The sequence below is a fragment of the Marimonas lutisalis genome, assembly GCF_005434965.1.
In the GTDB taxonomy this organism is placed as follows: Bacteria; Pseudomonadota; Alphaproteobacteria; order Rhodobacterales; family Rhodobacteraceae; genus Marimonas_A; species Marimonas_A lutisalis.
Genome location: NZ_SKCI01000003.1, coordinates 391,149 through 446,859, shown reverse-complemented (window position 1 = coordinate 446,859; position 55,711 = coordinate 391,149). Strand labels below are relative to the sequence as shown.

Annotated in this window: 51 protein-coding genes, 2 tRNA genes and 4 pseudogenes (2 of these 57 only partly in view); 24 read left to right on the top strand and 33 right to left on the bottom strand. The window is 61.1% G+C overall.

Features of this window, described 5'->3' with window-relative positions; all coding sequences use genetic code 11:
• Window positions 1–36: the end of a Phenylacetic acid catabolic protein gene (locus E0501_RS15320; RefSeq protein ID WP_137702247.1), read on the top strand. 720 nt of this gene lie to the left of the window's left edge; only the last 36 of its 756 coding nucleotides appear in the window; the start codon falls outside the window, past its left edge; it ends in the stop codon at window positions 34–36.
• Window positions 37–43: 7 nt separating this feature from the next.
• On the opposite strand, the gene E0501_RS15315 is transcribed toward E0501_RS15320, so the two are convergent.
• From E0501_RS15315 to paaG, 6 genes are all read right to left on the bottom strand, one after another.
• Entirely contained in the window at window positions 44–316 is a 273-nt protein-coding gene (locus E0501_RS15315; RefSeq protein ID WP_137702246.1) for a hypothetical protein, read from the bottom strand.
• A gap of 302 nt (window positions 317–618) precedes the next feature.
• Window positions 619–954: a hypothetical protein gene (locus tag E0501_RS15310; protein ID WP_137702245.1), complete on the bottom strand. Its 336-nt coding sequence runs from the start codon at window positions 952–954 to the stop codon at window positions 619–621.
• A gap of 128 nt (window positions 955–1,082) precedes the next feature.
• Window positions 1,083–1,679 (bottom strand): TetR/AcrR family transcriptional regulator, encoded by a 597-nt coding sequence (locus tag E0501_RS15305; protein ID WP_137702244.1) that lies wholly within the window; start codon window positions 1,677–1,679, stop codon window positions 1,083–1,085.
• A 3-nt stretch (window positions 1,680–1,682) separates the two neighbouring features.
• Complete coding sequence (gene paaK, locus E0501_RS15300) at window positions 1,683–2,993, bottom strand: phenylacetate--CoA ligase PaaK (protein WP_137702243.1); 1,311 nt, start codon at window positions 2,991–2,993, stop codon at window positions 1,683–1,685.
• Window positions 2,990–3,430: a hydroxyphenylacetyl-CoA thioesterase PaaI gene (paaI, locus tag E0501_RS15295; RefSeq protein WP_137702242.1), complete on the bottom strand. Its 441-nt coding sequence runs from the start codon at window positions 3,428–3,430 to the stop codon at window positions 2,990–2,992. Before paaI ends, paaK begins: the two co-directional genes overlap by 4 nt.
• Window positions 3,427–4,212, bottom strand: a complete 786-nt coding sequence (paaG, locus tag E0501_RS15290; protein ID WP_137702241.1) for a 2-(1,2-epoxy-1,2-dihydrophenyl)acetyl-CoA isomerase PaaG — start codon at window positions 4,210–4,212, stop codon at window positions 3,427–3,429. The genes paaI and paaG overlap by 4 nt, the downstream gene beginning before the upstream one ends.
• A 167-nt stretch (window positions 4,213–4,379) precedes the next feature.
• Between paaG and paaZ the strand changes: the two genes are divergently transcribed.
• Together paaZ and E0501_RS15280 are read left to right on the top strand one after the other, a co-directional pair.
• Window positions 4,380–6,398: a phenylacetic acid degradation bifunctional protein PaaZ gene (paaZ, locus tag E0501_RS15285; protein ID WP_137702240.1), complete on the top strand. Its 2,019-nt coding sequence runs from the start codon at window positions 4,380–4,382 to the stop codon at window positions 6,396–6,398.
• Between the two features lie 39 nt (window positions 6,399–6,437).
• A complete protein-coding gene (locus E0501_RS15280) occupies window positions 6,438–7,229 on the top strand; it encodes a PaaX family transcriptional regulator C-terminal domain-containing protein (RefSeq protein ID WP_137702239.1) in 792 nt (263 codons plus the stop codon).
• On the opposite strand, the gene E0501_RS15275 is transcribed toward E0501_RS15280, so the two are convergent.
• Together E0501_RS15275 and E0501_RS15270 are read right to left on the bottom strand one after the other, a co-directional pair.
• Entirely contained in the window at window positions 7,226–9,106 is a 1,881-nt protein-coding gene (locus tag E0501_RS15275; protein WP_137702238.1) for a monovalent cation:proton antiporter-2 (CPA2) family protein, read from the bottom strand. The genes E0501_RS15280 and E0501_RS15275 overlap by 4 nt on opposite strands.
• A gap of 9 nt (window positions 9,107–9,115) precedes the next feature.
• Entirely contained in the window at window positions 9,116–9,571 is a 456-nt protein-coding gene (locus tag E0501_RS15270) for an Lrp/AsnC family transcriptional regulator (RefSeq protein WP_137702237.1), read from the bottom strand.
• A gap of 140 nt (window positions 9,572–9,711) precedes the next feature.
• Between E0501_RS15270 and hppD the strand changes: the two genes are divergently transcribed.
• Entirely contained in the window at window positions 9,712–10,809 is a 1,098-nt protein-coding gene (gene hppD, locus E0501_RS15265) for a 4-hydroxyphenylpyruvate dioxygenase (protein WP_137702236.1), read from the top strand.
• Window positions 10,810–10,863: 54 nt separating this feature from the next.
• Here the strand turns inward: hppD and E0501_RS15260 are convergent, their stop codons facing one another.
• The 4 genes from E0501_RS15260 to E0501_RS15245 form a co-directional block, all read right to left on the bottom strand.
• Entirely contained in the window at window positions 10,864–12,174 is a 1,311-nt protein-coding gene (locus E0501_RS15260; protein ID WP_235857871.1) for an FAD-dependent oxidoreductase, read from the bottom strand.
• Window positions 12,175–12,189: 15 nt separating this feature from the next.
• Complete coding sequence (locus E0501_RS15255; protein WP_137702234.1) at window positions 12,190–15,084, bottom strand: ribonuclease E domain-containing protein; 2,895 nt, start codon at window positions 15,082–15,084, stop codon at window positions 12,190–12,192.
• Between the two features lie 298 nt (window positions 15,085–15,382).
• Window positions 15,383–16,663, bottom strand: coding sequence for an O-acetylhomoserine aminocarboxypropyltransferase/cysteine synthase family protein (locus E0501_RS15250; protein WP_137702233.1), 1,281 nt, complete (start codon window positions 16,661–16,663; stop codon window positions 15,383–15,385).
• Window positions 16,664–16,821: 158 nt separating this feature from the next.
• A complete protein-coding gene (locus tag E0501_RS15245; RefSeq protein ID WP_137702232.1) occupies window positions 16,822–17,826 on the bottom strand; it encodes a hypothetical protein in 1,005 nt (334 codons plus the stop codon).
• Window positions 17,827–17,926: 100 nt separating this feature from the next.
• On the opposite strand from E0501_RS15245, the gene E0501_RS15240 reads away from it, so the two are divergent.
• Window positions 17,927–18,412, top strand: coding sequence for a hypothetical protein (locus E0501_RS15240; protein ID WP_137702231.1), 486 nt, complete (start codon window positions 17,927–17,929; stop codon window positions 18,410–18,412).
• Between the two features lie 289 nt (window positions 18,413–18,701).
• Here E0501_RS15240 and E0501_RS15235 read toward each other — a convergent pair whose 3' ends face one another.
• Window positions 18,702–19,562, bottom strand: coding sequence for an ImmA/IrrE family metallo-endopeptidase (locus E0501_RS15235; protein WP_161594633.1), 861 nt, complete (start codon window positions 19,560–19,562; stop codon window positions 18,702–18,704).
• 4 nt (window positions 19,563–19,566) lie between these two features.
• Window positions 19,567–19,896 carry a helix-turn-helix domain-containing protein gene (locus E0501_RS15230; protein ID WP_137702229.1) on the bottom strand — a complete coding sequence of 110 codons (330 nt, stop codon included), beginning with the start codon at window positions 19,894–19,896 and terminating at the stop codon, window positions 19,567–19,569.
• Window positions 19,897–20,024: 128 nt separating this feature from the next.
• On the opposite strand from E0501_RS15230, the gene E0501_RS15225 reads away from it, so the two are divergent.
• The 3 genes from E0501_RS15225 (at window position 20,025) to E0501_RS15215 (ending at window position 22,795) form a co-directional block, all read left to right on the top strand.
• The gene (locus E0501_RS15225) at window positions 20,025–21,311 is read left to right on the top strand and encodes a site-specific DNA-methyltransferase (protein ID WP_137702228.1); all 1,287 of its coding nucleotides are present in this window, start codon (window positions 20,025–20,027) and stop codon (window positions 21,309–21,311) included.
• 11 nt (window positions 21,312–21,322) lie between these two features.
• Window positions 21,323–22,033, top strand: coding sequence for a DUF5681 domain-containing protein (locus E0501_RS15220; protein ID WP_137702227.1), 711 nt, complete (start codon window positions 21,323–21,325; stop codon window positions 22,031–22,033).
• A gap of 447 nt (window positions 22,034–22,480) precedes the next feature.
• Window positions 22,481–22,795, top strand: a complete 315-nt coding sequence (locus tag E0501_RS15215) for an META domain-containing protein (protein WP_137702226.1) — start codon at window positions 22,481–22,483, stop codon at window positions 22,793–22,795.
• A 58-nt stretch (window positions 22,796–22,853) separates the two neighbouring features.
• Here E0501_RS15215 and E0501_RS15210 read toward each other — a convergent pair whose 3' ends face one another.
• Complete coding sequence (locus tag E0501_RS15210) at window positions 22,854–24,530, bottom strand: alpha/beta hydrolase (RefSeq protein WP_137702225.1); 1,677 nt, start codon at window positions 24,528–24,530, stop codon at window positions 22,854–22,856.
• Between the two features lie 228 nt (window positions 24,531–24,758).
• Here E0501_RS15210 and E0501_RS15205 point away from each other — a divergent pair, with 228 nt between their 5' ends.
• The gene (locus E0501_RS15205; protein ID WP_137702224.1) at window positions 24,759–25,814 is read left to right on the top strand and encodes an alpha/beta hydrolase; all 1,056 of its coding nucleotides are present in this window, start codon (window positions 24,759–24,761) and stop codon (window positions 25,812–25,814) included.
• A 397-nt stretch (window positions 25,815–26,211) separates the two neighbouring features.
• Here the strand turns inward: E0501_RS15205 and E0501_RS15200 are convergent, their stop codons facing one another.
• Window positions 26,212–27,846: a M81 family metallopeptidase gene (locus E0501_RS15200; protein ID WP_161594632.1), complete on the bottom strand. Its 1,635-nt coding sequence runs from the start codon at window positions 27,844–27,846 to the stop codon at window positions 26,212–26,214.
• A 247-nt stretch (window positions 27,847–28,093) separates the two neighbouring features.
• Here E0501_RS15200 and E0501_RS15195 point away from each other — a divergent pair, with 247 nt between their 5' ends.
• Window positions 28,094–29,065 (top strand): helix-turn-helix domain-containing protein, encoded by a 972-nt coding sequence (locus tag E0501_RS15195; RefSeq protein ID WP_137702222.1) that lies wholly within the window; start codon window positions 28,094–28,096, stop codon window positions 29,063–29,065.
• Window positions 29,066–29,240: 175 nt separating this feature from the next.
• Here E0501_RS15195 and E0501_RS15190 read toward each other — a convergent pair whose 3' ends face one another.
• Together E0501_RS15190 and E0501_RS15185 are read right to left on the bottom strand one after the other, a co-directional pair.
• Window positions 29,241–29,615: a potassium channel family protein gene (locus E0501_RS15190; RefSeq protein WP_137702221.1), complete on the bottom strand. Its 375-nt coding sequence runs from the start codon at window positions 29,613–29,615 to the stop codon at window positions 29,241–29,243.
• Window positions 29,616–29,684: 69 nt separating this feature from the next.
• A pseudogene (locus E0501_RS15185) lies at window positions 29,685–30,119 on the bottom strand (integrase core domain-containing protein); the annotation flags it as partial.
• A gap of 418 nt (window positions 30,120–30,537) precedes the next feature.
• Between E0501_RS15185 and E0501_RS15180 the strand changes: the two are divergent.
• The gene (locus E0501_RS15180) at window positions 30,538–31,014 is read left to right on the top strand and encodes a hypothetical protein (protein WP_137702220.1); all 477 of its coding nucleotides are present in this window, start codon (window positions 30,538–30,540) and stop codon (window positions 31,012–31,014) included.
• A gap of 85 nt (window positions 31,015–31,099) precedes the next feature.
• Here the strand turns inward: E0501_RS15180 and E0501_RS15175 are convergent, their stop codons facing one another.
• The 3 genes and pseudogenes from E0501_RS15175 to E0501_RS15165 all read right to left on the bottom strand — a co-directional run bounded on the left by E0501_RS15175 (window position 31,100) and on the right by E0501_RS15165 (window position 33,573).
• Window positions 31,100–32,233 (bottom strand): alpha/beta hydrolase, encoded by a 1,134-nt coding sequence (locus E0501_RS15175; protein WP_137702219.1) that lies wholly within the window; start codon window positions 32,231–32,233, stop codon window positions 31,100–31,102.
• A 104-nt stretch (window positions 32,234–32,337) separates the two neighbouring features.
• Window positions 32,338–32,487: pseudogene (locus tag E0501_RS15170) on the bottom strand (IS3 family transposase); the annotation flags it as partial.
• A gap of 66 nt (window positions 32,488–32,553) precedes the next feature.
• On the bottom strand, window positions 32,554–33,573 hold the full coding sequence (locus E0501_RS15165) for an AraC family transcriptional regulator (RefSeq protein ID WP_235857870.1): 1,020 nt from the start codon (window positions 33,571–33,573) through the stop codon (window positions 32,554–32,556).
• Window positions 33,574–33,776: 203 nt separating this feature from the next.
• On the opposite strand from E0501_RS15165, the gene bla reads away from it, so the two are divergent.
• From bla to E0501_RS15145, 4 genes are all read left to right on the top strand, one after another.
• On the top strand, window positions 33,777–34,775 hold the full coding sequence (gene bla / locus E0501_RS15160) for a class A beta-lactamase (RefSeq protein WP_137702218.1): 999 nt from the start codon (window positions 33,777–33,779) through the stop codon (window positions 34,773–34,775).
• Window positions 34,776–34,877: 102 nt separating this feature from the next.
• The gene (locus tag E0501_RS15155; RefSeq protein WP_205123505.1) at window positions 34,878–36,395 is read left to right on the top strand and encodes a serine hydrolase domain-containing protein; all 1,518 of its coding nucleotides are present in this window, start codon (window positions 34,878–34,880) and stop codon (window positions 36,393–36,395) included.
• A gap of 332 nt (window positions 36,396–36,727) precedes the next feature.
• Window positions 36,728–37,180 (top strand): hypothetical protein, encoded by a 453-nt coding sequence (locus tag E0501_RS15150; RefSeq protein WP_137702217.1) that lies wholly within the window; start codon window positions 36,728–36,730, stop codon window positions 37,178–37,180.
• Window positions 37,177–38,451, top strand: coding sequence for an MFS transporter (locus E0501_RS15145; protein ID WP_137702216.1), 1,275 nt, complete (start codon window positions 37,177–37,179; stop codon window positions 38,449–38,451). Before E0501_RS15150 ends, E0501_RS15145 begins: the two co-directional genes overlap by 4 nt.
• A gap of 622 nt (window positions 38,452–39,073) precedes the next feature.
• On the opposite strand, the pseudogene E0501_RS21830 reads toward E0501_RS15145, so the two are convergent.
• Window positions 39,074–39,551, bottom strand: a pseudogene (locus E0501_RS21830) (type II secretion system protein E); the annotation flags it as partial.
• Window positions 39,552–39,893 (bottom strand): annotated as a pseudogene (locus E0501_RS21825) (TrbI/VirB10 family protein); the annotation flags it as partial. It lies immediately after the preceding pseudogene.
• 62 nt (window positions 39,894–39,955) lie between these two features.
• On the opposite strand from E0501_RS21825, the gene E0501_RS15135 reads away from it, so the two are divergent.
• From E0501_RS15135 to E0501_RS15125, 3 genes are read left to right on the top strand one after another with little or no spacing between them, the layout of a single operon-like run.
• On the top strand, window positions 39,956–40,237 hold the full coding sequence (locus tag E0501_RS15135) for a DUF3489 domain-containing protein (RefSeq protein WP_137702215.1): 282 nt from the start codon (window positions 39,956–39,958) through the stop codon (window positions 40,235–40,237).
• Window positions 40,234–40,686, top strand: a complete 453-nt coding sequence (locus E0501_RS15130; protein WP_137702214.1) for a DUF2924 domain-containing protein — start codon at window positions 40,234–40,236, stop codon at window positions 40,684–40,686. Before E0501_RS15135 ends, E0501_RS15130 begins: the two co-directional genes overlap by 4 nt.
• On the top strand, window positions 40,683–42,374 hold the full coding sequence (locus tag E0501_RS15125) for a recombinase family protein (RefSeq protein WP_137702213.1): 1,692 nt from the start codon (window positions 40,683–40,685) through the stop codon (window positions 42,372–42,374). The genes E0501_RS15130 and E0501_RS15125 overlap by 4 nt, the downstream gene beginning before the upstream one ends.
• Window positions 42,375–42,560: 186 nt before the next feature.
• Here E0501_RS15125 and E0501_RS21055 read toward each other — a convergent pair.
• Window positions 42,561–42,644: transfer RNA gene (locus E0501_RS21055), tRNA-Tyr, on the bottom strand.
• A gap of 94 nt (window positions 42,645–42,738) precedes the next feature.
• On the opposite strand from E0501_RS21055, the gene rlmB reads away from it, so the two are divergent.
• Both rlmB and E0501_RS15115 read left to right on the top strand, forming a co-directional pair.
• A complete protein-coding gene (gene rlmB / locus E0501_RS15120) occupies window positions 42,739–43,518 on the top strand; it encodes a 23S rRNA (guanosine(2251)-2'-O)-methyltransferase RlmB (RefSeq protein WP_137702212.1) in 780 nt (259 codons plus the stop codon).
• A 198-nt stretch (window positions 43,519–43,716) separates the two neighbouring features.
• Window positions 43,717–44,190 (top strand): CoA-binding protein, encoded by a 474-nt coding sequence (locus tag E0501_RS15115; RefSeq protein WP_137702211.1) that lies wholly within the window; start codon window positions 43,717–43,719, stop codon window positions 44,188–44,190.
• Window positions 44,191–44,193: 3 nt separating this feature from the next.
• Here the strand turns inward: E0501_RS15115 and E0501_RS15110 are convergent, their stop codons facing one another.
• From E0501_RS15110 to hisA, 3 genes are read right to left on the bottom strand one after another with little or no spacing between them, the layout of a single operon-like run.
• Window positions 44,194–44,505: a phosphoribosyl-ATP diphosphatase gene (locus tag E0501_RS15110; RefSeq protein WP_137702210.1), complete on the bottom strand. Its 312-nt coding sequence runs from the start codon at window positions 44,503–44,505 to the stop codon at window positions 44,194–44,196.
• Window positions 44,502–45,263, bottom strand: coding sequence for an imidazole glycerol phosphate synthase subunit HisF (gene hisF, locus E0501_RS15105; RefSeq protein ID WP_137702209.1), 762 nt, complete (start codon window positions 45,261–45,263; stop codon window positions 44,502–44,504). Before hisF ends, E0501_RS15110 begins: the two co-directional genes overlap by 4 nt.
• A 1-nt stretch (window position 45,264) precedes the next feature.
• Entirely contained in the window at window positions 45,265–45,984 is a 720-nt protein-coding gene (gene hisA / locus E0501_RS15100; protein ID WP_137702208.1) for a 1-(5-phosphoribosyl)-5-[(5-phosphoribosylamino)methylideneamino]imidazole-4-carboxamide isomerase, read from the bottom strand.
• Window positions 45,985–46,119: 135 nt separating this feature from the next.
• Here hisA and E0501_RS15095 point away from each other — a divergent pair, with 135 nt between their 5' ends.
• Together E0501_RS15095 and E0501_RS15090 are read left to right on the top strand one after the other, a co-directional pair.
• Window positions 46,120–46,506 carry a DUF2147 domain-containing protein gene (locus E0501_RS15095; RefSeq protein ID WP_137702207.1) on the top strand — a complete coding sequence of 129 codons (387 nt, stop codon included), beginning with the start codon at window positions 46,120–46,122 and terminating at the stop codon, window positions 46,504–46,506.
• 132 nt (window positions 46,507–46,638) lie between these two features.
• The gene (locus E0501_RS15090) at window positions 46,639–47,007 is read left to right on the top strand and encodes a DUF2147 domain-containing protein (RefSeq protein ID WP_161594631.1); all 369 of its coding nucleotides are present in this window, start codon (window positions 46,639–46,641) and stop codon (window positions 47,005–47,007) included.
• Window position 47,008: 1 nt separating this feature from the next.
• On the opposite strand, the gene hisH is transcribed toward E0501_RS15090, so the two are convergent.
• Together hisH and hisB are read right to left on the bottom strand one after the other, a co-directional pair.
• Window positions 47,009–47,647, bottom strand: coding sequence for an imidazole glycerol phosphate synthase subunit HisH (gene hisH / locus E0501_RS15085; RefSeq protein ID WP_137702205.1), 639 nt, complete (start codon window positions 47,645–47,647; stop codon window positions 47,009–47,011).
• Between the two features lie 5 nt (window positions 47,648–47,652).
• On the bottom strand, window positions 47,653–48,240 hold the full coding sequence (gene hisB / locus E0501_RS15080) for an imidazoleglycerol-phosphate dehydratase HisB (RefSeq protein WP_137702204.1): 588 nt from the start codon (window positions 48,238–48,240) through the stop codon (window positions 47,653–47,655).
• Window positions 48,241–48,408: 168 nt separating this feature from the next.
• Between hisB and E0501_RS15075 the strand changes: the two genes are divergently transcribed.
• Both E0501_RS15075 and E0501_RS15070 read left to right on the top strand, forming a co-directional pair.
• Window positions 48,409–50,298, top strand: a complete 1,890-nt coding sequence (locus tag E0501_RS15075) for a hypothetical protein (protein ID WP_137702203.1) — start codon at window positions 48,409–48,411, stop codon at window positions 50,296–50,298.
• Window positions 50,299–50,365: 67 nt separating this feature from the next.
• Window positions 50,366–50,605, top strand: a complete 240-nt coding sequence (locus tag E0501_RS15070; protein WP_137702202.1) for an Lrp/AsnC family transcriptional regulator — start codon at window positions 50,366–50,368, stop codon at window positions 50,603–50,605.
• A 73-nt stretch (window positions 50,606–50,678) separates the two neighbouring features.
• Here E0501_RS15070 and E0501_RS15065 read toward each other — a convergent pair.
• The 4 genes from E0501_RS15065 to E0501_RS15050 form a co-directional block, all read right to left on the bottom strand.
• Window positions 50,679–50,753: transfer RNA gene (locus tag E0501_RS15065), tRNA-Gly, on the bottom strand.
• 132 nt (window positions 50,754–50,885) lie between these two features.
• A complete protein-coding gene (locus tag E0501_RS15060; RefSeq protein ID WP_137702201.1) occupies window positions 50,886–51,272 on the bottom strand; it encodes an MAPEG family protein in 387 nt (128 codons plus the stop codon).
• 42 nt (window positions 51,273–51,314) lie between these two features.
• On the bottom strand, window positions 51,315–52,616 hold the full coding sequence (locus E0501_RS15055; protein ID WP_205123504.1) for an MFS transporter: 1,302 nt from the start codon (window positions 52,614–52,616) through the stop codon (window positions 51,315–51,317).
• Window positions 52,613–55,711: the 3' portion of a pyruvate carboxylase gene (locus tag E0501_RS15050; protein WP_137702200.1), read on the bottom strand. 348 nt of this gene lie beyond the right edge of the window; 3,099 of the gene's 3,447 nt are visible here — the last part of the coding sequence; its start codon lies off the right edge, out of view; its stop codon occupies window positions 52,613–52,615. Before E0501_RS15050 ends, E0501_RS15055 begins: the two co-directional genes overlap by 4 nt.

Sequence of the window (55,711 nt, the reverse complement as noted above, 5' to 3'; positions counted from 1 at the left end):
AGCGCGCTGTCGCGTCAGGGCCTTCAGTCAGGCTGAGCCGGGATCACGACGCGTCGGTTGTCGGTGTTGTCAGCGTGGTTGGCGTTGTCGGTATGGTGGGGGTCGTCGGTGTGGTCGGCGTCGTGACGATCGCGCCGCCTGCTGCGGGGGCCGGGGTGGTCATGCCGCCCAGACCGCCGATGCCGAACCCGAAATCGATCCCTCGGATCTGTGGATCAAAGCCCACGCTGAAATCGACATAGACGTCACGATCAAGATACGCCACGCTGGCATTGGGCCGCAACGTTCCCGAATTCAGCTTGTAATCGAGACCCACCGACAGCGCACCGGATTCTGGTTTGTCGGTCGAAAAGATACGTGCGCCCCGTGCAACATCGCCCCCGGTGGTGATCGTTATGCCAAAGCCAAAAGAGGGGTCGCTGAGTGCCGCCGAAGGAAGAATGAAGGATGTCGCCGCGAGGACGGGAAAAGAAGCTTTCTCCTCACAAAACTCTCATCATTTTCAAATATTAGTAAACTTATCCGAAAACGTGATCGTTTCGCAGGAATAGCCCCGGACGGCGGCCCTGACGGGCCCGCCGCCCGGGTGCAATCGGACCTGCGGTCAGGCGCGTGCGCCTAGTTGCCCCAGCCACCCACGCCGAGGCCGAAATCGACGGCGCCGGCGCCGATGTCATACCCGATGTTCACATCGCCGTAGACATCATTGTCCAGGTAGGCCGCGCCGATATTCGGGCGCAGGCTGTTCGAGCCGATCTTGTAGTCGAGCCCGAGCGAGACAACCCCGTCCTGCGGCGTGTCATCCGAGAACACCTTTGCGCCAAAGGCGACGTCGCTTTGCCCGCCGCCAAAGACGTAAGTGAGGCCGAAACCGAAGGCCGGGTCGGCCTGCGCCGCGGGCGCGGCGATTGCGGCCGTGGTGACAAGTGCCGTGGCAAGTGCAATCCGTTTCATCTCGATCATCCTCTTTTGCGCTGCCCCTAGGGGCGTTTTCCGTGCCCGTATTACGTAGGCAGCACACCGGTCCGTCGCCAATCGGGCGGCGGAAATTGGCCGAGATGGATGGGATGCCGGGCGGCAGCCTATAGCGTCTGCAGGCCGCCCAGTGTCAGGTCGCTGACCAGCCTGGCATAGTCGCGCCGGGCAGCTTCGTCGGCGCCGGGGTTCCACATGTAGAACCAGTTCAGCATCCCGAAGACCGACATGGTGGCCGCGCGCAGTTTCGCCGGGTGGCCGTCGAACCGCTCGGGCGCGATCCGCGCCAGAACGGCGGCCATGTGGCCCACCATGTCGCGCTGATAGGATTTCAGCACTTTCTGCTGTTCCTCGGGCAGGGCGGCAAGGCCCGCGCTCTGCACCCGGTGCTCGTCATCCGCGCCCTGGTAGGCCAAGAGCACCTCGAGAACGATCTCGCGCAGCGCGTCCTCGGGCGATTTGCCGTCGGGCGTGATCGCGCAGATGCGATCGCGCAGGTTGCTCAGGTAATTGTCCAGCAGATCGTAAAGCAGCGCATCCTTGCTGTCGTAATAGTGATAGATATTGGCCTTCGAGATCCCGCATTCGCGTGCCAGCATGGCCATGGAGGCGCGGTCAAACCCCTGGTCGGCAAAAACTTTCGCCGCCGATTTCAGGATCTGCGCGCGCTTCTCGCCGTGGTCTTTCGCAATCGTCCGGGCCAAGGCTCACTCCTTCGGGCGGTTGTCGACGACGCGGCGCGCCTTGCCCTGGCTGCGCTCGACCCCGCCTTCGCCATGAACCTCGATCTTTGTCGAGACGCCCACAACCGACTTGATGTGATGCGCCAGTTCCTTCGCGCTGGCCGCGCGGGCGTCATCGCTGGCCTGCTCGGGGGTGCATTCCACATGCACGATCATCGCGTCCATCCGGTCTTTCTTGGCCAGCTCGATCTGGAAATGCGGGGAAAGGCCCGCGCATTTCATCAGCTGTTCCTCGATCTGGGTTGGAAAGACGTTGACGCCGCGTAGGATGATCATGTCGTCGCTGCGCCCGGTGATCTTCTCCATCCGCCGCATGCTGCGCGCGGTGCCGGGCAGAAGGCGGGTCAGATCGCGGGTGCGGTACCGGATCATCGGCAGGCCTTCCTTGGTCAGCGTGGTGAACACCAACTCGCCCATCTCGCCATCCTCGACCACCTCGCCGGTCTCGGGGTTGATGATCTCGGGATAGAAATGATCTTCCCAGATATGCAGCCCGTCCTTGGTCTCGACGCATTCATTGGCCACGCCGGGGCCCATCACCTCGGAAAGGCCATAGATATCGACCGCATGCATGTCGAAGGCCTGTTCCACCTCGCTCCGCATCGCGTTGGTCCAGGGTTCGGCCCCGAAGATGCCCACGTCCAGCGAACATTCCCGCGGGTCCAGCCCCTGGCGTTGGAATTCCTCAAGGATGTTGAGCATGTAGGACGGCGTCACCATGATCGTGCCGGGCTTGAAATCGTTGATCAGGGTCACCTGCCGCTCGGTCATGCCGCCGGAAATCGGCACCACGGTGCAGCCCAGCTTCTCGGCCCCGTAATGCGCGCCGAGGCCCCCGGTGAAGAGGCCGTAGCCATAGGCCACATGCACGATATCGCCCGGCCGCGTGCCACTGGCGCGCATCGAGCGCGCCACCAGGTCGGCCCAGGTGTCGATGTCTTTCTGGGTATAGCCCACCACCGTCGGCTTGCCGGTCGTGCCCGAGGACGCGTGCACGCGGATGATCTGGTCGCGCGGCACGGCAAAGAGGCCGAAGGGATAGTTGTCGCGCAGGTCGGTCTTGTAGGTGAAGGGAAACTTCGCCAGATCCGACAGGGTTTTCAGGTCATCGGGATGCACACCGGCCGCGTCGAACCGCTCGCGATACATCGGGACGTTGTCGTAGGCATGGCGCAGCGACCATTTCAGCCGCTCCAGCTGCAGCGCCTGGATCTCGTCGCGCGAGGCGATCTCGATCGGGTCGAGATCGGATTTCTTCGGTGTCAGGTCTTTCATCGCGTTTCCCCTTCTTCCTCGAACAGCTGGCCCCGGATCGCGCGGGAAAAGCCGCGGAACTCGGCGATCACCGTGCCGTCCTGGTTGGTCACCCTGATGTCGTAAATTCCGCTGCGGCCCTGCAGCGACAATTCCGTCGCCTCGGCGCGCAGCCGGTCGCCCTCGCGCCCCGGCGCGAGGTAGGAAATGATGTTGTGCTGCGCCACCGTGGCCTGGTTGCGCGAATTGCAGGCAAAGGCAAAGGCGCTGTCGGCCAGCATGAAGGTCACGCCGCCATGGCAGATGCCATGCCCGTTGCAATGATGCGGCGCCACCGTGAGTTCCAGCACCGCGCGGCCCTCATCGACCTTGGTGATCTCCATGCCGGCCCATTTGCTGGCATTGTCGTCGGCCCACATCGCGGAGGCCGATTTTTCAGCGCGTTCCTTCGGGGTCATCGGCCCTTGAACTCCGGCTTGCGTTTGTCGAGGAAGGCGCCCACGCCTTCGGCATAGTCGGCACTTTCGCCGCATTCCTTCATGAATTGGGCCTCCAGATCGAGCTGCGCATCGAGCGAATTGACATGCGCCGCCTCGATCGCCTGCTTGGTGCGGGCATAGCCCAGCGTGGGCCCGGTTGACATGCGTTCGGCCAGTGCGCGCGCTTCGTCCATCAGCGTCTCGTCCGGTAGCGCCTTCCAGATCAGCCCCCATTGGGCGGCCTCAGCGGCGGGCAGCGGCTCGGCCGTCATCGCCAGCGCCTTGGCGCGCGCCTCGCCCAGAAGGCGGGTGAGGTGCCAGCTGCCACCGGTGTCGGGGATAAGGCCCACCTTGGAAAAGGACTGGATGAATTTCGCGCTTTCACCGGCCAGAACGATGTCGCAGGCCAGCGCCACCGACGATCCCGCGCCGGCGGCCACGCCGTTGACCGCACAGATCACCGGCATCTCAAGCGAACGGATGAGACGCACCAGCGGCGCCCAGAAATTGCGCACCGTCGCGCCCAAATCTGGTGGACCGTCCATCTTGCGCGGGTCACGGTCGCCCAGGTCCTGGCCTGCGCAAAACCCGCGCCCCGAGCCCGTCAACAGCACGGCGCGCTTGCCGCTGTCGCGCACGGATTCGAGTGCGGTGCGCAGGGCGTGATGCATCTCTTCATTGAAGGAATTGAGCTTGTCGGGCCGGTTGAGGGCGATCTCGGCCCAGGTGCCGTGATCTGTCACAAGAATCGTGTCGCTCATCGTCTCCCCCTCGTGTCGCGATGTCGGAAAGCTTGCATAAACCGAACGGTTGGTCAATAAAAGACGAGTGCCCGCCCGGCATCACCCGCGGAGGTGGGGGCCAGCCCCCACACCCCCGAGGTATTTCCGGTCAGATGAAGCGGGGCGGATGGACGAAGGGGGAGCCGATGAGCGTTCAGCAGATCAACAGTTTCGTGGCAGGCAAATGGCTGGCGCCGGGACAGGGGGCGCGGCCCATCGCCAGCGCAATCACCGGCGAAGTGATCGCCGAGGCGGGGAATGACGCGCTGAACGCGGGCGCGATGCTGACCCATGCGCGCGAACGTGGTGGCCCGGCCCTGCGCGCGATGACGTTTCACCAGCGCGCGAAGATGCTCAAGGCGCTGGCGCTCTACCTGAACGAGCGCAAGCAGGCGCTCTACGATATTTCCTTCGAGACCGGCGCGACCCAGTCCGATCACATGATCGACGTGGACGGCGGCATCGGCACGCTTTTCGTTTTCGCCTCGAAGGGGCGGCGCGAACTGCCCGATGCACAGGTCTACCTGGATGGTGACCTGGAGCAGCTGGGCCGCGAAGGCCGCTTCCTGGGGCAGCATGTCTGCACGCCGCTGCAGGGCGTGGCGGTGCATATCAACGCCTTCAATTTCCCCGTCTGGGGCATGCTGGAGAAACTGGCGCCCACCTTCCTGGCCGGTGTGCCGGCGATCGTGAAGCCGGCGACGGCCACCTGTTACGTCACCGAACTGGCGGTAAGGATGATGCTGGAAAGCGGCCTCCTGCCCGAGGGCGCGCTGCAATTCGTGGCCGGTGGGCTGGGCGACATGCTCGACCATCTGGGCGCACAGGACGTTGTGGCCTTTACCGGCTCGGCCGCCACCGCCCTGAGGCTGCGCGGGCATGACAACCTGCTTGCCAGTTCGGTGCGCTTCGCGGCCGAGCAGGACAGCCTGAATGCTTCGATCCTCGGGCCGGACGTGGCGCCGGGGACGCCTGAATTCGACCTGTTCATCAAGGAAGTGGCACGCGAGATGACCGCAAAGGCGGGGCAGAAATGCACCGCGATCCGCCGCATCATCACGCCTGACGGGCTGATCCAGCCGGTGATCGAGGCGGTGAGCGCGCGGCTGGCGAAAACCCCGATCGGCGATCCGCGCGATCCGACCACGCGCATGGGGGCGCTGGTCTCGGCGGATCAGAAGGCCGACGTTCTGGCCAAGGCCGCGCTTATTGGCGCCGAGGCCGAGCGCGTTTACGGCGATCCCGACAATCTGCCGATGAAAGGGCAGGGCGGCTTTGTCAGCCCGCTGCTTTTCCATTGCGCCGATCCCGACAATGCGCAGCGCGTGCACGATACAGAGGCCTTCGGCCCGGTTTCCACCGTGATGGCCTATCGCGATCTTGATCACGCGGTGGCGCTGGCCAATCGCGGCGGCGGCAGCCTTGTCACCTCGCTTATCACCCGCGATGGCGATGTGGCGCGCCAAGTGGTGCTGGGCGCAGGCGCCTGGCACGGGCGGATCTATATCAACAACGCCGACAGCATGGCGGAAAGCACCGGCCATGGCAGCCCGATGCCGCACATGGTGCATGGTGGTCCCGGCCGCGCCGGCGGCGGCGAGGAGTTGGGGGGCATCCGCGGCGTGATGCATTACATGCAGCGCACCGCGGTGCAGGGTAGCCCCGACATCCTGACCGCGATCGGCGGGCGCTGGGTGCCCGGCGCGGCCGAGGTCAAGGGCCCCGCGCATCCCTTCACCCGCAGATACGGCGATCTGGCCATCGGCGAAACGATCCACACCGCCGCGCGCCAGATCACCATGGATGACATCGAGCATTTTGCGCATTTCACCGGCGATACCTTCTATGCCCACATGGACGAGGACGCGGCGAAGCGGAACCCGTTCTTTCCGGGGCGGGTGGCGCATGGCTACCTTCTGCTCAGCTTCGCCGCCGGGCTCTTCGTCGAGCCGAACGAAGGCCCGGTTCTGGCCAATACAGGGCTCGACAATCTGCGCTTCATGAAACCGGTTCAGGCGGGCGATGCGATCCGCGTGCGGCTTACGGTCAAGGCGAAAACCCCGCGCAACCCCGACTATGGCGAGGTGCGCTGGCATGTGACCCTGTCGAACCAGGATGGCGACATCGTGGCCGAATACGAACTCCTGACGATGAACGCGTTCTGAGCATTGGCGCGGGGCCCGTCTTTCATGCTATGAAGCCGCATGGAAGACGGGAAAAGCTTTGCTCCTCAACCGGTTGTGGCGGCGCTGCTGAATTGCGGCGCGCTCAAGACGTGGTCGGTGATCGTGACCATCCTGGGCGATCTGTCTGCGGCCCCCGGCGCCCGCGTGCCCGGCCCCGTGCTCAGCGCGCTAACCGAGGGCATGGGAATGAAGCCCGAGGCGATGCGCGTGGCGCTGCACCGGCTGCGCCGCGATGGCTGGGTCCAGTCCGAACGTGACGGGCGCAGCTCGCTCTACGGGCTTACCGATCATGGCCGCGCGCTGACGCGGTCGGTCTCGCAGCGTGTCTATGGCGACACCGCGCCGCCTCCGGACGGCTGGCAGATCGTGCTGGCGCCCACGGCCGAGGCGATGCAGGGGCTCGATCATCCCGATGTGATTATCCTGGCGCCGCGGGCGGCGCTTCTGCCCGATGGCGCGGCCGCGGTGCCCGATACATTCCTGGCATGGGCTGCCATGCCCGGGGCGGTTCCGGACTGGGCGCGCCAGATCCTTGCCCCCGCCGAGCTGGCCGCGGCCTATGCCACGCTGTCGGATGCGCTGGAACTGGCGCTGCAGGCGCCGGTGCCCCGGGCGCCGATCGACCGGGCGGTGCTGCGCGTGCTGGCGCTGCACCAATGGCGGCGGCTGGTGCTGCGCCACGGCCCCGGCCCCGAGGCGCTGATGGGGCGTGACTGGCCCGGCGCCCTGGCCCGGACGCTCATCGCCCGGCTTCTCGAACGGCTCGACCGCCCGGATCCGGCGATCCTCACGCGGGCGCTGAGCGCCTAGTTGCCCCTGCCGCCGTCGCCACCGTCCAGCAGCGACAAGAGGTTGATTTCCAGCTCTTTTTCCAGCTCGCGGGCGCGTGCCATGTATTTCTCGTTCCGGTCGGCGGGAATATTCGGGTCCCAAAGCTGGGCAAGATCACGCACCGCTTCGCGGTCATGGGCGTAAAATGCCTGCTCGGCGGCTGCGGCCTCGTACTCGCTCAGGCCGATATTCTCCAGCACGTAGCGCCCGGCGCGCAGGCTGGAATCGAACATTTCCCGCACGATGTCATCGGCGCCGGCGCGGTAGAGCTGGAAAACATGGTGCCGGTCGCGCGCGCGGGCGATGATATGCAGGTCGGGCCGCTCGCGCCGGGCATATTCGACCAGACGGGTCGCCGCAGATGGATCATCCAGCGCAACGACCAGAACGCGCGCTTCCTTCAACCCGGCGGCATGGAGCAGCTCGGGCCGCGTGGGATCTCCGAAAAAACCCTTGAAGCCGAATTTCCGCATCAGCTGAATCGTGCGCATGTCATGGTCCAGGACCACGGTCTTGAACCCGCTCGACTGGACCAGGCGGTTAACGATCTGCCCGAACCGCCCGATCCCGGCGATGATCACCGGTCCCTGTTCGTCGATCTCGTCCGGGGTCGTGTGCTCGGCCCCTTCGCCCGCGCGTTTCGACAGCCATTCGTAAACGATGAACAGAAGCGGCGTCATCAGCATCGACATGGCGATGACCAGCAACAGTTTTTCGCCCAGCGACGGCAGCAGCACGTTCTGTTGCAGCGAGAAGGAAATCAGCACGAAGCCGAATTCACCGGCCTGCGCCAGCGACAGCGTGAACAGCCAAAGATCGCGGTGGCGCAGGCCAAAGGCCCGGCCGATGAAATAAAGGATCGTGCCCTTCACCGCGATCAGCGCGAAGGTCAGGCCGATGATATTGGCCGGCCGGCTGAGGAAATAGCCAAAGTCGATGCCCGCGCCCACGGTGATGAAGAACAGCCCCAGCAGCAGGCCCTTGAACGGTTCGATGTCGCTTTCCAGCTCGTGGCGGAATTCGCTGTTGGCCAGCACAACGCCGGCCAGGAAGGCGCCCAGTGCCGGCGACAGGCCCACCAGTACCATCGCGTAGGCGATACCGATCACGATCATCAGCGCCAGCGCCGTGTACATCTCGCGCAGGCGCGCGGCGTGGATGAAGCGGAATAGCGGGCGGGTCAGGTAGATGCCGAACAGGATGACCGCCGCGACCATCCCGATGGTCACCAACGTGACGCCCCAGCCCGGCAACCCCTCGACCAGGGAATGGGTTGCATGGGCGCCATGCGCGCCCGCGTCGTCGCCCCGCGTCATCGAGCCGTCGGGGTTCAGCGATACCGGCATGTGCACCGCCAGCAGCGGCAGGATCGCCAGCATCGGGATCACCGCGATGTCCTGCGTCAGCAGGACCGAGAACGCGCTGCGCCCGCCGCCGGTCTGCATCAGTCCCTTTTCGCTCAGCGTCTGCAACACGATCGCGGTCGAACTCAGCGCCAGCAACATGCCCACCGCCACGCTGGCCCCCAGATCAAGGCCCAGGGCTATGGCAAGGCCGAACACGGCCAACCCGGTCAGCCCGATTTGCAAGCCGCCCAGCCCGATCAGCCGGTGACGCATGTTCCACAGCGCGTTGGGCTCCAGCTCAAGCCCGATCAGGAACAGCATCATCACCACGCCGAATTCGGCGAAATGCTGCAGGTCCTGGGTTTCCGACCCGATGCCCGGGATCTGCCCGATCAGGATGCCGGCCGCCAGGTAGCCCAGCACCGAACCCAGCCCCAGCCGTGCCGAGATCGGCACCGCGATAACAGCGGCGGCAAGATAGATCGAGGCCTGGAACAGGAAGCTTTCCATGGATATCCTTTACATCGGCAGCGGTGCGTCGGCCTTGACCTGGTCCATCACGATCTGGCTGTGCACGCGGCTCACCGCTTCATGTGGCAGCAGCACCTCGTGAATCAGCCGGTTCAGCGCCGCCAGGTCCTCGGTATAGATCCGAAGTAACAGGTCTGCATCTCCGGTCAATGTCCAGGCGCTGGTGATCTCGGGGCGGGTGGCGATCAGCCGGTTGAAGCTTTTCGCCTGCTCGGGGTTATGCGTCGACAGCTGCACCTGCACGAAAGCCTGCACCGACAACCCCAGTTTCAGCGGATCGAGCCGGGCCGAGTAGTTGCGGATGATCCCCGCTGCCTCCAGCCGCTGACGCCGTCGCCCGGCCTGGCTGGCCGACAGGTTCAAAAGCTCGCCCAGTTCTTGTGCCGTCAGGTGCGCATTCTTCTGCAATTCGGCCAGTAGCCGCGAATCTGTTTTGTCAATCATGCGTGTTTCCCGCGTGGTTTTTCATATTCTTGCGCAAATCGCGCGCTATTCCAAGAATTGCCACCGAAAAACGCGCTGAAATCACACTCGATTGATCGTATTTTAGGCAGGAAACAGGACACCAACAGGAGACGCATATCATGGGACCTTTCCCGCACGACGCCCCCCGCGCCACCATTTCCGATGAAAACCCCGCCGGCACAGACGGGTTCGAATTCGTCGAATTCGCCCACCCCGAGCCGCAGGAGCTGCGCGATCTTTTCGCCCGGATGGGGTTCGAACATGTCGCCAACCACAAGGCCAAGGCCATCGAGCTCTGGCAGCAGGGCGACATTTCCTACCTGATCAACATGGAGCCCGGCAGCCACGCCGCCGACTTTATCGCGGAACACGGCCCCTGCGCCCCGGCGATGGGTTGGCGCGTCGTGGATGCCCAGCACGCCTTCGACCATGCCGTGAAGATGGGCGCCGAGCCCTATGAAGGCCCCGGCAAGACGATGGACGTGCCCGCCATCCGCGGCATCGGGGGCTCGCTGATCTACTTCATCGATCAGTATTTGGACACCTCGCCCTATAACGAGGAGTTTGACTGGATCACCAATGCCCACCCGACGGGCGTCGGCTTCTACTACCTCGACCACCTCACCCATAACGTCTTCAAGGGCAACATGGACAAGTGGTTCAAGTTCTACGGCGATCTCTTCAACTTCCGCGAAATCCGCTTCTTCGATATCCAGGGCAAGTTCACCGGGCTGTTTTCCCGCGCGCTCACCTCGCCCTGCGGCAAGATCCGCATCCCGATCAACGAAGACCGTGGCGAAACCGGCCAGATCGTCAGCTATCTGAAGAAATACAACGGCGAAGGCATTCAGCATATCGCCGTGGGCACCGAGAACATCTATGACAGCACCGACGAGATCGCGTCGCGCGGGCTGAAGTTCATGCCGGGCCCGAACGACGCCTATTACGAGATGTCGAAGGAGCGCGTGAAAGACCACGAAGAACCGATCGACCGGATGAAGAAACACGGCATCCTGATCGACGGCGAAGGCGTGGTGGGCGGCGGTGAAACCCGCATCCTCTTGCAGATCTTCTCGAAAACCGTGATCGGCCCGATCTTCTTCGAGTTTATCCAGCGCAAGGGCGATGACGGCTTCGGCGAAGGCAACTTCAAGGCGCTGTTCGAGTCGATCGAACGCGAACAGATCGAAAGCGGCGAGATCCAGGCGGCGGAATAAGACCGGTCCGACCGGGGAGGAGGGGGCCCGGCCGCCCGCGTGGCGGCCGGGTTTTCATTTGCCGCCCAGCCGGTCGTCCCCCAGTCCGCGCAGCCCCTGCCGCTGCAACTCGGCCACCAGTGCGGCATGATCCACCTGCTGCACCGGGATCGCATCGCGAATGGCCATGGCCGCGGCGGTGCCCGTGGCCTGGCCCATCGCCATGCATTGCGGCATCCCCCGGACCGAGGCAAAGGCCACGGCATCGGCCGAAACGATCCGGCCCGCGAACATCAGGTTCTCGACCGTCTGCGGCACCAGCGCCCGGAACGGGATGGTATAGTAGTCGCCCGCACCCAGCGCCGCGTCGTGGGTCATGGAATTGTCGGTGCGCATGACGTCGTCGATGGGGTTGTCGCAGGCCACGATCCCGTCGGGGAATTTCCGCGCTGCCGCCAGGTCCGCGCCGGTGACGCGGTACATGCCTTCCAGCTTGCGCGTCTCGCGCACGCCCACCGTGGGGCCCAGGTGGGTCATTCTTGCCTGCTCGAAGCCCGGCACCGCGTCCACCAAGAACCGCGCCAGCGCGTGGCACCGCCTGCGGCCTTCCTGGGTGGCGCGGGCCACGTCGGCCGGATCAGTGCCATCGACACCACGGATCACGACCGAATTGCAGAACACCGATCCCCGATGAAACCCCTTCATCATGTAAAGCTTGGCCAGGTCGGGATGCAGCCGCCCCTCGGCCACGCCCTGTTCCGCAAAGCCGGTGAAATAGGGGTCGTTGCCGGCAAACACCCGGTCCCAGTCCGCGCCCTGCATGAAAAAGGTCAGCGAAACCCCCATCATCGCGCCCGTGGCATCGCCAAGCGCAAAGGGCACGCCGGCCTTGGCCGCGATGTCGCCATCGCCCGAGCAATCGATCATGATCTTCGACCGCACCCGGCGCAGGCCGCGCCGGTCGGCGATCTCGACCGCGGCAATGCGCTGGCCCTCCATCACCGGGGCAAGCGCGGTGGTCCCGGGAAGAAAGCGCACCCCGGCCTCTTCCAGCATCTCGACCATGGTCAGGGTCGCGATCTCGGGGTCATAGATGATCTCGGGCCCGAAATTCTCCAGCGTGCAGGGCCGCGCCTCGGCCGCGGGCGGCGTCATGGCCATGAGCCGCCCGGCCAGTTCCTCCATCAGCCCGCCGATCAGCGTGCCTGTCGGATAGGCCGCCCCCCACGGCATGCCGGGGCAGAAGGCCATCACCCCGCCGGGGGTCTGGCCTGCCTCGATCAGACAGGTCGCAAACCCCTGCCGCGCGGCGGCGATGGCTGCGCCAAACCCGGCCGTGCCGCCGCCGATCACCAGGATGTCGGTTGAGATGTCGTGCCCGTCCATCATTGCAATCCGGGGTCAGCCGCGCGGCATCTGCAGGATCACGTTTCGCCCGTTCTTGGAATAGCGCAACTCGGATTCGCCGATCGCCTGAACGCGGCCACCATCCAGCCGGTCGCCGACCTTGACCTTCTTGTAGCGCCCGTTCGACAGGCGCACCAGGGCGCGGCGCGAACTGGGCTTGCCATAGACCCCGATCAGGTTGACCTTGCGCAGGTTCAGCTGGTTGCGCACGGTCGCGGCCTTGGCGACGTTCGATTTCGACGGGATGCTGGGCGCCACGGCCTGCTGGCGGGGCACCGCGGCGGCCACGCGCGTGGCCTCTCGTTCATCGGCCTGCTGCGCGCGCTCCACGATGCGCGAGAAATTCCGCGGCCGCGCTTCGGGCTTGACCGAGACAGGCACCGCCTGCGCGGTTCCTCCTGCGGTCGGGTCCTGCGCCTCGGCTGCGGCCTGGGCTTCGGCCACCGCAGCGTCGGCGGCGTTCTCGACGCGTTGCCGTTCAGCCTCGGCCTCGGCTTCGGCCGCTGCCTGCGCTGCCGCCGCGGTGGCAGCGGCCTGTTCCTGCGCGCTTTCCGGGCGCAGTTTCGGCCGAATTTGCGCCAGCTCGGCCAGGGTCAGCCCGCCCAGCGTCTGGCGTTCGTTCTCCTCGACCAGGCCTTCCGGGCGCGGCTTGGGCCGGAAGGCTGCCAGTTTCTGCAGCGCCTCGCTCAGCGCGGGGTCGGCTGTCTCCTCGCGTTGGGGCAGGGCGTCGGGCACCACGGGCGGGCGCCCGGCATAGACCATGAAACCTTCCGGGCTCAGCGCACCTTCGACGGTGGCAACCACCAGGCCCGCATCGTTCAGGTCGAACACCGTGCCGCGTGCCGCGGGGGTGGCCACACGCGCAATCACCTCGTCCGTCGTCAGCGAGGTGATTGCGGGCAGGGCCACCGCGTCGTGCTCTTCCACCCTCGCGTCGATCGAGGCGACGTAGAGCTCCTCCAGATCGGCCTGCTGGGGCAGCGCGGGCGGTTCGGGCGCGCGCAGCCACACGCCGGTCACGGCATAGCGCGCCTGCGCTTCCTCCAGGCTCAGCGCATGTGGCGCCTGCGGCTCGGCCAGCGCCGGTGGGGCCTCCTCCTGCGGCGGCGCAATCTCCAGCGCTGCGGTTTCAACCATGTCCTCGGGCGGGGTGGGCACCATGGCCTCTTCGCCTTCGACGCTCATTTCATCCACGGCATCTGCGGGCAGGGTGGCCACCGCCGTGTCGCGCGGGCCAAAGAAGCGTGACAGGCCTTCGTCCACGAAGATGGACGCCCAGGCCGCGACCCCGGCCAGGAACAGAAGCAACACCGCCGTCAGGATCAGCCCCAGGTAGCGCGGCTTGCCACCCACTGCGGCCGTCTTCTTCTTTTCGCGCTCGCGTGCGCCGAAAACCGTCATGCGCTGGCGTTCGGCGTCGGGATCCGGCAGCGGGGCGGTCTCGGTTTCGGCCTGCCCACGGGCCTCGGCGCGGCGCGCCTTGCGCGCAGCCAGGCCCGACCCGATGCTGGTTGCCAGCCCGGCCGCCATCGCCGCGCCCCTGCGGCCATAGGCGGCCATGCCATCTTTCGCGGCCGGCTCCGCCGCCTCATGGGCTGGCATGTCTTCGGCGGCGGGGGCGTCATCGCGCAGGTGATCGGGGAAGGGCGGAATCTCTCCGACTTCTTCGTATTCGGGGGCCGGGGGGATCGGCGGGATGTCGTCCCCGGGCAGGTCACCCTGGCCATAGGCCATTGGCGTGGCCTCGATCGCGGGGGTCGGGGCCTCGTCCGTGTGGTCCGGCTCGATCGGGATCGACGGCGCGGTCAGGTCCTCTGCCCCGCGTTTCACGCCGGACAGGCGCGGCGCCTCGGGCGTTGTCGGTTCGTCCCGGCGGGCGCGGATCGTGCTGAAGGCGGGCACGGGGGCGGCGTCTGCCGCGGCTTCCGGCTCCTGTGTTTCCTCCTCGGGCTCGCCCGTGTCTGTGTCGGTGGCTGCGCCCGCGATCTCGTCCACCGCCTCCGGCTCGGCTTCCAGCTCGGTTTCCGGGTCAGGTTCAGGGGCCGGCTCGGGCGGCGTGTCCGTTACCGGCTTGTGCTCGAACACCGGCTCCGGCTCGGCGGTTGGCTCTTCCTCCAGCGCGTCGTGCGGGACCGGCTCATCTGTCGGCTCCGCCGCCTCGGTTTCGCCCTCGTCCGCCGCGTTCTCATCTGGCGCCGTCTCGGCCGCTTCGGCGGCGACCTCCGGGCCGGGCGCTTCGTCATCCGCCGTTTCGTCCTCGGGCATGTCGTCTGCCGCTTCGGGGGCGGTCGCCTCGGCTTCGGGCGCTGCCGCTTCGTCCACCGTGTTCGCCCCGGACAAGGCCACGGTGGTCTCGGCGTCATCCTCCGCCTCGTCCTCGGGCAGGCGTGCCACGCCGGTGACGCGGATCGCAGCCATGTCGCGCTGCACCGCCTCGCCCTCGGGCAATACACTGTCGGCATGCCGCGTCTGGCCAAAGAACGGTTCGCCAGAAAACGCGCCTTCCTGCGGGATCGCGACAAAGCTCATCGGGGCAAAGCCGTGATCGGCGGCAAAGGCTTCGGCCTCGGCCAGCGTTTCGCGCGCCACGGCTGCAACCAGCGTCTGGTCGCCCTCGACCGACCAGTCGAATACCAGGTGGTCGACGGGATAGGGCGTGGCGCCGTCCAGCGCCCCGCGGATCGCCGTTTCGCGCTCGGTCTCGGTTGTTACGCCCAGATCGAGCGAAAGGTATTTGATCTGGTCGTTGGGAATGACCAGCTTCGTGGTCAGTTCCTTGCCGTTGATCTGCTGCGCAGTCTCGCGCAGCACCGCCAACGCCCCGGCCAGATCGGGGGAATCGAGCGCGACCTCTCCCACCCGGTTCCAGCCGGGAAAGGATCGGTGCAACAGCCCGATGCCCTCAAAGGACAGGGATAAAGCAAAACTTGGTTTCATCGCCGGGGATTTAGCACTCTTTAAAGGTCTAGGGGAGTCTCCTCACATCATCCCGAAGTTATAGCAGCTTCCCGCCGAGGAAAAGGTTAACGCCCCCTTATGGGGGCGCATGGTCGATTAAGCTGCGGCAGGGCCGTGCGCGCCTGGATTTGGCGGCAGCCGGATGTCAGCCGGGGGGTGCACGCAAATCACCCCCCTGATTTTCAGCGTTCGGTGGCGTTAACCGGCGTTGAGAACCGGTGAATCGCCTTTAGCCGTGGGCCTTTTCCAGCGCCTGGTCGAGATCGGCGATCAGGTCGTCGGCATCCTCGATCCCGATCGAGATGCGCACCACATTCGGCGCCGCCCCCGCCGCCTTCTGCTGCTCGGGCGACAGCTGCCGGTGCGTGGTCGAGGCCGAGTGAATCACCAGCGATCGCGTATCGCCCAGGTTGGCCACGTGGCTGAAGAGTTCCAGGCTGTCGACGAATTTCACACAGGCCTCGTAGCCGCCTTTCAGCGCGATGGTGAACAGGCCGCCAGCGCCCTTCGGGCAGATCCGTGCAACCCGGTCGTGATAGGGTGACGATTCCAGTCCGGCATAGGTGACCGCGTCGATTTTATCATGTTTCTCAAGCCACTGGGAAACCTTCTTCGCGTTCTCAACGTGGCGCTCCATGCGCAGGCTCAGGGTTTCGATCCCCATCAGCGTGTAATGCGCGGCCTGCGGGTTCATTGTCATCCCCAGATCGCGCAGCCCGATGGCGATACCGTGGAAGGTATAGGCCAGCGGCCCGAAGGTTTCGTGAAATTTCAACCCGTGATAGGCGGGCTCCGGTTCGCTCAGCGACGGGAACTTGCCGCTGGCCGACCAGTCGAAATTGCCCGAATCGATGACCGCGCCGCCGGTCACCGTGCCGTTGCCGGTCAGGTATTTCGTGGTCGAATGAACCACCAGCGTGGCACCATGCTCGATCGGGCGGCACAGGTAGGGCGTGGCCGAGGTGTTGTCGACGATCAGCGGCAGCCCGGCCTTGTTGGCAACTTCGGAAATCGCATCAAGATCGGTAATGTAACCCCCCGGATTCGCGATGGATTCGCAGAAGATAGCGCGGGTATCATCGTCGATCGCCGCGGCCACGGCCTCGACATCGTCGAAGTCCACGAAGGTCGCCGACCAGCCGAACCGCTTGATCGTCTGGCTGAACTGCGTGACCGTTCCGCCATAAAGCCGTGTCGAAGCCACGATGTTCCGGCCCGGGGCCATCAGCGGAAAGAGCGCCATGATCTGCGCCGCGTGCCCGGACGAGCAGCAGACCGCCCCGGCGCCACCCTCGAGCGCAGCAAGCCGTTCCTGCAGCACCGCGACGGTTGGGTTCGTCAGGCGCGAGTAGATGTATCCCACTTCCTGCAAATTGAAGAGCGCCGCCGCGTGGTCGGCGTCGCGAAAAACGTAGGCTGTGGTTTGGTAGATTGGCGTCTGTCGCGCCCCCGTCGCCGGGTCGGGCCGTGCGCCCGCATGAACCTGTAGCGTGTCGAATCCGTATGCCATGACTGGCCCTCCCTTGCGTAGAATTGTCACAGCAGTATGCCATTCGGCACAGCCTAACAACTGGCCTCGCGCAGGAAAGGCAGAATTCACGCGCGCACGGCCCGGGGGCGAACGCGTGTTCTGACATGCGGTGCGACGCAGGAAGCGCGTTCGCCGCGTTAACGCATCCAGAACCCTTCGCGTTTAATCCTGTTGCGGATCGCTTGCTCGCGCCGGGGCAGATCATCCTGGTCGAACAGCGCCCGTACCTTCTGGCCTCGGTTCTGGTAGACCATGCGCTTGATCGGCTCGTATTGCTTGAGTACTTTCTTGATCCTGTTCGGGCTCGCCACTTCCTCCAGCGCGGCGACAACATGGTCGGCCTCGCGCGCATACAGCATCGGGAAGAGGCGGTAATGACAGCTGACCGCGCCGTCGAGATACCCTTCGGGCAGGGTGTCGCGGCCGCCACCCAGCGCGTGGATCACCAACGGCAGAGCCACCTGGTCAAGCCAAGGGTCCATCGATTGGCAGACCAGCTCTTCGGGCGGGTCCGACAGGATTGCCAGCGCATATTCCAGGAACTTGTCGCCAAAGACGCGCGGGCATTCATAGTAGAAAAAGCCCGCGTTGAAATAGAGATACCGCTTCCAGTATTCGTCCGGCTGCCCGAGGTCGAGCGAGCTTTCGAAATCCAGACCGAATTTGTCGTAGAGCGATTTCCAGATCTGCGTATAACCGGGGCCGTAAAGCTCGATCTGCGGCCAGGTGCCTTCGCGACGCAGCGATGCGCTGGGCCGGGTGAAATCGAACGGCACGGCGGCGACGTCCCCCGTGATCAGCGTATCGGTATCGAAAAAGACGAATGGCTCGCCCTCGGGGAGGGCGGCAAGCGCCTCAATCTTGTTTCCGTAGGGATAGTTCTCGCCGAAGTGTTTGCTTTCAAAGGGTAAAATCTCGGCGTCGAGGTCGTTCAATGCCGCCAGAACGTCACCATTGCCGATGCGGGGGTCCTTATTCCAGGCAGGGCCGGGTTGCGGTTCGGCCACGAACAGACGCCCGTTGAACCCGGGCGAAAACTGGCGGAGCGAAGCCGCAAACAGCAACGCCTCGTATTGCAGGCGGCCCGACTGGCCCACAACCATGATATTGAATTTCTGGCTTTGGTTTGCCTTTGCGGCCATTATCCTACCTGCCCATTGCCTGCTCGACGATCATTATAGGGACAGGAGCAGGCGCCGACAAAGGGCGAATGGTGCTCGCGAACCGAAAAAGGACATATCGATGCTGGATTTCATTCTGATCCTCGTGGCCCTGGGTCTCAACTCAGGTGGGGGCACCTCGTCAGGCGTGGCTGGCGGCCCTGTTGCGCAGATTTCCGAGGCACCACAATACGTGGCCGAACCGCAGACACCGACAGGCAAGTTCACGACCGCGACCGAGATCAAGCCGATCATGGCGGCGACCAAGGGAAACTGGATCGCGGTTCGCGAATATGACGGCAACGACTTGATTTATTTCACGCATATCCTGTCTTGGCGGTGCGGGCTGGTCGGCGTGCGCTATTCGATCAACGGCGCGCCAATGCAGGATTGGCCCCTGGCCGAGTGTCAGTCGGACACGGCCCAACCCAACGCAATTCCGCAGGACGCCAAGATCTACGAGGTGCATCCACTGGGCTCGATCCAGTCGGTCGACGTCGAGATCATCTACGACGATCTTTCGCGCGAACAGGCCAGTTTCCAGCGCAGGGATGTGCTGATGCCATGAGGATTGAACGGGGGTGAAGTGGTGGTGGTTGCAGTCTGCGTCGAACCGGTCTCAGCTGAAATTTCCCTGAAAACAGGGAATTTACAGGGAAATCCCCTGATTTTGGCCCTCTCTACCGCAATTTTGGAGTTTTTCGTTCTGATTGCGAACGTGTTTTCAGATGCTTAGAGGCTAATTCCCTGTTCTTTCAGGAACAGGGAATTCTCTGGTGACGAACAGGGAATGCCGCGCCGTAAACAGTGAAACCGACATGGACAACAGGGTAGTTGCCTGCAGCGCACTCTCTGCGCTACCGAAAACTTGGCGCTCCCAGTTCCGGGAGCAGGTCTTCGTCCACATCGCTGTCGTCTGCCGCGTCGGCCCAGAGCAGCGTGACGGCATGGCCATTTGCGGTCAGGCGTGTTTGCTCGAAGAGGCTGAGATCCGATGTGTTGGTCCACGCCATCGGATGGGCCTCGGCGAACTCGGTGAAGCCTTGCTTGTGGTTTGATGCCGCCCGGAATGCTTGTGAGGTCTGCGGCAGGCGATCGCGGGCGGAGAGTGTGACGAAAGGAAACCCGCGGTTGCGGATCGCATAACGCACCACGCCATCCTTCGACCAGATTGCCGCGAGCGGTTCGGAGCGTCGCTCGATCATCCGCCGGACGCAAGCTTCGAGGCTGAGGTCGAGACTGTCGCGGAGGCGTTGCCCATCCCGCAGGTCAGGGTCGCCCGACAGCAATGGGTCAATCATGTGAAACGGAGCCAGAAGCCCGATTGCGAACTGATTGGCTTGCGCCTCCTGTTTCAGTTCACGGCGGCCCTCACGAGTTTCCCGCAGGTTTCGAGCGCTGCATGTAAATCCTGTTTTTCCGGAGAACTCATGCCATTCCATCAGGAAATGCCCAAGCTCATGCGCGATTGTGAAACGCGCACGCCGCATGCCACGTGACGTATTCGCCAGGATTGCGCCCGAACTACGCACACGGTCGGTCAGCAACATGCCTTCGAAACCGTCGAAGTCATCCTGACGGACTTCTGCAATGTCGAGAGCCCTGGCTATTTCAACGACCGGGACGGGCTGAACTATTCGGTCAAGCTGCTCATGTATCGCCTTCGCGATGACACGCGGAACGTGAAAATCTGCAAGGTCAATGCGCGACAGCTTCAATTCTTTACCCCGTGCTCTCCGTCCGCTTTTGCATGGCGTGGATGGTTTCTTCAACAATGGCTCTGTCGCGTTCGGATAAGCTTTCCAGTCCGCGATGGATGCGCTTGATCTGAATGGTCTCGGCATTCGGTTCGGCGGCTTCACCGATCAGTTCATCAATGGTGACCCCGAAATGCTTGGCCAGTTTCCGCACAAGCTCGAAGGACGGGTTCTTGCTGTGGCCTTTCTCAAGTTCCCAGATATGCGCCTTTGAGATCTCGACAGCGTCGGCCACGGCCTGAAGCGATTCCCCACTTTTTTGTCTGAGATTGAACAGTCTCTCACCGATCTGCATGCTGCCCTCCGTTTGATGTGTCGAACGGAGTGATACGATCAAAATTGACGAAAAGCCAGTCGTAAGATAAATCATACGATAGAGGCCGATCAGGAGATTCTGACGGTAGTAGAAAAATGGAGGTCGAAATGACCCAGGCACATATCGAAATGATCGCAATCGGCGATCTTAAACCCTGGTCCCGGAATGCGCGGACGCACTCAAAGAAACAGGTCCGCCAGATTGCGGACAGCATTGAAACCTTCGGGTTCACCAACCCGGTGCTGATCGATGAACGACGAACGATCCTTGCCGGTCATGGCCGGGTGGAAGGGGCGAAGCTTCTGGGGATGATCGATGTGCCATGCCTGCGGCTCGACTACATGGGTGATGATGAGAAACGCGCCTATGTGTTGGCGGATAACAAGCTGGCGCTGAACGCGGGATGGGACGAGGATCTGCTGGCGGCAGAGCTCGGGGCGCTAATGTCGACCGATCTCGAGTTTGATGTTTCGGTAACCGGGTTTTCTATTCCGGAGATCGATGGACTGCTGGAAACCGTGGCGCCGGAAGAGCCGGGCGACCCCGCGGACGATGCGGTGCCGGACCTGGCGCCGGCGCGGGTGCAGCCTGGCGACATCTGGCAGCTGGGCCGGCATCGGCTGGTTTGCGGCGATGCTCTCGATTCCAATGTCGTTGCCGCGCTGATGGATGGCGAAGAGGCCCGTATGGTGTTCAGCGATCCGCCCTACAACGTGCCGATCGACGGTCATGTCGGCAACTCAGGCAAGATCCAGCACCGCGAGTTTGCCATGGCTGCGGGTGAGATGAGCAGGGCAGAGTTCACAGCCTTCCTGGAAGCGGCCTTCCGCAATCTCGCCGATCACAGTACCGATGGCTCGATCCATTTTCTCTGCATGGACTGGCGTCACATGTCTGAGATGCTGGACGCCGGGCAGGGGATCTATGACGAGATGAAGAACCTGATTGTCTGGTCTAAGGACAATGGCGGCATGGGCACGTTCTATCGCTCGCGCCATGAATTGATCTTCGTGTTCAAGAAGGGCAGGGCGCCGCATATCAACAATTTCGAGCTTGGCCAGCATGGGCGCTATCGCACAAATGTCTGGGAATACCGCGGCGTGAACAGCCGTCACGGCAATCGCCTGGAAGAGCTGGCGCTGCACCCGACGGTCAAGCCGGTGCAGATGATTGCCGATGCGATCCGGGATGTCTCGGGGCGCGGTGACATCGTTCTCGACATCTTCGGGGGCTCGGGCTCGACACTGATTGCGGCCGAGAAGACCGGGCGGCGCGGGTATCTCGGCGAACTCGACCCGATCTACTGCGATCGCATCCTGGCGCGGTGGGAGGCCTTCGCGAAGGACGAGGCCGAGCAATTGCTCTGCGGCTGGCCGCAACAGGTACAGGTGTAGGAGGCTGCGGGATGAGTGAGCGTGACCAGAAGAGCAGGGGAGCCGTTGCAGCCAGGCCGGGTTACGAGATTGGCTATGGCAAGCCTCCGAAAAGCAGCCGGTTCAAGCCCGGCCAGTCGGGCAATCCACGTGGCCGGCCAAAAGGCGCGAAGAACAAGCGGCCCGGGCTGCACGAAGAGCGTATGAAGGATATCATTCTTGAAGAAGCCTATCGCGAGATTACGGTAAGGGACGGCAATCGAAATGTCTCCGTCCCGATGGCACAAGCTGTGGTCCGCGCCATGTCGGTGAAGGCCGCCAAGGGCGACCATCGCTCGCAGCGTCTGTTTGCGGAACTTCTCGCTTCAACCGAAGGCGCCAATAAGATGTTGCATGACCGCTGGATTGAAGGGGCCACCGAGTACAAGATCGAGTGGGAAAGGGAGTTGCAGCGGCGCGAACAGCTGGGAATTACCGATCTGCCGAACCCCTTGCCGCACCCGGATCACGTCATCATCGACTACAGATCCGGGACGGCCCGCATCATGGGGCCGATGACAAAGGAGGAAAAGGCCGAATGGGACGACCTGGTGCGAACTAAGAAGGTCCTGGAGGACGGTATTGCCGATCTGACCGAGGTGCTCGAAACCGAGGAAGACGAGGAGGAACGTGCGGACATCGTGCGGCACATCCAACTGGGCCAGGAAAGCCTCGACGCCATCAGAAAGGTTATTCCGGATTAGTAGCTGGATGTACGGGCAGCCGTGGCGGCGATCTAAATGGTCGCCGCTTTAGCGCACGGTCCATGGCGACCGGTCGCAGTAGGAAGAATACTGCTTGGACCAGCGAACGGTGGCTTCGACGCCAGAGCCGACCTTTGTGGACAATGCAGCAGAGGACTGGTTCGAGCCCGAAGCGGACGACTTTGGCTTCAGCTGCCAAGAGTGAATTCGGCCGAAGAGCTGCCATCGGACGGCCACACCAATTCTGTCCCGTGATGGATGGTGACGATTTTGACGGGATTTCAAGAACTTGCGGAGCGTCGTGTGCAAAATATGTTCATGTTTCGATCGCGTGATTTCGCGTCCCGTCGCGCTCTTTAGCAATCAACCGTCGTATGCGAGTTCCCTGACGATCATATGGTCAACAGGCCAGTGAATTGATCTCGCCTTGGCGGTGTGGCTTAGACCGTGACGGAGGTCTTCGGCGAAGCCTGGCCCAATGATGATCCGGCTACGCTCGTGATCGACGACGCGATGAATGTCTCAGCCTTTGAAGGGTGCAATCGGTTCCGGGGACAGTTGCAGCCATCCGGCCTCGGGCTTGCCTTTCCAGAGAACATGGCCGGGACCATGATGGCCTGCCCCTATGAGATAGAGGCGCAGGAGCGGCGTTTCCTCGCCGTGCTCGCGCAGGTTTCGGATTATGTGCGATTTGGTGCGGGCCTTGTGATGGAAGATTTCGACGGGCGCACCGTCTTGCATTTCGTCGAGACCCCCGAGTGACAGGGTGGCCGTCGCGAAGCGTCGCGGGAGCCGGCCACCTGCGCCATGACGCTCCCGATCACCGCCGACCGGTGGCGCAACCGAGCTGGTAGCCGACATTGCAATGCGCCTTGAGCCGCTTCGTATCTTCGGGGGTCCAATCCGAGGGCGCCGTGACCTGAACCCAAGGCCCTATATAGTCCTGCGCGAAGTAGGCATGGCCGTGGCCGGGCGGCGCGCCGAAGGACATGGCCATGTCGAGCGCCAGCTGGAACTGCGTCACGACGGGCATGAAGATGAAGTGCTCCGTCATGTCCTCGGCCGGCGGATCCCGCATCCACGGCGGCGCCCGCCAGAGCGACCGCGGGTCATAGAAGACGACCGGGTCGCTGGAATATTGCAGGAAGACGATGCGCATGTTTCCCCAGTCCGCCGCGGCCTCGGACGCATCCGCCGTGTGGGATGCATAGCGGACCAGCGACCCGTCCCCGATCTCGGGCATGACCCAGGGTGTGCCCGGATTGCGCTGGTTCTGCACATGGTTCCAGAAGGCAGAGGGAAAGGGCGGCCCGACCCAGAACGCGCCGTCGATGGGATCGTCGAGCAGTCGAAACATGTTCGTGGCATGCATCGACGACCATGCGCCAAGGCTCAGCCCGTGAACGTATAGACGGGGCCGCGCATCGACGGGCAACGTCTTCCAGTACCCATGCACCACGTCCTGAAGCGCGGTCGCCTGTTCCAGCCCCGTGCGTGTCTCTAGGATTAGCGCCAGCGGTGATTGCAGGTAGGAATACTGCGCGGCGACCGTGGCGATGTTCCCGCCATGCATGTATTCGACCGGATCGTGGGATCCCGGGTCCATCCAGCCGGTGCCGGTGGGGCTTGCCACGACCAGAACGTCGCGCTCGAACGCGCCTTGCCGGATCAGTTCGGCAAGCGCCAGTTCGGCCCGCGCCTCGGGCGTCTCGCCATTGGCGCGCCCGACATAGACGCGTATCGGATTAAGCGCGGGCCGACCGGTGAAGGCCGAGATATCCTCGGATGTTGGGCCGGAGGTGATGAAGTCCCGCCCGGGCTTGCCCATGGATGCCCAATCGATCAGGGACTCTGCGCTGCCGGTCATGCGTGGGTCGCCGGGAAGCGACGGGGCGTTCTCAAAGAGCTCCTGGGCGGCTTCGTAGCTTTCGTCGAGGCCCGTTACGACCCCATCGACGATGCCATCGCGCGTGACCACGAACAGGAAGAGCACGACCGTGATGAACCCCAGCACATTGGCGCGCCGCGGCGGCATGATGCGATGGAATCTTGACCGGATCAGGCGGAACAGCGCGGCGACGATCCGTCCAAGGGCGAAAGCGATGACAAAGGTCGCAAAGGCGATCAGCAGGATCGTGGCGAGTTGAAGCGCATCCGCTTCTTCCATGCCCATCTTCCCGCGGATGTCGTTCTGCCACCGCAGGCTGGACCCAAGGACCCAGAGAAAGAACGCCACGAGCGGTAGCGCGATCACCGTTGTCAGGATTTTTGCGGGCCGCCCGGACAACTGCGGAAGATCGGCCGCCCGCCAGAGCAACGCAACGATCTGGCCGATCAGATAGCCGATCGCCATGACAAGCCCGCCGAGGATTCCTTGTAGAGCCGGTCCGCGCGGGATAAGCGACGGGGTCAGCGAGGCCGCAAAGAAGAGCAGTCCGAGAAGGAAGCACGGCACCGAGACCTTGCCGATGATCCTGGCTATTCGCCCGTTGTTCATGTTGCCTGTTTACCCTGGTTTCGACGTCTAGACTGCGACCTTGCCACGAAGCCGACTGACGCGCAAAAACTTACGAATCGATGCAATTTTTCATCTTCCCAATGCTACCTTCGAAAAGGTTAGTCTGAAGCACTGCCTGTGAGAGACCCTTTGCCGTCATTGCGAAAGTGCAGGGAGCAAACGCCAAAGTGCTTTTTTTGGCAATCGCGGCTGAGCTATATATCGAGGATGAAGATGTCACCGCCAGCCTTCGCCCGCCTGATGGGCGTCATGCTCTGCCTCGGCACCTTGTCATGCGCCTTCCCCATGCCGTCGATGGCCCAGACGGATATCCAGGCCTTGGAATTCCCCTATTTCACGCTTCGCAACAGGACAGGATCGGATGATCCAGCTAACTTCTACGGAGGAGAACGCAGCGATCTGAAAGCGGGTGCATGCCGCGTCGAAGAGCTCGACCTTGGCGTTCTGGCGCCACTTGCCGACATGGCTCCGAATTTCTTGCGCGAGGAACTCCTCCGCGTTCAGACGGTGGAGGAAGCGGACCCGGGCGCCATCCTGGATCGGCTGGAAGAAACGGCCGGCGCACGTGGTCCGGCGCTCTATGTCCACGGATACTATATCAGCTTCGAGAAAGGCTGCCGCCGCGCTGCGTTGCTGCAGCAGAACGCCGACCTTGTGGGGCGGTTCCTGTGGTTCAGCTGGCCCTCGGACGGTGCTCCCGCCTACTACACCCATGACGAAGCCGATCTTTACTGGAGTCTGCCGGACATTGCGGACACGATCATAGAGTTGGAGCGGCGCTTCGGCGCCGGAAACGTGGATGTCATCGGGCACAGCCTTGGTGCTCGGGGTGTCGTTCTGGCGCTGGCCGAAGTTGCCAATCGGCATCCCGACATCCGGCTCGGACATGTTGTGCTGCTGGCGCCGGATATGGATTTCGGGATTTTCGAGCGAATTTTACCCCGGGTGCGTCCCATCGCGGAGAGCACGACAGTCTACGCGACGACCGGGGACAGACCGCTGGCGCTCTCGGCGCAATTGCATGGCTACCCGCGACTTGGGGAGACGGGAAACGATGTTTACCGACTTGCAGGCGTCGAGGTGATCGACCTCAGCGACCTTCCCAGCGAGGGTCCAACAGGTCATCTCTATCACATCTACAGCCGAGCCGTCGGTGAGGATCTGCGCCGCCTATTGCATGCGGGAGAACGCGCCGATGCGCGGCAAGGCCTCGTCGCGCAGGGTGAAAACCTCTGGCGCCTTCGACCTGCGACGAATGAATAGCCGCGCAGCAGGTCAGTGTATGACGTATTTGACAATCGACAGCAGCATGTCGATCCCGCCCGCGAAAGCAGCCCCGAGGATCGCCGGGAATACACTGTGGTCCAGAACCCAACCCGCTCTGGCACCGGGGACTGGAAGCAAGATCAAGCACAAGATCTGAGACAGCGCCATTGCCGCTTCGGCTCCTGTCTGATCCAGCCATGCGGCCAGAAGAAGGGCAGAAGGCAACCGAGGAAATCGAGGCTCTGGTTCAACAACGGGTCCTGCATTCGTCCGAGGCCAGACCGGCTCAACCGTGTATGGTGTCCCGTTCGGTGCTGAACATGTTTGACGGGCGGTGTCATGAACCCGCGGGACTCGAGGCGCCCCACGAGTTCATCGCTCTTGCAGGTTTTTCCTAATTCGCAACAGTAAACGTTGTGTTTTCGTCGAGAGGGTAGATGGGGTCCGTTAACTGAGTGTGCTCGAAAAGAGTGATATCGCGACTGGTGGCTCCGGGCACATCAACGATCAGCACCTTGTCGGTGAAATTTTCATAGAACGCTCGGAAGTGATTCCCGCTTTTGACACCTATAACGTCATATTCTTGGACGGCGATACCATGTGGTCTCGCTTGTGAATCGTCATAGGCCTGGACTAGGCCGGATATAACGATGACATCCACCGTATCCGAGATGACCAGCCTGACTGAGGGACCAAACGTGTATGGGATACCGTAAGCGGTTCCCCCGCGAACGAATTCGTAGCCATCGGAGATTGACTTGACATAGGCTTGGGTCACAATCGGTTCGCCCGCAATGGGTTCAAATTTGCCCCCAAGGCTCACATCGATTGTCGCTCCGACACCAGCAGCAACCGCAGCCTGTGCGGTTTCTGGATCGTGTATGGAAATAAAAGCGACTTTGCCCAACCCTTCTGTTTCCAAGAGGGCCCGCAGCAGGTGCGTCCCCGAGCCACCCGCCCCACCACCGGGATTATCCGCAGCGTCCCCAATCACAATCGGTGTATGTTCGATGATATCACCCTTCGTCGGCTGCTGACGCTCATAGCGGCCGTCTCTGTCGAGCATGGCCAGTACAGTGCTCATCGTTGAGTCCAAGTCATTCAGTGGATAAAAGGCCTCATTCTTGTGATCCCATATCCACTGGGACAGTTCGTCCACCAGATCTTGTGCCAACTCGGCGTTATTTTCGGTCGTGACCATCGGGTACACGCCGCAAAAATCGGTGTCCTGGTATGGGAAGCCGTGCATAACAGAGCAGTTGAGAACACCGGGACGATTTTCGATCTCAATACACTTCTCTTTGAGTAGATTCCCAAAAATGCCTTCCTCTTCGGTGTTACTGAGCGGCATCATCAGTGGCACCTTGCGATAGGCGGCTGTGGGGCTCGACTCCCCCGCCAAGATCGTAGCGGCACGATACATCGCATCACGTGCAGCTTCATTCATATCCAGATGAGGATATTTTTTGCAGGCGCTGAAGAAATTCATATTGTTCTTCATTTTGTCCGTGATCTTGCCATGCAGGTCGCCGGACCAGACGATCATCGTGTCCTTTCCTACCAGTCCTCTGACTGACTCAGCTAGATCTCCTTCAAGATCGGGCGTTCCATCCACAACGCCTGCACCGTGAAGAGCGAGGTAAACGATGTCCAATGGCATCTGTGCTTTAAGCGTATCGAGCATTTCTTTTTTCGCATCGTTCCAGAATTGTGCATTCACCAAACCAAAGCTCGAATCCGGTCCGTATATGAGACCTGGGAGCAACTCCCAGCCGTTTTCCTCGCACACATCTACTGCCCCGCCCAAGGCTGTTCCTCTGAGTGCCTTGATTTCATCACCCCGAAAGATACGCATGTTGTCCAGCGTGGTTTCGCCCATGCCTTCGGTGAGGTATGTGTTTGTTTCATGGAAAAAACCAACACAGCAGACCCGTAATTTTCCACTTTTTACTGGCGAACCCAGTACATGCGACGATAGCGCAGTAACCCCTGCAGAGACGGCTAGTGTATTGAATGTTCTGCGCTTCATAAGCTTTATTCCTTCTCGAGCAGGGCGACGGCACGCGTCGCGGTCAAGTGCTTCGGGTTCAGTTTTGCATTCTCGACCGTATCTCTGCGGAGTCGATTCGAGCATGGAAATGAGGGTCAGATCCTACTCTGGTGGTAAGGTGGGCCCAGAATCGAGGGTCAAATCCTACGCTGCCGGCGGCTACGAGTTCACTTAGGAGTTGACTGCGTTAGGTCTTGCGAGACGCAAGCCGGGAGGGAGAGGTGTCATGAATGTGGGCCAACCGAAGCACTTGTCGCGCTTTCCCGCGAAGACCGACCTGACGCATCAAGAGTTCTGGCGTGGCTTGCCCACCCTTCAAGCCGAATCGGCGCTACTCGGGCCGGGACGCCTGGAGTACAAGATGCTGCAAGTCACTGGACGGGATCTGCTCATCTTTCGTAGCAAGGTCGCGCCGAAAATGGCCAGCACTATCGTGCCTCACCCGGATTGGATGGTCTTGATGGCACCAGTAAATTGGCTCGGCGACTATGTTTTCAATGGTCAAGTAGCAAGACCGTTCGATGTTTTTGTTTCTGGCGGTCCTGACGGCTATTCCACCACTGGCGAAAAAAGACACAACTTGGCATTGGGTGTGCGAAAATCTAGACTCAAGGATGCATGTGCCAATTTGAGTGGTCGCTATATCGAAGATGTCGCCCTCGACGATCAACAGATAGCCCTTGGTGCGGCGGTGGGCACAAGGTTTCACAGGCGGATTCTGGAGACGATAGCAGCGTCACTGGAAAAGCCTCTGGGCTCCGGTAAGTTTGCGCTCGACGCTGTCGTTGAAAATGATCTGTTTTCTGAGATTGCAAACCTCGTCATGGCAGAGACAATCGAACAAAATTCTGTATCTAGTATTAATCTTGACCCGGTACGAGTTGTCAGGCGCGCAGAAGGACTGTTTGAAGACCGCACGACCAATCCACCAAGCATAGCTGACCTTTGCAACGCGGCTAACGTCGGAACAACAACATTGCACTTGTGTTTCAATGAAGTTTACGGCGTTTCGCCAATTGCGTACTTGCAAGCGAAGAGAATTACCCAAGCGCGCTGTACATTCCTATCGGCGGAAAAGGTCCCACCTTCGGTCAAAGATGTTGCCCTGTCGCTTGGCTTCACCCACAGCGGTCGTTTTTCCAAACGATATCGCTACTTTTTTGGGGAATATCCCTCAGAGACCCTCAACAAGCGATGAATTTGCCGGAATCTCAGATTTGCTTTCTTTAAGACTTAACCTTAAAATATTTTGTGGGCGAATTTGAACACCACCGCCAACACCACCGCCCTGGTGTATGCCGGCCGGTCGCATCAGCATCCTGCAGGAAGCAAGCGCCGAGGATACTATTCATTTCGGAAATGGTTTTAGATTTTCACGCATCATCAGACTTAGTCAGTTGCTTTTGGGAGGGCGGCTCTTTGTTATCGCCCTCCACCTTCAACAAAGCGCGCGCGAATTGAGCGAACAGCGCGACGAAAACGCCAACGCCAACGAAGATATAGATGATCGTGAAGAGCTTGCCTAAATCGGTACGCGGCGACAAATCACCAAGACCAACAGTCGAAATTGTCGTTACGCTGAAATACAATGCGTCGATCCACGACCATCCTTCCACAGAGTGGTAGAACAGAGTTGCAGAAAGCAAGATAAGCACGGCCAGCGCGAAATTGGCCCGAAACATCGGAGCACTCCAAGAGTGCACGATCGCTTTGAGAAGTCTTACGAAGGTGATGGCGAAAGACAGCATAGAAGACACTCCACAATAACGCGGCTTGGGTTGGCTGGCCTGCCCCTACCGGGTGGCCCGGTTTCAATCTTAGTGCAGGACGGGTCTTGGCGCTACGCTCGGGGTGGCCAGCGAAGTGGGGCCGGATGGCGAAGCCGGCCACTTCAGGACCTCCAGGGCCATTGGCCGATAGCCCAGCGATGAGTGCGGGCGTTTGGTGTTGCGGTGCCGGCGTCAGTTCTCGATGGCGATCTTCGCCTCGGCGAGGCTGAAGAAGATCTCTCCGTTCAGGAGTTCGTCGCGGAGCTTCTCGGTGAAGCTCCCGCAGTAGCCGTTCTTCCACGGACTGCCAGGCTCGATTTCGGCGGTTTTTGAGTCGACGGCTGGCATCAACTCTCTCACGGCCATGGCAATGAACTTCGGACCGTTTTCGGGACTGATGTGATCGGGCACGCCCTGCAGGATGAAAAGGTCGGACAGCACGTCGATGACATCCGTTGAGCGGAGTTTCCTTTCAATGCGGATATCCGTAGCGCCTGTATTCAGAGGCAAGTGCGATGATGTCCGCGGTAAGCGCGTCATCATTGGCGCGGCCTTGCCGCACCTTCCGCTGGGTTTACCGATGCTGACCTAGAACTCGACAGGCGAGCCGAACGGTACCTAGCCACGATGCCAAACGCACCTGGCGGATTTCGCCAGCGCAGGAATTGGATATTGTTTCCCGGCTGCAGCGCGTAAAATTCTGCCTAGAATTGTCTGTTAGCCTATTGTTTGTCGTGGCTTGGATCTATACCTTCTTTGTCGTGCCGAAGGCATTCGGGGAGCGTGGTGTGAACATAACCGTACTACAAGGACGTCGTAAGCTGTTGCGAATCAGCAGCTCTTGATGTCAGGCGACGCAAAAGCGGCGGTGAAACGGGTTTAACTTCAAGAGGATTCAGTCATGACACCATCGAAAGCTTTGGTCCTCTGTTTGGCGGTTTTACCGATGCTTGCCACGACTGCGTGCAACGCGCAAAACCAGTCGGATCAAACCCAGAGCCAGCGCGAAATGTCTTCCTCGACGCCAACCGATGATTGCCCTGTGATCGAAAGCAGCAACTGGGTCGTAAAACTCACCCCGGCTCCGCATGATGGGGCATCCCCCCTCCTTTTCGTGAGCGGCGATCTCACGCTGCCCACACCAGGATATACTGTCGGCCTGAAAATCGGAAAGGCAGATCGTTCTGCAGTGCCATCGGTCTTCGCGGTGATTTCCACGACACCGCCGGACGGAATGGTTGCACAGGTGCTGGATACCCAGACGGTTTCAATGACAGCAGTTGCACCAGCCTCCCGCCTGCGCTCCGTCATCGTGATCTGTGGCAACACGCGCTTGTTCGAAAGCAGCGAAGCGATGATGGTGAAGGCTGGTGATTGAAACCGCTCTGTTGTCTTGGTTGCAGGATCCGTGATGATGTCCGATGGTTTGACCGGCAAGAGGTCAAACGCCTTCGTTGCGGCGGTCACCGGGCCAACGTCGCTGCGGTGACTGTAATTGGCAGCATCAGCACCGACGAGAGGAGTGGATCCGAACCGTTCCTCGCCCCCACTCCATCGACGCTCAGTCGCTTTCCAATCAACTGCACTATCTCGGGCGAGTCTGCGAATTTTGAGTGGTTTGAACCATTCACGTCGATCTCAGACAGATCCAAGATTGTCACGCCAAGTCCTGCCAGATCTTCAACATCCTCATTGCCGACCCGCGGCACTCCTCGCGCAAGAATCCGGGAAAAACTCAAAGCCCGGTCGTCGTGAGAGATAAGAATGTAAAACTGCCGTTCATTGTCAGCAAACGGTGCCAGCTGCTGCCGGAACAGATCGGCGTCAATGTCAGGTGCCGCCAAAATGACATGGCGAAGCCGACCTGTCCGGTTCAAGGTGCCGTTAAGTTTTGCCTGTCGCATTGCTTCGACCGTCAGCAGATTGCCCATGGAATGCGATAGGACATCAACGGCCTTTGCGTTGGTTTTCGAGATAAGATTAGCACCGAGCAACAGGTCGTCCCGCGCGATCAGGACGCTGTTCATGTCATAAACGTAGTCCAACAAATGGCCGCCGGAGGCCCAGCTGAACAAAACTGGAACGCCCTCATAGCCGGAATCCTCAACGAATTGACCCATCCGAAGAACTGCTTCTGACAAGGTTGTGTTGTAGCCATGCACAAAAACCAAAACGTTCCGGTTGTGGACAGAGCGCCGGTTCAATTCTGCCTGCAAGGCGGAGACGAAATCGCCTTCGGACGCAAAGATTGCTGGATCGGTTGCGGTGAAATGCTCCGTTGGACGGGGGATGCCGGACCGGGGGCTCTCTATCTTGCCGGGTGTGTGGTTCGGGGGCACACTGACCGTCAGTTTCGCCAACCCAATTTCTGAAGATCGTTTTCCCGAGAACAAAATGGTTGGATCACTGTCCGGAGCACGCGAGGTCAGGATGAAGATCTCGTGTTTTCTGAGATTTTCGGCAGCATCACCATTCTGAGGTTCGGCTGCCAGGCCGATCATCCCGCGTTCCGCCGGACCGCAGCCCACAATTGCAAGACTTGTAACAAGCAATAGAACACAGGCCTTGAACTTCACCTCGTCTACGCCAAAAAACATCGGAAGATTTCTCCCCAGTGTATAGGTTGAGCGTAAACATGCAACGTGACCTGCCCCCCGCGAGATCCCTCAGTCATAAATGAGAGTCTGCAGGTTGGATCAGGTTATTCGGGTTGCCCGTCTTGCGCAAGCGCACCGGGCGCGGAGCCCTCAAATTGCTCAAGCGTCCGGCACACTTGCAGCGGTGTCTGGTTGCCCAGCGATGATTGCGGTCTGACTGTGTTGTAGTCATAACGCCAGAAACGGCTCTTCCGCATTCGTCTGCTCCTTCAGGGTCGGCGCAGACTCAACATCCCGTGAGGGATTTCTCGGGGGGTAGGTCAAACCTGTTCGGGCTTCGATTCTGCCCTGAATTGTGTCGGCGTCTTGTCGGTCCATCGGCGGAATGCCCGGTTAAGGGCCGCCGGACTGGAGAACCCCACATCAAGTGCGATTTGCGAGACGGGCAGCGCCGTCTTCGACAGAAGGTCTTCGGCGACGCATTGGCGCATGTGGTCCCTTATCTGGCTGAAAGAGGAGCCCATGGCCTGCATGATGCGCTGGACGCGGCGTGGATGCAGGCCACAGATCGCGGCAAAGCTTTCAAGGTGCAGATCGGGATGTGCGATATTATCCCTCAGCATGCCGCGAAGATAGGTCAGCGTCGCTTCGCTGTGGTCGTCGGGGCCGAATTCCCCGCGTGGCAACGCGGCCAGTGCCCAGTCCAGCGAGAACGGTGCCCAAAGCCAGTGCGGCGGAAATGAAATCCGCAAACCGTCGATCGGGGATGTGATGAGCGCCCGCTTCGGAAGAAAACCCGGCGGAAGCCCCTTGGTGGTCGGGACAGTGATCAGGATGTCTTTCGGGTCGAAAGTTTCACCGATCCCTTTCTTTATCAGAGTCACAAATAGTGTCACGCCGATTGCATCCAACTGTGTTGAGGGCTTGTGCGCCTTGACGGTGCGGTGCACCTCGAAGCTTGCAGCATCGGGGGTGACGGAAACGGAGTGCCGCACGTTATCAACCTGTTTTGGGACTTCCACCACCAACCGGGACAGAAAATCCCCCAAGGTAAGAGCATGGGTCGCCGCTTCCCGGAACGCCGGCGTTCCCTTGCTCGCGGTCTCGATTGCCACCTTTGCACCGAAATACGGATCACCAAGAGTTTCCGCCATATCCTCAATCGCGGCATAACAGGTGAAGGCGTCAACCAGCTTCGTGGGGTCGGTCATCGCGGCGTGGGGAATGCCGTTTCGGGCCAGAAGCGCTTCGATATCGCCGCCCCGCAAGGTGAAGGCCTTTGCGAGCGGGTAAAGAACCAACATCGCGCGCGTGAATTTCGGGTCAGATTTCCTGCTCATCGGCGCCGGTCCGTCCTCCCTTGTCGGTTAACCCCCTGTGCCAAGAATATGCCTCCACTGGCATGGAATGCAAATAGATCGCCTTACGGCCGTGGTAGGCTTGAAGCCAGAGGTGAAGAGACTCGGGCACCTTGCGCAAAACGTCGATGACGCTTGCCGGCACAGGGGCCCGAAGCCCCATTCGCAGAAAGGAGATTCCTTCAATGAAACTACGCAAGACCATCATAGCCCTTGTGGTTTCCGCGGCGGCCACCTTCGGCCCGGCATACGGCCAGACAACAGACGCAGATGCGGTTGGAGCCGCGATCGAGCGGGTCGCGACACAGCTTGCCGGGCGCATCGGTTTCGCGGCGCAGGAAATCGGCGGCGGCGACGTCATCGCGTTCAATGGCGATGAGGCCTTCGCCATGGCCAGCACATACAAGGTTGCGATCGCCGCTGCGGTCTTGGATCGCGTCGACAAAGGCGAACTCAGCCTCGACCAGATGGTCGATGTCACACTCGACATGATGATGATCGGGGACGCTGCGCTGAACGGCACATTCGTTCACCCTGGGCTCCAGTTGTCGATCGCGAACGTGATCGAGGTGATGATCACGGAGAGCGATAACACGGCGACCGACATCTCGATGGGACTGGCTGGAGGACCCGCGGCGGTGACCCAATATCTGCGCAGGATCGGGATCAGCGATATCAGAGTCGATCGGCCCACCGGCGAGATCATCGGGGAGTTCTATGGTTTGCCGGGACCGGCCACGCATAAACTCGCCACAGAGGTCTTCAAGGCCCGGCCGGAACTCTTGAAGATCCAGGCTGACCGCAATCTGGACTTCGAGGCAGATCCCCGCGACCAAGCAACGCCGCTTGCGATGCTGCAACTCCTGCTTGCCATCGACAGCGGCGCGGCGACAAGCGCCGAGAGCCGCGACTTCCTGATTGACGTCATGTCGCGCACGCGCACCGGCGCTGGTCGGCTCAAGGGACTGCTGCCCCGGGGAACGCCCGTGGCGAACAAGACCGGAACCATCGGCGGAGTGGCCAATGACGTCGGCTATATCACGCTTCCCGACGGTCGTCGGTTCGCCATCGCCGTGTTCACCAAGAGCAGCGCGACATCCGAGGCAGACAGGGACCGGGCCATCGCCGAAGTCACCCGCTCACTGTTCGACTACTTTTACGTTGGGCGGATGGCAAAGCCGTAAGCGGGCAAACTGTGCGCGACGCAGGCTGTACCAGTGCAACCCTTCCAGACGAGGACAGAACTCCCAGGGAAGGAACGTTGTTGTGCCAACAGGAGAGATCCAATGAGCAATGAAATGAAAAGGAGAAATCCAATGAAGAACCTAATGAAACTGTTATTTACAGCGACGGTTTCGTCATCACTCGCCATTCAGCCGGCGATTGCACAGCAGGCCATGACACAGGAACAGGGCCAGGCGACCTTTGATGCGGTCCTCGCCGAAACTGCTGAAATGATCAAGGAAATGAACATCCCGGGGCTTGGTGTCGGGGTCATCCATGGGGCCAACACTTACAGCGCCGGTCTCGGCATCACCAAGGTAGGCACCGACGAGGCCGTTACCCCCGATACGCAATTTCAAATTGGCTCGGTGACAAAAACCTTCCTGTCGACAGTGGCCCTGCAGCTGTCCGAACGGGGCGAGCTGGATTTGAACGCGCGTGTCGTCGACCTTCTGCCGTGGTGGAGGGTCGCGGATGCGGAAGCAACGTCGAAAGCCCGGGTCGTTGACCTGTTCCACCATCGCGCTGGTTGGTATGGCGACCATGGGTTCCTTCGTGTTCCTCCGGGTGGATCGATCAGCGAGAAGGTCATGCTCCAGGCGGCTTACGTCGAGCAGCTCTATCCGTTCGATCAAACCTGGATGTACAACAACACCAGCATCACCTTTGCGACCCATGTGGTGTCGCATGCCGGCGGAAAGTCGATCGAGAACCTGATCGAAGAGAACCTGTTGACTCCGCTCGGCATGGATTCGTCATCCTTTAACTACGACCCCACCCCGCCGGCTGAAGGCTACGCATGGGGTCATCCGCCGATCTACGGCGAAGGCGACATCAACGATCTCACGCCGTACTACATTCCGCTGATCAGAGAGTCCGCAGCCTCCGGCGCGCTCCGGTCGACGATTAACGACATGCTGAAATACGCCCGCTTTCAGCTGGACGGCAAGGACGCCGCCGGGAACCAGCTGCTGTCCAAAGAAGCGCTGGACTATGCCCACGCTCCGGCAGTCGAGGCTGAGGCCGGCGACTTTACCGGGTTGACATGGTTCATCCACGATTACGACGGGGTCACCAGCCCCAGCCACGGCGGGAATTGGCCCGGCACGCGGTCCTTCCTGCAGTTGATCCCGGATCGCGACTTTGCCGTTGTGGTTTTGGTCCACAGCGATCGCGGATCCGAGGCCTACAAGAAAGTTGCGAATGCAATGGTCAAAGCCTTCACGGGAATCGAGGCCAACTCTCCGGTCGCAGCGGGTGTTGATCCGGCTGTGCTCGATCCCTTCGTCGGCGTCTTCAAGGGGAATTCCCAAAACATCGAGATCCGCAAAGAGGGCGACAAATATGTGTTTGTCCAGTTCTCCGCATTGACCAGCGGATCGGATCCTGCGCCTGCCAATGTGGCCAACACGGCTGATGGCTATTTTATCATCACCGAAGGCCCGAACGAAGGAGCCCTTGGCGAATTGCTCGAAGATCCGTCTGGCGAACTCAACTACGTGCGATTCAACCACCGGATCTTCATTCGGGGTGAAGGTGCGGTCGATGAGTTCTCGCTCTCCGGGACTGTCTTCGAATAGCCGGGGCGACAAGATCCTCGGATAAGGTGGAGGGGCGATCCTGCGCAGTGCAGATCGACCCCTCCACCGAACCCCAAGACCGTGACAGCGGCGGCACGTGCCGCCGGTGTCGGATTGTGAGTTCGGGTGTCCCGGAAATTTGGCCTCGGCTATGCGACCGACGACGCCCGAAACGACAACCAAGAAGATATCCTTACGTCACATAGGGCCAGTGTTTCTGATCGCAGGGATCAGGACCATTCCAACCGGCGCGCGGCACAGTGCGATACATGCTGAATGCAAGACGGTGATGCAGAACCTCAAGAGATGAGCAAGCTCGAAGGGATAGAGGAATGACTCAGACCCCCATCAACAGTCTCGGTTCTCCGGCGAAAATCCATCGCCGCGGATTTATTGCACTTGTCGCGGCTTTTCCATTGGCGGCGCGCGCAGATCCGTCGTTGGGGGACGATTGGATCCCGCTCGGAGAGAGCAGGGTCAACCTTTTCAAGAATTTGAGCATTATTCCGGTCACGTTGGCAAAAGGGCTCTTTACGGGCCTTGTTGTCGAAGCCGTAGACAAGCCGATCTTCATCGAAAGCATAGAGGTGACGTTCAGCAACGGGGAAACATCCGAGCTGCGTGTCCGGTCGGTGATTTCGGCCGGAAGCCGGACCCGCAAGATGCTCCTGCCCGGCCTTGTGCGCGGCATTCGGACCGTGAAGATTATCTACAAGCGCGTTCCGACGGGGGGCACCGCAACGGTCCGAATCTACGGAAGACGCAGCGACGTATGGTCTAGATGATAGTAATCAACGAACGACTTCTCACCCTGCGCGCGCTTTTCGCCGCGATGGCCTCGATCCAACTGGTCACGGCTGCGTCCGGAACGCTCGTCGCCCTCGACTTTGCCGCGTCCGGTGCCTCGCAGGAAGTTGCGGCGCTGGCGCCGGCATTCTACTCGTTCGGCTTCCTTGTCGGCTGCTTTCACACGGCCGGCTGGATCACGCGGATCGGCCACATCCGATCCTTCGCTGCCGGCGCGGCGATCTGCATAGCGTCGACATTGGTCTTCGCCTTGACCGACTTCGTTCCAGTTCTGCTGGGCGTGCGATTCACCACTGGTCTTGCGACGGCGGCCCTTTTCGCCATCGGAGACGCCTGGGTCAGCCAATCGGTGGATGGAAACAGCCGAGGGCGCTTGCTGGCCATTTATGCAATCCTGCTCGGCGCCCTTTCCGTTGGCAGTCAGATCATGATCCCGGTTCTTCCCGACGATCTCAATGTCGCGTTTGTCGTGGTTTCGCTGCTGTACTGCCTTGCCATCGTCATTCTGACAGCCGCCCGAACTGATCCGCCATCGGTACACGCTGATGCCTCGGTTCGTCTCAAGGCGGTGTTCCGGGACTCCCCGACCGCATGGATTGGTTCGTTCACGGTCGGCATGGTCGCAACCACGCTTCTCAATGTTGCACCATATCGAGCGGCCACCCAAGGTATCGACGCCGAGGAGATCGCGCTTGCCATCGGTGCTCTTTATCTGGGTCGTATCGTTTTCATGTATCCCTTGGGATGGGCGTCAGACTTTTACGATCGCCGCAGGATAATCGTCGCGAACGGCTGCGTGGCATCTGCTGTGTTGTTGCATCTGTCAATCGTCGGCTCCGGAGACGGCGCGGGTTACAGGGCCGTCCTGGGGACCAACATGCAATGGGCGCTTCTTGGCTTGATCTTTGTTCTCGGAGGCGCCCTTCTTACGGCATACTCTTTGCTTGTCGCTCATGCGATGGATCGCACGGTTCCAGTTTACGTGGCGTCGACCACAGTCACCTTGCTGTTCGTCTGGACAATGGGCGCCGTCACAGGCCCCCTTCTGACGAGCCTGGTTTCGGCTGCATTCGGAGACGAAGCCGCGAGTTGGCTGCTCACTTTTCTGATGGTGAGCTACACGAGTTACGTCCTCGTCAGGCTCAAAAGAGCAAAGGCCTCGGACAGAGCCGAGAAGACCGCCTTCGTATCAACCGAGACGAGCAGTCTGGAAGTCGCACCGAACCAGAAGAAAAAGGCTAAGACATGAGCCTGCGGGCCACGCCTTCGATCTCATTCGGGCTCACATCAAGGGGTCTTGGCGGCCAGATGCCACCGTGATGCCCGGCGGATGTGGCGTCTCAATGTGGAGATGGTTCGACGTCAGTCCCATCCCCTCCAACAGTCGCCTGTCAAACCTCTGTTTGTAGGGAGCTCTCGGATTTCTTCTGGAGGATTGGAGCGCTCCGTCAGCATCCCAAGCGTCCTGGGCACTCTACATGTGCACTCCGTGTGCAACCGCATCGCATGTCCGCATAAACACCGACCAGATCGACCGTGGCGCGAACCTTCTCGTAGCGTCGTGCGAAAACTGGACTGATAAGCCCTTCGCCATCAATCCTGCTTTGCTGACTGTTTGGGCGAGTGAGCATCCGGAGAAACTTCGACAGACGATGGACGATCAATCCTCGTGTCCGGCATGTTTTGCCTTGCTACGAAGCTTTTCACTCCATGCATCACCTAGGCCAACACCGTCTTCGATCGCTTTTCTCAATAGTCTGCCATAGGTTCTCTGCTCGATCTTGCGCTGGTCATTGGACATGAGGCGAGTAGTAATAAGGCGTTTTGCAACAGCAAAGACATCCTTCTTCGAGGCATTTCTGTGCTCAGCGGGTTGCCGGTCGAGGTCCCCCCACTGATCAGGACGTTGAGCCTCGCCTCGACCAAGGTCTGCAGCGCGGCCTCAAGGCTTTCCTCGGCGAGTGTGGCGATGTTCTCCATCTTCTCGGCGCGGAGTGCATCGAGCGAGACGGCCTTGCCGAAGAGATAGGTGGGGGCGTAGTCCCGGACGCTGCCTGAGGCGAAGAGGCGGATGGTGATCGAGGCGCCGTGATCGATGGCGGGCGGCACGGCGACCTGGACCCGAAGGGGGCGGCAAGCATATTCCACCTTGCCCGAGACGAGCGGGTTCTTTTCAGAGACGCGGGCCTTGGCGTCGCCGACGATGGTCTGGGCCATGTTGAGGGCGGTGGTCCGGTCCACGGTCTGGCCTTCGTGGCGCATGGTGGCATCGCCGGCGACCTCGAGCCAGACCTTGCCGTCCGGGGTCAGGACGCGGGTCCAGAGGATCAGGATGCGCGTCTGGTGCATTTCGATACCGGAGGGATATTGGCCAAAAAAGCTGTAGCCTCGGGGGATCAGGATCCGATCCTCGGAAAGCGCCGGGACCGGTACGGAGACGACCGCAACCACCGAACCGAGCAGGTCGCTATTGATCGCGTTCTGGAGCGCAGCCTGGATAACGGACCCGTGAGTCAACGTGCGTTCGGGATGGGTGAGACGGGCGGCCTGAGTATCGCTGAGAAGATCGACATTTGACAGTTGGGCGGGCGGCGACGGCCGTTCGCCTTTCTTGACCTGCAATAGTTGGCGGGCCTGCAATTTTCTCTGGACTTTGACTGCCGGTGGAGCGCCACTGACGTCACCGACCATTGAGTCTCCCGCCCGGATCGCCGGGCTTTGGCCGGTACGGGGCGTGGGAGCCCTGCACATAGATGGAGACCAAAATGACTGCACAAATCACTGAAGCCCGTGCGACCGAGCTGTCGAAAACCAAGACTCTCAAACCAGAAATCACAACCAAGACAGAGATGTTGCGCAAGCTGCTGTCGCGGCGCAACGGCGCAACGGTCTCGCAGATCCAGAACCGTCTGGACTGGCAGGCCCACACGGTCCGCGCCGCGATCTCGCGGCTGCGATCTTCGGGCCTGTTGATCGAACTTGATCGTTCCAGCAAGTCGGCACGCTATCGCCTGGTGTCTGGAGAAGGCCAATGAGATCGGCGACATCCAGTCCGGAAATTCAGCGATTGGAAGGCGCAAGCGCAGCCACGCTTCGGCAACTTTGGGCTGAAGCCAGGGGTGTCGCGCCGCCAAAGACCTTCACCGCCCGCCTGATGCGGCTGGCACTCGCCTGGCAGGCACAGGTGGGAATGGAGGGCGCCGAGCCTGCCAAAGCGCGTCGTGACTGGAACCGGATCATCAAGGAAAGGGAAGCAGGCGCGGCCAAGGGCACGGCTGGAAAGGTTCTGGCCCCAATTGTCCACGACGGCACCCGCCTTCTGAAAGACTGGGGCGGGGCAACCCACGAGGTGCTGGTCACCGAAGGCGGTGCCGTGTGGAATGGTCAGAGCTATACGTCCTTGTCCGCCGTGGCACGGGCGATGACCGGGACGAACAGGAACGGACCAAAGTTCTTTGGGCTGCGTGAAGGGGGTATGCAATGATCCGCCAGCGCTGCGCCATTTATACCCGCAAATCGACTGAGGAGGGGCTGGAACAGGACTTCAACTCACTGGATGCACAGCGTGAAGCCTGTGCGGCCTACATCCTGAGCCAGAAACATGAAGGATGGTCAGAGCTGTCGAAACGCTACGACGATGGTGGATTCTCTGGCGGATCTATGGATCGCCCTGGCCTCAAGCAATTGTTGGAGGATGTGCGCGGTGGGCGCATCGACGTCATTGTCGTCTACAAGGTGGATCGCCTGACCCGGTCGCTTGCTGACTTCGCAAAGATGGTCGATGTGTTTGACGGGGCAGGGGTGTCGTTCGTATCTGTCACGCAGGCTTTCAATACGACGTCATCGATGGGGCGGCTGACGCTGAATGTGTTGTTGTCTTTCGCCCAGTTCGAACGCGAGGTAACAGCCGAGCGCATCCGGGACAAGGTTGCGGCCTCCAAACGTAAGGGCATGTGGATGGGAGGCGCCGTGCCGATGGGCTACGACGTCAAGGACAAGGCGCTGGTCGTGAACCAAAGTGAAGCCAAGGCGATCCGGAAAATCTTTGCCGAGTATCTGATCGCAGGGTCGGTGCGACAACTCTCGGTACGGCTGGCCGAGCTGGGCGTTGTCAGCAAACGACGGACCGACAGGCATGGGTGTAGAAGTGGCGGAAGAGCCCTTTCACGCGGTGCGCTCTACAACATCCTGCGCAACCCGATCTACATCGGTAAAATCCGCCACAAGCAAGAGCTGCACGAAGGGTTGCACGCGGCCATCATCGATGACGCGACATGGAGGCAAGTGCAGGCCTTGCTTGCGGGTCACGGTGGCAAGAAGATCAGCGCGACCAGGCGCTCTGCTCGACGCCCATTGGACGGCTTGCTCTTCGACATTAGGGGTAGGCCGATGCGCACGACCTACGCAAGCAAGTCCATTCGTCGAGATGGAACGACGCGGACGAAACGCTATTGGTATTACGCATCGAAAGTATCGGGAGCAGAGGAGAAGAAGAACACGGAGCTTTTGCCTGCCAATGAGATCGAGCGCCTTGTTCTAAACAGCTTGAAGAACAGCCTGAGCGACAAGACCTGGTTGGCGGATCGGGTGATGCGGGTCAAGGGGGAGGCGGGCGGCGTACGAATTGCTGATTTCCTACGGGCGGCAGACGCCTGGTGCACAGAGATTGCCGCACACGAAGACGATACCAACGGGCTGAACTTAGCCGGCTTGATCAATCAGATTGATGTCCAAGAGGACCGCCTGTGCATCCAGCTTAATCTGCATATGCTTCTCGATCCGAATGCAACCTGTGCTCCAATAGCGGCGAACATCGAAGCACCGTACCAGAAAAGCCAAAATGGACGGGCCCGGCCGATCGTAATCGCTCCTGAAGGCGCGATACGAAGAGACCCGGACCTCATCACGCTTGTCGCCGATGCAAGACGATGGGCAGGCGAGGTTCTTGAGGGGAAGACTTCAACAATTCGGCAAATCGAAGAGCGGGAAGGGTTACGTAGTGGGTCTGTCAGCCGCATTCTTCCACTCGCCTGGCTGGCCCCGGACATTACAACGGCCATTCTCGAGGGCCGCCAGCCACCCCATCTCAATGCGAAAGCACTGCGCAGCCTTCCTGACCTGCCTCTGGACTGGAAAGAGCAACGTCAGATTCTTGGATTCCCGCAACTCTAAACGAGTCAAAACGGCCCCAAGACCTCACGCGCAATTGCCCCGTTGAGACTTTCTCCGAACCTACCCCGAAACGCCCTTGATCAGAGACCAAACGTGAGGTCTCAGCTGGCACTGTCGTCGGTAACTGACTGAAAAGTAAAAACTATTCAATGCGGGCAAGTCAGCTTTAGTTTTGGAGGGATTGAATGGTGGGCGACCTTGGAATCGAACCAAGCGTGCGTCTCCGCGAGGGAGTTACAGTCCCCTGCCACACCTTGCGGCCTGTCGCCCACTGTGACGGGGTGATTACTTATGCTTCCCGGGGTCGTCAACAGGAAAATCCCGTGATAAGCGGCGCAACACCATTCAGCGCAACGAGGCGGAGATGAAGAAGCCGGCCTGGGTTATTGAGAAAGAGAAATCCCGCCGCGCGCGCGAGGCTGAAACCGTCTGGCTTTTCGGTCTGCACGCGGTGCGGGATGCGCTGATGAACCCGCGCCGCGAGAAGCTGCGACTGGTTGTGACGCGCAACGCCGCCGACAAGCTTGCCGATGCTATCGAGGCCAGCGGCATGACAGCCGAAATGTCCGATCCGCGCAAGTTCGCAGCACCTCTTGATGCGCAATCTGTGCACCAGGGCGCCGCACTCGAAGTGCGTCCGCTGGACTGGGGGTCGATGGGCGATCTGTGTATTGGAACGCCAGATCGCGCGCCGCGTGTCATCCTGCTCGACCGGGTGACGGATCCGCACAACGTCGGCGCCATCCTGCGCTCGGCCGAGGTGTTCGGGGCGCTTGCGGTCATCGCGCCGCGCCACCATTCGGCGCCGGAAACCGGTGCGCTGGCGAAAACCGCGAGCGGAGCCCTGGAACGTCAGCCATACCTTCGCGTGCGAAACCTCGCCCAGGCGATGGATGAGTTGCGCGGCCTTGGATACCTGGTGCTTGGCCTCGATGGCGAAGCGGAGCAGACGATCGAAGCCGCGGTCTCTGGCCGGCGAGATCGTCCGGTGGCCCTTGTCCTGGGGGCCGAAGGACCGGGATTGCGGCAGAAAACCCGTGAAACCTGCGATGAATTGGTCAGGATCAACTTTGCGGGCGAGTTCGGATCGCTCAACGTTTCAAACGCCGCCGCGGTGGCGCTCTATGCCTCGCTAGAGCACTAGGGCGCCGCGTTTGGGGAAGTTAACCCGGTGTTCACAGGTTTATTACATCCCCTTCATAACCTGAAAATCGCGCCTATCTAGGTGGTGAGAGGCGGATACGGAACCCCGCTTCTCTATTCACTGTCCCTCGTTCCGTGACTGGCGCCCGGAGTTTTCCGGGCGCTTTTTTTTGTCGGGCCAAAAGGATAAGCAGGGCACATGAGTGAGTCGTATTCAGATGCGCATCTGCGCGAAATCCTCCAGCGCACCAAGGTGATCGCCGTGGTTGGCGTTTCCATGAACGAGGTGCGTCCCAGCTACTATGTGGCGCGATATCTTGACCTGAAAGGCTACAAGGTGATCCCGGTCAATCCGGGCCACGCCGGCAAAACGCTTTTCGGCGAAACAGTGCGCGCGACGCTGTCGGACATCAAGGAACCGGTGGATATGGTCGATATCTTCCGCCGGTCCGAGCATGTCCCGCCAATCGTTGACGAGGCGCTGGAGGCGTTCCCGGAACTTCAGACCATCTGGATGCAGATCGGTGTCGAGAGCCCGGAGGCCGCGGAAAAGGCGCGTGCCCGCGGTGTCGACGTGATCATGAACCGCTGTCCGAAAATCGAGTATCAACGGTTGTTCGGTGAATTGCGGATGGGCGGCTTCAATACGGGCGTTATTTCGTCCAAGCTCTGACGCTCACCCCTTGCGCGCGGCTTTCTCTTCCAGTCCCGATTGCCCCTGCCGCCGTGCCAGTTCGTCCATGACTTCGCTCAGCGCCACGTCGCGCGATTTCAGCATGACCAGCAGGTGAAAAAGCACATCCGCCGCTTCGCTGGTCAGGCCGTCCCGGTCGCCTTTGACCGCCTCGATCACCGCTTCGATCGCCTCTTCCCCGAACTTCTCGGCCACCTTGTCGGGCCCTTTATGCAGGAGCTTCGCTGTCCAGCTCTCGTCCGGGCTGGCGGCGGCACGGGTTGCGATGATTTTTTCAAGCTCGTCCAGCGTCATTCCAGCCTCATCGGGATTCCGGCGGCGACCATGTATTCCTTGGCCTCGCGAATGGTGTAGTCGCCAAAGTGAAAGATCGATGCGGCCAGAACGGCGCTGGCGCCGCCTTCGGTTACCCCCTCGACAAGGTGCTGCAACGTGCCGACACCGCCCGAAGCGATCACCGGAACATCGACCGCATCCGAGATCGCGCGGGTCAGCGGCAGGTTGAACCCCGCCCGCGTGCCATCGCGGTCCATCGAGGTGAGCAGGATTTCCCCGGCCCCCTTCGCTGCAACGGTCTTTGCGAATTCGACCGCGTCGATCCCGGTGGGCCGCCGGCCGCCATGGGTGAAAATCTCCCATTTGCCCGGGCTTACGGTTTTCGCGTCAATCGCCACCACGATGCACTGGCTGCCGAAATGGTCAGCGGCCTCGGCCACAACATCCGGGTTCGCCACCGCGGCCGAGTTGAAGCTGACCTTGTCGGCGCCCGCCAGTAGCAGATCGCGCACGTCTTCGCGGGTACGCACGCCGCCGCCCACCGTCAGTGGGATATAGCATTGCTCGGCCGTGCGCTGGACCACGTCATACATGGTACCACGGTTTTCGTGGGTGGCATGGATGTCGAGAAAGCACAGCTCATCCGCGCCGGCCTCGTCATAGGCACGGGCCGATTCCACCGGATCGCCGGCATCGACCAGGTCGACGAAATTGACGCCCTTCACCACGCGGCCATCGGCTACGTCAAGGCAGGGGATGATGCGGGTTTTCAGCATGTCACTTCAATACTTCCAGCGCTTCGGCCAGATCAATCGCTCCATCATATAGGGCCCGACCCGAGATTACGCCATTGAGCGGAGCGCCGCAGGCCTTCAGCGCCTTGAGATCCTCGATCGAGGATACACCGCCCGAAGCGATAACCGGGATCGAGACGGCATGGGCCAAGGCGGCCGTGGCCTCAACATTGGGGCCTTTCATCGCGCCGTCGCGCATGATGTCCGTGTAGATGATCGCGGCAACGCCCGCGTCCTCGAAGGATTTCGCAAGCTCGGTCGCATCGACGTCGGTTTCCTCGGCCCAGCCCTTGGTGGCCACCTTGCCATGGCGCGCATCAATGCCGACGGCGACCTGGCCCGGGAATTCGCGGGCTGCATCGCGCACAAGCGCAGGGTTTTCAACAGCGACGGTGCCCAGGATCACCCGGGCAAGCCCCTTGCCGATCCAGCGCTCGATCGTCGCCATGTCGCGGATGCCGCCGCCCAGCTGTGCGGGCACCTGCGTCTGCTGCAGGATCGCCTCGACGGGGGCGGCATTCACCGGTTCCCCGGCAAAGGCGCCGTTGAGATCGACAAGGTGCAGCCATTCGCAGCCCGCGTTGACGAATTCCAGCGCCTGCGCGGCGGGGTTTTCGTTGAACACGGTTTCACGGTCCATCTCCCCGTGCACCAGGCGCACGGCGCGGCCATCTTTCAGATCGATTGCGGGGTAGAGGATCATCTGCGTCATCCGTTCGATTGTATCTGGCGCCGTTATGCACGGGCGCGCGGGAAATGCAACGTGACCTCAAGTCAGGCTTGATCGCAGGGCAGGGGCTGCGCAAGGATCGCGCAGGAACCTTGGGAGGATGAGATAATGAAAAAACTGGCAGTTGCCGCCGCTGCGTTGGCATTCTCGGCAGGAACAGCGATGGCGGACCCGGTTGTAGGCACTTGGAAAACCGAAGTCGACGATGGTTCCTATGCGCATATCGACATGAAGAAATGCGGTGCCGACGTATGTGGCACGATTTCCCGGACGTTCAAGGGCAGCGGCGAATACGACTCGCCCAACAAGGGCAAGATCCTCGTGCGCAACATGAAAGCCAATGGCGATGGCAGCTATAACGGCAAGGTTTGGCGCCCGTCGAATGACAAGATCTACATCGGAAAGATGCAGTTGAATGGCAATAAACTGGTGCTCAAGGGCTGTGTTGCCGGGGGGCTTCTCTGCTCCAGCCAAACCTGGACACGGATCAAGTAAGCCGCAAGCCATTCCCAAAACGCAAACCGCCCTGCGAAAACAGCATTTGGCGATTTTCTCGATCGTGATTATCTCATTGCTGTCCGGTTAAACCGGATTGGGCCGTGGGGTGGTGCGATGAAGCGCGCATTGGTGGTTTTTGGATTTCTGGCGACGGCAGCTGCGGCCGAGGCAGAGCCGCTGGCAGGTGTCTGGGTGACCGGCCCGGATCGAAAGGGACAGATCGGACACGTGGCCTTTGCCCCGTGTGGTGGCCAGATCTGCGGCACGGTTCTCAGGGCGTATGACCAGAAGGGCAGGCCGGTGGTCACGCCCAATGTCGGCAAACGCGTGATCTGGGACGTGACGGAATCCGCAGCGGGGCAATATGCCGGTCGCATGTATGTCAGCCAGTTGGGCAAGACGGTCGATGGCGTTTTCCTGGTCCAGGGCGCGCGTCTGAAGATCCGCGGCTGTCTTGGGCCGGTCTGCCAGTCGCAGACCTGGAGCCGTATCAACTGATCTAGGGGCGCCAGGCCAGGAAATTCGCGATCATCCTGAGGCCGGTTTTCTGGCTTTTCTCGGGGTGAAACTGGGTGCCGATCATGTTGTCACGGCCGACCACAGCGGTGATTTCACCGCCATAGTCCACATGCGCAAGACGTTGCCGCGGATCGTGCACGCTGAAATGGTAGGAATGTACGAAATAGGCGTGGTTTCCTGTTTCGATGCCCTCGAACACGGGATGGGGGTGGTCAATGACCAGATCATTCCACCCCATATGCGGCACTTTCAGCGCGGCGTCGCTGGGCATGATCTTTTCGACCGTTCCGCCGATCCAGTCGAACCCCGGCGTTTCTTCGTGTTCGAGACCGCGCGTGGCCATCATCTGCATGCCGATACAAATTCCCATGAACGGCTTGCCCATGGCGATCACGGCTTCCTCGATCGCCTCGAACACGCCGCGATGATCGAACAGGGCTTTGCGGCAGGCGGGAAAGGCACCGTCACCGGGCAGCACAACCCGGTCCGCCACGCGGATGAGATCGGGGTCGGAGGTGACATGCACTTCGCCCGCTCCGGCTTCGCGCGCCATGCGTTGAAATGCTTTCTCGGCCGAGTGCAGGTTGCCCGACTCGTAGTCGACGATCGCGGTGATCATGCGCTTTACAACGCCCCCTTCGTCGAAGGAATGGCATCGGCCTTGCGCGGATCGGTCTCGAGCGCGTCGCGCAGGGCGCGGGCGACAGCTTTAAACGCTGCCTCGGCGATGTGGTGGCTGTTGATGCCGTGGAGCGCATCAACATGCAGAGTGATTCCGCCATGGGTGCTAAACGCCTGGAAAAACTCGCGCACCAGTTCGGTGTCGAAACTGCCGATCTTGGCTGTCGGCAATTCGACATTCCACACCAGGTAGGGGCGGCCCGAGAGATCGAGCGCAGCGCGCACCAGCGCATCATCCATCGGCAACAGGCAGCTGCCGTAGCGCCGGATGCCTTTCTTGTCCCCCATCGCCTGACCTATCGCCTGGCCGAGCGCAATGCCGACATCTTCGACGGTGTGGTGGTCGTCGATATGCAGGTCGCCTTTGCAGCGGATCGTCATGTCGATCAGCGAGTGCCGCGCCAATTGGTCCAGCATGTGGTCGAAAAAGCCGACGCCGGTTTCGTTGTCATAGTTTCCGCTACCGTCGAGGTCGATTTCGACGCGGATATCCGTCTCGGCGGTCTTGCGGCTGATCTTGGCGCTGCGCATGTCAGGTCCTTCGTGCTGTGCGGGCCTCTTATACGCAGCGGTCTCGCCCCTTCCAAGCCGCGGATTGCCGCGTATGGACAAAACTTCGATTGTGTGCCCGGGTGGTCAATTCACTTTTGGCGGGAAACGTGCCTACTATGCGGGAACCACTTTTCAGAAAGCGCCTCGATGCGAAAATTGATGCTTTCCAGTTTTGCCGCGCTGGCTGTTTTCCTGGCCGGCTGTACTGCGGTGGATCGCGTGCATCGTTTGATCCCGCCGCAGGATGACATTTGCGAGCCGCTTTACCGGATCGGGCCAGGAAATCTTGAAGCCTCCCGGCTGTTCGCGCCCGAACGGCATCCTTTGCGCTGTTACCTGCAAGAGCACGAGATGCCGGTGACACGCGATGCCGCGGGGCTGTCGGCGTGGGCGCGCGAGGCCTCGTTGGTGCGGGCCCCGCTGGCGAACCCGGACCGCTATTCGCTCGCGTTTGTTGAGATGTCGGATGCGAACCGCCTGCACGTCGAAGGCCAGCTTGACCAGGTGATGGAGCATCTGAAGGCCAACACCCGATCGGGACGCCAGAATTTCGTGGTGGCCTATGTCCATGGTTGGCGGCATGACGCGGCAATCCGAGATGGTGACTTGCAGAAATTTCGCCGCCTGCTGGCCTATTCCCGTGCTGCGCTCAATTCGCGTTGTATACAGAAACGACAGTACTGCAACGCCGAACTGACGGGGGTGTTCGTGGCCTGGCGCGGGCGCGCCTTTGCCGAGCCGCCCCTGCAGGTCGATGCTCCGATGAGTCCATTCATCATCGGTGCGGCACCAACCTTCTGGGACCGGCGCGGCGTATCGACCCGGCTGGGCGACGAGCGGCGCGGAACAGCCATACTGGGCCGTGTGCTGGACCGGATCGAGACCGGGTTGCGCCTTGGCCCGGGAAACCCGAACCGCGACAAGCTCCTGATTTTCGGGCATTCGCTGGGTGGCAACATGCTGGCCACGCTGATGGAGGATCGGACCTTGGAGGCGATCGAGCGCCATCCGATGCCGGCCCATGATGGCGGCTTTGGCCCACGGATGAAACCCGTGATTGGTGACCTGGTGGTGCTGCTGAACCCGGCCGCAGAGGCGCGGAAATGGACAGGCTTGCAGCGCGCGGAACGGGCGAAGGCGGGGTTTGCGCCCGAAGAACGGCATCTGGCCTCGTACGACCCGGGCACGGAAGTTTACAATCCGCAGGTCGGGCGGAAAATGCGCCGCTGGCGGGGCATGTATCCGCTCGATCAGCGCCCGATCTACATGGCGATCACCTCGGTGCCCAATTGGGGCTTTGCCGAGGGAAGAGAGCGCCCAACCGATCATGACGAAGCGACCCGTAGCGTGTTTGCGTTGGCGCAGAGGCTGGCCCGGATCGAAGGACGTGAGAACCAGGCGACCATTGGCCATCTGACGCCGGTCTACTTGCCCGGTGGCGCGCGCTGGGAGTTGAAGAGCGATCCGGTCGGCACAAGCCACGAGATTGCCGTGCTGCGCGGCGCGTGGCAGGGCGGGCAATTCCATGAAAGCACCTACGCCAATGCTGCCGACCCGAACCTCGGTTGGTGCGACACCGCCAATGGCTGGTTGATCAACGCCCGCACGCGACCGGGGATGAGCAAATACGGTCACGAATGGGACTATGGCCTGGCGCCCGAAGTGGTGGAAGGATTGAGCGCAGAAAGCCGTGCTCAGGTTCTCAAGGCGGCTGAAAACATCGCGCGGGGACGCAACGGCGCGTCGGTGCAGTGGCGACATGCGCTTTACTTGCCGGGGCAGAAGAACCGCTTTTCCGTGGCCACCGGCACCAGTCCTTTCTGGAACGTGCGCGCGCTGGACACGGCCATTCGTCGCCATGACAAATGGGCCAGTTATCCAACATGGTGCGCGATCAACCAGATCGTTCTGGACGATATCACCAGCCAGAGCCGCGCGGACAGCGAGGTGCGCATGTTGGAGGCGGTTGTCGAAACCATCGAGACACAGAAACCGTCTGCCGCCGGCGTTGACGCGAGGGCGGTGCAGGCCGAATAGCGGGGATTGCCTATGCCCCGCCCACGTGCCAGTCTGCGCGCCGAGAATTCCTGAACAGGGGCGGATCATGACCACCTGCGTTTTCGTTCAACTGCGCTGCAAACCCGGCACGACCTACAAGGTGGCCGAGGAGATCATGCTACGAGAGATTCACTCGGAACTGTTCTCGACCAGTGGCGAGTATGACCTACTTTTGAAAATGTACATTCCGAATGACAAGGACGTCGGTAAGTTCATCAACGACAGGTTGCTGGACATCGAAGGAATCGAACGGTCGTTGACAACGCTGACCTTCAACGCTTTCTGAGAACCGTCGACGGCTGAAAAAACGAAAGGCGCGGAAAAATCCGCGCCTTTTTCGTTTTCCCGTGAGGGAAGATTGGAGCGGGCGATGAGATTCGAACTCACGACCCTTACCTTGGCAAGGTAATGCTCTACCCCTGAGCTACGCCCGCGTCCTTGGGTGAGGGGGAGATATGAAATATGGCCGGGGGCTGCAAGAGGAAAATTGCGCCTGCCTGCAAGAATTTTCGGATGCCCCGGTCAACTATCCAGGCTGAGGTATACATTCCGATCTGGCGCACATCTCAGAAAACTGCATGTGCGATGTTGGCCAGTGCCGCCACGGTGAGCATCAGAAAGGTCAGCACCATGCCGAATTGGCGCATGGGAACGATTTGTGGTGATCGTGAAAACCCGTAGGCATGCATTGCCCGCCCGGCCAGCAATGTCGCGCCCAGAACATGCAGGGCCCAGACGGGTGCGCCCTGCAGTTCCGCAAACGCCAGAAGGATGAGACCCATCGGAGCATATTCGGCCAGGTTTGCCTGAGCGCGCATGGATTTGACTACGCCCTTGTCACCTCCATCCCCAACCGAGACGCGCGCCTTTAGGCGGGCGCGGATGACGCCGAAACTCAGCGCGACAAGAAGCAGTGCCAGAAATCCGGCATAGATGGGGGCAACGGTGAGCATCCTTGGTTTCCTTTTTCATGCAAGCAGCCGCTGCAAGCTGCATCAAACCCGCAGCGGGCCGCGGCTGTTGTCTGGGGTGAAGGCCAAAACCGCAACGGCAAGGGCCGCGGCGAACGCAAGATAGAGAGCGGGTGCTGTCATCACCCCGGTTGTGGCAATGAGCGTCGAGGCGATCATCGGGGTCAGACCGCCGAAAACGCCGGTGCCGATGTTGAAGGCCACTGAATAGCCCGACAGGCGGTCGCGTTCGGGGAACATTTCTGCAAACAGTGCAGGAGCCGACCCAAGCGGCACCGACAGAAGGGTGAACGCGATGGCATGCGTCAGAATGACGGCGGTGAACGAGCCGCTGGAGGCCAGCATCCAGTCATGCAGCGGCCAGGCAATGACGGCCAGAAGCAGTAGCGCAAGAGCGATCCAAGTGCGCCGGGGCAGCCAGCGGTCGCCGACGATGGCGGCGAGCGGCATGGCGGGTATGACCAAGAGCATGGTCAGTGTGTTGATCGTCAGCGCCGTGCCCCGCTCCATCAGGTCCTGCGCCGAGAGCCATTCCGGCAGGTAGACGAACACGATGTAATAGCAGGTGCCGTAGCATGCAGCGAAGGCCAGTGCCAAAATCGTTTCCCGGCGGTTGGTCGTGAAGGCTTCAAGCAGCGGTGAAGTGTTGGCGCGGGCATCGTGATGCTCTTGGAACCGGCGGGATTCATGCAGGTTGCGGCGCAGCCAGATTGCCGTCAGGCCAAGCAGTGCACCGCCCAGGAAAGGCAAGCGCCAGGCCCACTCCGTAAGGCTTTGCGCATCAAACAGGTTGGTCACGAGAGCTGCCGCTCCCACTCCGAGAAGGGAGCCCGCCATAGAGCCGATATTTGCCCAGCTGCCGGTCAGCCCGCGTTTGCCTTCGGGCGCCGTTTCGACAAGGTACGTAACGGACGAGGAAAATTCTCCGCCGACCGAAAGACCTTGCAGGATTCGGACGAGGACAAGCAGCGCGGGCGCCAGCATGCCGACCTGTGCGTAGCTGGGTAGCAAGCCAAGAAACAGCGTCGGCAGCGCCATCATCGCCACGGATATCTGCATGGTTCGTGCCCGGCCATAGCGATCCCCGAACCAGCCGAACACGGCAGCCCCCAGCGGGCGCATCACGAACCCGGCCGCGAAAATGCCATAGGTTGCGATCAGCCCGGCGGTGGGATTTTCCGAGGGGAAGAAGACCGGCGCTATGACGCCGGCCAAATAGCCGTAGAGCGCGAAATCATACCATTCGACAACATTGCCGATAAAGCCCGCCATGATCCTGTGACGCAGCGCGGGCGGTTTGGGGCCGGTATGCACCGGCACCCTCATTCCGGCTCGAATTCAACCAGCAAGTCCTTGGCGTCAATCTGGCCACCGGCATGGGCGTGAACGGCTTTCACCGTCGCATTGCGCTCGGCATGTATGCCGGTTTCCATTTTCATAGCCTCGATCGTCAGTAGCATATCGCCTTCTTTGACCTTCTGCCCCGGGGAGACGACAACGCTGGCCACCACGCCCGGCATCGGGGCGCCGACGTGGTTGGTGTTGCCGGTCTCGGCCTTAGGCCGGCTGGCCGTTTGGGATTTGACCAATCGGTTCGGCACTCGGATCACGCGGGGCTGGCCGTTCAGCTCGAAAAACACCTTCACGTCGCCGTCTTCGTTGGTTTCGCCAACGGCTTGAAGGCGGATTTCAAGGGTCTTGCCGGGGTCGATCTCGGCGCTGATCTCCTCGCCCGCTTCCATCCCGTAGAAGAAGGTGCGCGTGGGCAGGGTCCGCACCGGGCCATACATCCGGTGGCGCCCCATGTAATCAAGGAAAACCTTGGGATACATAAGGTACCCGTTCAGATCCTCGTCATCGATTTTGAACCCTTCCAGTTCTTCCGACAGTTTCGCACGGGTCGCTTCCAAGTCGACGGGTTCAAGATGCTTGCCCGGTCGGTCCAGGTTGGGCTTTTCATCCTTGAGCACCTTCTTGACGATCGTCGCGGGGAAACCACCCGGGGGTTGGCCAAGGTTGCCGCGCATCATGTCGATCACACTGTCGGGAAAGGCGACATCGGTTTCGGGGTTTTCGACATCGGCGCGGGTCAGCCCCTGGCTGACCATCATCAGAGCCATGTCGCCCACGACCTTGGACGACGGTGTGACCTTCACGATATCGCCGAACATCTGGTTCACGTCAGCATAGGTGCGTGCGACCTCGGGCCAGCGCTCCTCGAGTCCCAGAGAACGCGCCTGCGCCTTGAGGTTCGTGAACTGTCCGCCGGGCATTTCGTGCAGGTAAACCTCGGAGGCAGGGGCCTGCAGGCCGCTTTCGAAAGCGGTATACTGGGTGCGCACGGCCTCCCAGTAGTGAGAGAGTTCGCGGATCGCTTCGATGTCGAGGCCGGTGTTCCGCTCGGTATGATCCAACGCCTCGACGATCGAGCCGAGGCACGCCTGCGATGTGCCGCCCGAGAAGGCATCCATCGCCGCATCGGCTGCGTCCACACCGGCATCGGCGGCGGCAAGGATCGTTGCACCTGCAATGCCGCTGGTATCATGCGTGTGGAAATGGATCGGCAGGCCGATCTCGTCCTTCAGCGCCTTGATCAAGGCACGGGCCGCAGCCGGTTTCAGAAGGCCCGCCATGTCCTTCAGGCCCAGCACGTGCGCGCCCGCCGCCTCAAGCTCCTTGGCCATATTGACGTAGTATTTGAGGTCGTACTTGGCGCGATCCGGATCCAGGATGTCGCCGGTATAACAGATCGCGGCTTCGCAAAGCTTGTTGTTTTCGACCACGGCATCCATCGCCACGCGCATGTTTTCCACCCAGTTCAGGCTGTCGAACACGCGGAAGACGTCGATGCCGGTTTCGGCCGCCTGGCGGACGAATTCCTGCACCACGTTGTCGGGATAGTTGGTATAGCCCACGCCGTTCGAGGCACGCAGCAGCATCTGCGTGAGCAGGTTTGGCATGGCGCGGCGCAGATCGCGCAGGCGCTGCCAGGGGCATTCCTGCAGGAAGCGGTAGGCCACATCGAAAGTGGCGCCGCCCCAGCATTCCACGCTGAAAAGCTGTGGCAGGTTGGCGGCATAGGTCGGCGCCACCTTGATCATATCAATCGAACGCATCCGCGTTGCCAGAAGCGACTGGTGGCCGTCGCGCATGGTGGTGTCAGTCATCAGAAGCTGTTTTTGTGCCTTCATCCAGTCGGCCACGGCCTGCGGGCCTTTCTCGTCCAGCAACTGTTTTGTTCCGGGGGCCGGATCGGCGGCGGGCTTGGGTGCCTTCGGTTCTTTTAAATCGGCAGGTGGCTTCGGGCGTCCCTGGGTCTCTGGGTGCCCGTTGACCGTGATGTCGGCGATGTAGGTCAGCACCTTGGTGCCCCGGTCGCGGCGCTTCTTGAACTGGAAGAGCTCGGGCGTCTCATCGATGAACTTGGTGGTGTATTCATTGCTGAGAAATGTGGGGTGCTTCAGCAGATTTTCGACGAAGGCGATGTTGGTGGAAACGCCGCGGATGCGGAATTCACGCAATGCGCGGTCCATCCGGGCAATCGCCGTTTCGGGCGTTGGGGCCCAGGCCGTGATCTTGGTCAGCAGGCTGTCATAGTAGCGGGTGATCACTCCGCCGGAATAGGCTGTGCCGCCATCGAGCCGGATACCCATCCCCGTGGCCGAGCGGTAGGCGGTGATGCGGCCGTAGTCGGGGATGAAGTTGTTTTGCGGATCCTCGGTGGTTACGCGGCATTGCAGGGCGTGGCCGTTCAGCGTGACGTGGTCCTGATCGGCCTTTCCCGTTGCCTCGGCAATTGTCTTGCCTTCGGTGATCAGGATCTGGGCGCGCACGATGTCGATGCCGGTCACCTCTTCGGTGACGGTATGTTCGACCTGCACGCGGGGGTTTACCTCGATGAAGTAGAACTGACCGGAGTCCATATCCATCAGGAACTCGACGGTTCCGGCGCATTCGTAATCGACGTGCTTGCAGATCTTGTAGCCCAACTCGCAGATCTCGGCGCGCTGGAGCTCGCTCAGATACGGGGCGGGCGCGCGTTCGACGACTTTCTGGTTGCGGCGCTGGACCGAGCAGTCACGCTCGTAAAGGTGATACATGCCGCCTTGCTTGTCGCCGAGAATCTGTACCTCGACGTGGCGCGCGCGGGTGATCATTTTCTCCAGGTAACCCTCGCCATTGCCGAAGGCGGCTTCGGCTTCGCGCCGGCCCTCCATCACCTTTTCGGGCAATTCCTTTTCGTTCAGGATGGGCCGCATCCCGCGGCCGCCGCCGCCCCAGCTGGCCTTGAGCATCAGGGGAAAGCCGATCTCGCGCGCCTCGGCCTTGATCGCTTCCATGTCGTCGCCCAGCACTTCGGTTGCCGGGATAACAGGTACGCCCGCCGCGATGGCCACGCGCCGAGCGCTGGCCTTGTCGCC

What these genes read in the sequence shown, in the direction of transcription:
- E0501_RS15310 (WP_137702245.1), bottom strand. Translation starts at nt 954, where the DNA reads ATGAAACGGATTGCACTTGCCACGGCACTTGTCACCACGGCCGCAATC.
- paaK (WP_137702243.1), bottom strand. Translation starts at nt 2,993, where the DNA reads ATGAAAGACCTGACACCGAAGAAATCCGATCTCGACCCGATCGAGATC.
- paaI (WP_137702242.1), bottom strand. Translation starts at nt 3,430, where the DNA reads ATGACCCCGAAGGAACGCGCTGAAAAATCGGCCTCCGCGATGTGGGCC.
- paaG (WP_137702241.1), bottom strand. Translation starts at nt 4,212, where the DNA reads ATGAGCGACACGATTCTTGTGACAGATCACGGCACCTGGGCCGAGATC.
- paaZ (WP_137702240.1), top strand. Translation starts at nt 4,380, where the DNA reads ATGAGCGTTCAGCAGATCAACAGTTTCGTGGCAGGCAAATGGCTGGCG.
- E0501_RS15280 (WP_137702239.1), top strand. Translation starts at nt 6,438, where the DNA reads ATGGAAGACGGGAAAAGCTTTGCTCCTCAACCGGTTGTGGCGGCGCTG.
- E0501_RS15275 (WP_137702238.1), bottom strand. Translation starts at nt 9,106, where the DNA reads ATGGAAAGCTTCCTGTTCCAGGCCTCGATCTATCTTGCCGCCGCTGTT.
- E0501_RS15270 (WP_137702237.1), bottom strand. Translation starts at nt 9,571, where the DNA reads ATGATTGACAAAACAGATTCGCGGCTACTGGCCGAATTGCAGAAGAAT.
- hppD (WP_137702236.1), top strand. Translation starts at nt 9,712, where the DNA reads ATGGGACCTTTCCCGCACGACGCCCCCCGCGCCACCATTTCCGATGAA.
- E0501_RS15260 (WP_235857871.1), bottom strand. Translation starts at nt 12,174, where the DNA reads ATGGACGGGCACGACATCTCAACCGACATCCTGGTGATCGGCGGCGGC.
- E0501_RS15250 (WP_137702233.1), bottom strand. Translation starts at nt 16,663, where the DNA reads ATGGCATACGGATTCGACACGCTACAGGTTCATGCGGGCGCACGGCCC.
- E0501_RS15245 (WP_137702232.1), bottom strand. Translation starts at nt 17,826, where the DNA reads ATGGCCGCAAAGGCAAACCAAAGCCAGAAATTCAATATCATGGTTGTG.
- E0501_RS15240 (WP_137702231.1), top strand. Translation starts at nt 17,927, where the DNA reads ATGCTGGATTTCATTCTGATCCTCGTGGCCCTGGGTCTCAACTCAGGT.
- E0501_RS15230 (WP_137702229.1), bottom strand. Translation starts at nt 19,896, where the DNA reads ATGCAGATCGGTGAGAGACTGTTCAATCTCAGACAAAAAAGTGGGGAA.
- E0501_RS15225 (WP_137702228.1), top strand. Translation starts at nt 20,025, where the DNA reads ATGACCCAGGCACATATCGAAATGATCGCAATCGGCGATCTTAAACCC.
- E0501_RS15220 (WP_137702227.1), top strand. Translation starts at nt 21,323, where the DNA reads ATGAGTGAGCGTGACCAGAAGAGCAGGGGAGCCGTTGCAGCCAGGCCG.
- E0501_RS15210 (WP_137702225.1), bottom strand. Translation starts at nt 24,530, where the DNA reads ATGAACAACGGGCGAATAGCCAGGATCATCGGCAAGGTCTCGGTGCCG.
- E0501_RS15205 (WP_137702224.1), top strand. Translation starts at nt 24,759, where the DNA reads ATGAAGATGTCACCGCCAGCCTTCGCCCGCCTGATGGGCGTCATGCTC.
- E0501_RS15200 (WP_161594632.1), bottom strand. Translation starts at nt 27,846, where the DNA reads ATGAAGCGCAGAACATTCAATACACTAGCCGTCTCTGCAGGGGTTACT.
- E0501_RS15195 (WP_137702222.1), top strand. Translation starts at nt 28,094, where the DNA reads ATGAATGTGGGCCAACCGAAGCACTTGTCGCGCTTTCCCGCGAAGACC.
- E0501_RS15190 (WP_137702221.1), bottom strand. Translation starts at nt 29,615, where the DNA reads ATGCTGTCTTTCGCCATCACCTTCGTAAGACTTCTCAAAGCGATCGTG.
- E0501_RS15180 (WP_137702220.1), top strand. Translation starts at nt 30,538, where the DNA reads ATGACACCATCGAAAGCTTTGGTCCTCTGTTTGGCGGTTTTACCGATG.
- E0501_RS15175 (WP_137702219.1), bottom strand. Translation starts at nt 32,233, where the DNA reads ATGTTTTTTGGCGTAGACGAGGTGAAGTTCAAGGCCTGTGTTCTATTG.
- E0501_RS15165 (WP_235857870.1), bottom strand. Translation starts at nt 33,573, where the DNA reads ATGAGCAGGAAATCTGACCCGAAATTCACGCGCGCGATGTTGGTTCTT.
- bla (WP_137702218.1), top strand. Translation starts at nt 33,777, where the DNA reads ATGAAACTACGCAAGACCATCATAGCCCTTGTGGTTTCCGCGGCGGCC.
- E0501_RS15155 (WP_205123505.1), top strand. Translation starts at nt 34,878, where the DNA reads ATGAGCAATGAAATGAAAAGGAGAAATCCAATGAAGAACCTAATGAAA.
- E0501_RS15150 (WP_137702217.1), top strand. Translation starts at nt 36,728, where the DNA reads ATGACTCAGACCCCCATCAACAGTCTCGGTTCTCCGGCGAAAATCCAT.
- E0501_RS15145 (WP_137702216.1), top strand. Translation starts at nt 37,177, where the DNA reads ATGATAGTAATCAACGAACGACTTCTCACCCTGCGCGCGCTTTTCGCC.
- E0501_RS15135 (WP_137702215.1), top strand. Translation starts at nt 39,956, where the DNA reads ATGGAGACCAAAATGACTGCACAAATCACTGAAGCCCGTGCGACCGAG.
- E0501_RS15130 (WP_137702214.1), top strand. Translation starts at nt 40,234, where the DNA reads ATGAGATCGGCGACATCCAGTCCGGAAATTCAGCGATTGGAAGGCGCA.
- E0501_RS15125 (WP_137702213.1), top strand. Translation starts at nt 40,683, where the DNA reads ATGATCCGCCAGCGCTGCGCCATTTATACCCGCAAATCGACTGAGGAG.
- rlmB (WP_137702212.1), top strand. Translation starts at nt 42,739, where the DNA reads ATGAAGAAGCCGGCCTGGGTTATTGAGAAAGAGAAATCCCGCCGCGCG.
- E0501_RS15115 (WP_137702211.1), top strand. Translation starts at nt 43,717, where the DNA reads ATGAGTGAGTCGTATTCAGATGCGCATCTGCGCGAAATCCTCCAGCGC.
- E0501_RS15110 (WP_137702210.1), bottom strand. Translation starts at nt 44,505, where the DNA reads ATGACGCTGGACGAGCTTGAAAAAATCATCGCAACCCGTGCCGCCGCC.
- hisF (WP_137702209.1), bottom strand. Translation starts at nt 45,263, where the DNA reads ATGCTGAAAACCCGCATCATCCCCTGCCTTGACGTAGCCGATGGCCGC.
- hisA (WP_137702208.1), bottom strand. Translation starts at nt 45,984, where the DNA reads ATGATCCTCTACCCCGCAATCGATCTGAAAGATGGCCGCGCCGTGCGC.
- E0501_RS15095 (WP_137702207.1), top strand. Translation starts at nt 46,120, where the DNA reads ATGAAAAAACTGGCAGTTGCCGCCGCTGCGTTGGCATTCTCGGCAGGA.
- hisH (WP_137702205.1), bottom strand. Translation starts at nt 47,647, where the DNA reads ATGATCACCGCGATCGTCGACTACGAGTCGGGCAACCTGCACTCGGCC.
- hisB (WP_137702204.1), bottom strand. Translation starts at nt 48,240, where the DNA reads ATGCGCAGCGCCAAGATCAGCCGCAAGACCGCCGAGACGGATATCCGC.
- E0501_RS15075 (WP_137702203.1), top strand. Translation starts at nt 48,409, where the DNA reads ATGCGAAAATTGATGCTTTCCAGTTTTGCCGCGCTGGCTGTTTTCCTG.
- E0501_RS15070 (WP_137702202.1), top strand. Translation starts at nt 50,366, where the DNA reads ATGACCACCTGCGTTTTCGTTCAACTGCGCTGCAAACCCGGCACGACC.
- E0501_RS15060 (WP_137702201.1), bottom strand. Translation starts at nt 51,272, where the DNA reads ATGCTCACCGTTGCCCCCATCTATGCCGGATTTCTGGCACTGCTTCTT.
- E0501_RS15055 (WP_205123504.1), bottom strand. Translation starts at nt 52,616, where the DNA reads ATGAGGGTGCCGGTGCATACCGGCCCCAAACCGCCCGCGCTGCGTCAC.